Below are 57,671 nucleotides of genomic sequence, written 5' to 3' on the forward strand. Positions count from 1 at the left end.
ACCAACAGGTCAGGCAGCTTATTTTACTCAATTACCTGTTAAAGCAATGGTTCAAAGAATGAAAGAATCAGGATTTCCTGGTGCGGTATCTAATACAGCTGGAACGTTTGTATGTAACCATATCATGTATCAAGTCCAATATTTAATTGATACTGAGTTTCCTAACGTTAAAGGAGGCTTCATACATGTCCCTTTTATTACCTCACAAGTCGTAGACAAGCCAAACCAACCAAGTATGAGTTTAGATGATATTGTGCAATCTTTAGAAAAAGCATTAGAAGCGATCGTGTTGTTTAACAATAAAGAAGATATTCGAACAATTGGTGGAGAAACACATTAATAGCAGAGCCAAAAGAATGGGAAGAAAACGTGAAGAAAATTAGCGTTTATCTTCCTCTTTTTAATGATTTAAGCTTAGAATAAGAAAGAAAATAAACGAAAATATGACGAAATAAATAGAAAGTTAAATATTTATTTAAAAGAAGTCAGTTGTGATTGAAATAATTAAAAGATTTTTGTAAAGTTATTTAGGTGCTTATTTAATAATTATGTCCATTTTAGTTTCATATATGTTCTAAAAAGAGTATACTATTAGAAGGAATGTAAGGTAGGTGTTAGTTTGATATTTAGTTTTGTTGGAATGATTATGACAGTCTTAGGTGTTATTTATTTGATTTTTCCTTCGAAAAAGCGTGAAAATAAATACGGATACCGCACACAAAGAGCAAGATACACAGATGCCTCATTTAAGTATGCTCAAAAAGTGGCTGCCAAAATGTTACTCTTAATTGGATTGGGCACTTGGTTAATTGGGTTTATTATAAAGAGTAGTGGAGTATCACAATTCTTTATGTTAGAAATATTTTTGATAGCAATACCTATTATTAGCGTATTCTATCAGATTGAACGTCGTCTTGAGGTATTCAATGATGACTTCGACCGCGAGATTGGTAAAAATGAAAAGGGGGATACACATGAAGTTATTAATGATTGAAGACAACGAGTCTGTCTCAGAAATGATGAAAATGTTCTTTTTGAATGAGGAGTGGGATGTCACCTTCAAGTATGATGGAAAAGAAGGATTAGATACATTTCTTGAGGATCCATCATCATGGGATATGATTACACTGGATTTAAATCTACCGACAATGGACGGGGTGACTGTCTGTCGTGAAATTAGAAAAGAATCTTCTAGTGTACCGATTATTATGTTAACGGCTAGAGATTCTGAAAGTGATCAAGTTATTGGGCTTGAAATGGGTGCTGATGATTATGTGACTAAACCGTTTAGTCCAATTACTTTAATTGCTCGAATTAAGGCGTTACATCGTCGTTCACAAATAAAAGAAGGCAGTGATGGAAGTACTGCTAATGGCAGCAGTGAAGATTTCGATGTTAAAACAGAGCACTTTAAAATTAATATTAATACCCGTGAAGCTTATTTTAACGATCAAATTGTCGGGGGATTAACACCTAAAGAGTTTGATTTATTATTGACATTAGCTAAAAAACCAAGACAAGTGTTTTCACGTGAAAAATTATTGGAATTAGTTTGGGATTACCAATATTTTGGCGATGAACGTACAGTTGACGCACACATTAAAAAATTAAGACAAAAAATTGAAAAAGTTGGTCCACAAGTGATTCAAACAGTTTGGGGAGTTGGATATAAATTTGATGATTCAGGCATTAAAGTGTAGTGCTACATGAGATATCTAGTTCAGCAGATGTTGGCTTTTGTTGTGATTATTCTAACGGTATTAATCATTTTTGGTATTTCATTTCGTTCTTATACCAAAAGAACAGTAACAGAAAATTCTTATGCACAATTAAAAGGTTATTCTGATACTATTATAGAGAATATTAAACAACAAAATTGGACGCTCCAACAATCATTAGATACGTCTCAGTCTGTTTTGAAAAAACAAAAAGTGGCATTTACTGTTTTGAATCCAGACTTAACAGTGAGTTATCCTGTTGAATTTGAAGGCCAAAGTGGCTCAAGTTATGTAACAAAAAGTGAATTGGAATCATTAAAAAATGGTAATACTATAAAAAAAACCGTTAAAGACACGAAATTATCTATGCATGGACAACCAACTTCACTATTTGTACAACCGATTTTTTCTTCACCAGATTTGCAGTTTATCGGCTTGATTCTTGTGTCCAGACCTGACAGTAGTATAGATGCCAGTTTAAAATCACTAACCAACGACTTATTTAAAGGATTTTTGATCGCGACCATTATCGCTATTTGGTTAAGTTATTTTTTAGCAAAATTTCAAGTAAAACGAATCGATCGTATGAAACAAGCAACCAACCAATTAGCCAATGGTAATTATGATGTGCAAATCAAGGTAAAAGATAAAGGTGATGAGTTAGATGAACTAGCATCTGACTTTAATTTACTAGCTGTTGCGTTAAAAGAATCGCAAGAGGAAATCGAGCGTCAAGAAGAGCGAAGACGTAATTTTATGGCAGATGTTGCTCATGAAATGCGTACGCCATTGACAACGATAAATGGCTTATTAGAAGGTATAGCTTATGGAGCCATTCCGAAAGATCAAGAAGAAAAATGTATCACGTTAATGCAAAATGAAACAAAACGATTGATTCGTCTAGTTAATGAAAATCTTGACTATGAAAAAATTCGAACCAATCAGATAAAGATGATTATCCAGAAATTCAATGCCACAGAAGTGCTTGAGTTGATTGTTGAACAGCTCAAAGGTAAGGCAACCGACAAAAATGATAAACTCATTCTAGAGACATTTGAACCGATTGATGTATATGCTGATTATGACCGCTTCGTTCAGGTAGTGGTGAATATCACGACGAATGCGATTCAATTTACCGAAGATGGTGAAATTAAATTAGCTCTTGAACGTCTTGACGATGCGACTGTTGTGACGATTTCTGACAATGGTATCGGGATGGATAAAGAACAGCAAAAAAATATGTGGGATCGCTACTATAAAGCCGACCCATCACGCAAAAACACAAAATACGGTGAATCAGGACTAGGTCTATCGATTGTTGACCAATTAGTCAAGCTTCATAAAGGAACCATCCAAGTATTTAGTGAGCCTGGTGTAGGGACAACCTTTAAAGTGACATTTCCAGATCATGAGTTACCAAAATAAAAACAAAGCCAAGAAAGATGTTTGTTTAAGTCTTTTTTGGCTTTTGTTCGTTTTTACTATCTCTTTACTTGTTTTTTTGATACACTTTTAACTAGATAAGATATTATAAAAAGAACAGGTGAGTATGTGAAAGAGAACTTTACGTATCCAATGAATCCAGATTGGACGACAGATGAATTGATAAAAGTAATGGGAATTTGGCAAGCAGTTGAGAGGGCTTACGAATCAAAAATAGACGTGGATGAATTTGTTGATACTTATAAAGAATTTAAATCAGTGGTAAAAAGTATCGGAGAAGAACGTCAATTAGGGCGAGACTTTGAGGACGTTAGCGGGTATTCGTTATACCGTGTTGTAACTGTCGCAAAGAAAAAGCAAACAGGCATCATTAAAAGGAAGGATCTAGATAATGGAAAATAGAGAATTAATGCAACAAGTTAAGCGATGGGTTGAAGAAGCTGGTGAATACATCAAAACTGAATTAAAACAAGTTGTTAAAGTGGAACAAAAATCAAATCGCAGCGACCTAGTTACTAATGTCGATAAAGGTACCGAAGCCTTTTTAGTAAATAAAATTAATGAAGCCTATCCAGATGACTTGATTATTGGAGAAGAAGGAACAGGGAGAGATGTGTCGACAACTGATGGACGTATTTGGATTATCGACCCAATCGATGGCACGTTGAATTTCGTAAAACAACAAGAAAATTTTTGTATTATGGTTGGGATTTTTGAAAATGGTAAACCACTTCTTGGGTTTATTTATGATGTGATGAAAAATGAATTTGCTTATGGTGGACTAGAAACCGGCGTTTATCTAAATGGAACAAAATTAGATAAACCGGAAGATTTATCTTTGGCAGATGGTTTGATAGGATGTAATGTTGGCATGTATTCGGAGAACTACAAGCACAGTAAAGAGATTGCTTCAGCAGCTATTGGTGTTAGAATGTTAGGTTGTGCTGGATTAGACTTTTTAAGTGTCATTCGTGGCAAACAAAATGGCTATATATCAAACTTAGCTCCTTGGGATTTTGCAGCTGGTACAGTTTTAGCTGAGGCATTAGGATTTGTTTGTCGTAAATACCCAGATTCTGATTATGATATTTTAGGCGATCGCCAGTATTTTGTCGTTGCCACACCGCAAACATTCAGTGATATGCAAAAATTTTTTTAAAAATAAGTGAAAAATGAAAAATTTTCACTTTTTTTCATGGAATTTTTTTGTTATACTGAATAGTCGGTTAATTTAAGCGGTGATTAATCGCTTATGTTTTTAAACAGTAAGGAGAGTATATAATAGTGAAATTAAGAGAAGATATTCGTAATGTGGCCATTATCGCCCACGTTGACCATGGTAAAACAACTTTGGTAGACGAGTTGTTAAAACAATCTAATACATTGGAAGGTCATACACAGTTACAGGAACGTGCGATGGACTCTGGTGATATTGAAAAAGAACGTGGTATTACGATTTTAGCAAAAAATACTGCCATCAACTATGCAGGAAAACACATCAACATCTTAGATACACCAGGACATGCGGACTTTGGTGGAGAAGTTGAACGTATCATGAAAATGGTAGATGGTGTTGTACTTGTTGTCGATGCTTATGAAGGAACAATGCCTCAAACACGTTTCGTGTTGAAAAAAGCGTTAGAGCAAAAATTAACACCAATCGTGGTTGTAAATAAGATTGATAAACCAACTGCTCGTCCAGCTGAAGTAGTGGATGAAGTATTAGAGTTATTCATCGAGCTTGGTGCCGATGATGACCAATTAGAATTCCCAGTTGTTTACGCTGCAGCAGTAAACGGAACATCAAGTTTATCTGATGATCCAGCTGATCAAGAACACACAATGAATCACGTACTTGACTCAATTATCGAGCATATTCCAGCTCCAGTTGATAATAGTGATGAGCCATTACAATTCCAAGTATCATTACTTGATTACAACGATTACGTGGGACGTATTGGGATTGGTCGTGTATTCCGCGGAACAATCAAAGTTGGGGACCAAGTTGCCTTAATGAAATTAGATGGTTCTGTTAAAAAGTTCCGTGTTACTAAATTATTAGGTTTCTTAGGCCTAACTCGTGTGGAAATCAATGAAGCTAAAGCGGGAGATTTAATTGCGGTTTCAGGTATGGAAGATATCTTCGTAGGAGAAACTGTTACACCTGTTGATAACCAAGATGCTCTACCAATCTTACACATTGATGAGCCAACATTACAAATGACTTTCTTAGTAAACAACTCTCCATTTGCAGGTCGCGAAGGTAAATACGTGACGGCTCGTAAAATCGAAGAACGTCTACAAAACCAATTACAAACAGATGTGTCTCTAAAAGTTGAAGAAACTGAATCGCCAGATAAATGGATCGTTTCTGGACGTGGAGAATTGCATTTATCTATCTTAATAGAAAACATGCGTCGTGAAGGATATGAGTTACAAGTATCACGTCCAAGCGTTATTTATCGTGACGTTGATGGCGTATTATGTGAGCCATTTGAACGTGTACAAATTGACACACCTGAAGAATACATGGGTGGTGTTATCGAGTCATTAGGTCAACGTAAAGCCGAAATGCAAGACATGATTAACTCAGGTAACGGTCAAGTCCGCTTAATCTTCTTAGCTCCAGCTCGTGGATTAATTGGTTACTCAACTGAATTTATGTCATTAACTCGTGGATATGGTATCATGAACCACACGTTTGACTCATACTTACCAGTTATTTCTGGTTTAGTAAGTGGTCGTCGTAACGGTGCATTAGTTTCTATCGACCAAGGTAAAGCAACAACATATTCTATTATGAGTATTGAAGAACGTGGGACAGTCTTTGTTGAGCCAGGTACAGAAGTATACGAAGGAATGATCGTCGGTCAAAACTCTCGTGAAAATGACTTAGGTGTTAACATCACGAAAGCAAAACAAATGACTAACGTGCGTTCTGCAACAAAAGACCAAACATCAGTGATTAAAAAACCAAAAATCTTAACTTTAGAAGAATCATTACAATTCTTAAATGACGATGAATACTGTGAAGTCACACCAGAAAGCATTCGTTTAAGAAAACAAATCTTAAACAAAGCTGAACGTGAAAAAGCAGCGAAACGTAAAAAACAAGCAGACAATGCTTAAATAAATTGAAAGGACTGGCAAGTTTACTTGTCAGTTCTTTTTTTATAAATAACACAAATCATACAGTTAATATCATTTAAAAAAATCCGATTAGTGTTATAATAAGATTAATGACAAAAAGTGAGGCGAATATATGGATTATCAACAATTATCAAACCGTTTGGAAGCAGTAGCAAAGTTAGTACCACAGGGTAGTTTTTTAGCTGATATCGGCTCTGACCATGCTTATTTGCCTGCTCATTTAATATTAAATCATCAGATTACAGGAGCTATTGCCGGTGAAGTCGTCAAAGGTCCATATGAATCTGCTGAAAAATTAGTCAATGATTTATTACTGACAGATAAAATAGATGTTAGATTAGGAGATGGCTTGGAAGTCATCAAACCTTATGATAACGTGAGTGCTATCACGATTTGTGGGATGGGTGGCACATTAATTCGAGATATTTTAGAACGTGGTAAAAACAAAAACCGTTTAACCCGCAAAGAATTATTAATCTTACAACCAAACGTTGGCTCTCATGTCCTAAGACATTGGTTAGTTGAAAATCATTACATCATTCAAGACGAAAAAATATTGAGTGAAAATGATAAAACATACGAAATTATTGTCGCTGAAGCATCTGATAGAAAAGTAGAGCTAACTGAATCAGAAGAATTATTCGGTCCTGTTTTGATGAAAGAATCATCTGATGTGTTTAAAGCAAAATGGCAATTTGAATTAGAACAATATGAACGCGTAATAAATCAGTTGTCTCAATCTAAAACAAACCAAGATAAGAAAATAGCACAAATCAATCATCAGTGTGATTTAATCAAGGAGGTACTGTCGTGAAAATAACAGGAGCTGAATTTATTAAACAATTTGAATCAGTCGTACCACTAGAACTTGCTGAAGATAATGATCCAGTTGGGTTACATATTGGCACGCTTAATAAACCAATTAACCGCGTGATGATGACATTAGATGTTAGACCAGATGTGGTGCAAGAAGCGATTGATAAAAAGATTGATTTAATCGTGGCGAAACATCCGCCGATTTTTCGTCCAGTGAAGCGCTTGTTGGTCGATGATTTTCAAACTAAAATGTATGCTGACTTATTGAAACATGATATTGCGGTCTACGCAGCACACACAAATATGGATATTGTTGACAATGGGTTGAATGATTTATTTTGCGATATGTTGGGTATTGACGCAACGGATTATTTACGTCAAACTCACGAATATTTTTACCGTAAGTTAGTAGTTTATGTGCCGACAACTCATGCAGAGTCACTACGAGAAGCATTTGGTGAAGCAGGTATCGGTGCTTACCATGACTATGATTACACAAGTTTTTCATCTAGTGGAACTGGACGTTTCCGGCCACTAGAAAACACCAATCCAGCAATTGGTGTCAATCATGAATTAACCAGTGTTGAAGAAGAAAAAATTGAAGTGATGTTTTTACCGCAACAGTACCCAACAGTGTTGTCAATTATTAATGAGTATCACCCATATGAAGAGCCGATGTTTGATATTTTTCCATTAGAAAATATATCAAAAACATATGGTATCGGTCGTATCGGCACATTAGAGCACTCAATGAGCTTGCTTGATTTTGTCGAAAAAGTGAAGAAGACATTTGGCTTAAATGCCATTCGTTTAACGACTGATACAAAAGATAAACAAGTAAAAACAGTGGCTATTTGTGGTGGTAGTGGTGAGAAGTTTTATAAAGACGCCCTTAAAAAAGGTGCGGATGTCTATATTACCGGAGATGTGTATTATCATACGGCTCATGATATGATAGAAGAAGGGTTATCAGTGATTGACCCAGGACATTATATTGAGTCTGTTTGTAAAAAGTACTATGTCGAATTATTTAATCAATGGAAACAACAAAATGATTGGGATGTCACGTTTATCGAAAGTGACGTGAATACTAATCCATTTGAAATAATATAAGGGAGTGTCAATTATGTATACAAATTTAGTACCAAGATTTATCAAGTATGTTAAGACAGAAACAAGATCGGACGCAACAAGCAAGACAACACCATCAACACCAACTCAAATTGCATTTGCCAAAGAGTTGAAAAAAGAATTAGAAGAGATTGGGATGTCAGATGTATGCCATAACGAAGAAAATGGGTTTGTGATTGCCACTTTACCAAGCAATACGGATAAAGACGTGCGTAGCATTGGATTTATCGCGCATATGGATACAGCTGATTTTAACGCAGTTGGTGTGAACCCACAATTTGTAGAAAATTATGATGGTCAAAGTGATATTCCTTTAGACAAAGAAGGCAAGTTTAAATTAACCGTTAAAGATTTCCCTAACTTAGCTAACTACAAAGGTCAAACATTGATTACAACGGATGGTTCAACTCTTTTAGGTGCTGATGATAAATCAGGGATTGCTGAAATTATGACTGCTATGGAATATTTAGTGAATCATCCAGAAATTAAACACGGTAAAATCATGGTAGCGTTTGGTCCAGACGAAGAAATCGGTGTTGGAGCAGATAAATTTAATGTCGATGAATTCCCAGTAGACTTTGCTTATACGATGGATGGTGGTCCAGTTGGTGAATTACAATTTGAAACATTTAGTGCTGCTCAAGCCGAAATTTCAATTGAAGGTAAAAACGTTCACCCAGGTACAGCGAAAAATACCATGATTAATGCGTTACAAGTAGCCATTGACTTACATAACAAATTGCCACAAGATGAAGTCCCTGAAAAAACAGATGGTTATGAAGGATTCTTCCATTTATTACAATTAGATGGAGTGCCTGATGAAGCAACGATGACTTACATTATTCGTGATCATGATCGTGAAAAATTTGAAGCACGTAAAGAGTTAATTGAATCCATCGTAAAAGAATTTAACGATAACTTCGGTCAAGAACGTGTGTCATTATACTTATTTGATCAATATTACAATATGCGCGAAGTCATCGAAAAAGATATGAGTATCATTGATTTAGTAGATGAAGCAATGCGTAACTTAGATATTGAACCAAATAAAGCACCCGTACGTGGTGGAACAGACGGTTCTAAGATTTCTTACATGGGATTACCTACGCCAAATATTTTTGCTGGTGGGGAAAACATGCATGGACGTTTTGAATATGTGGCAGTTGAAAGCATGGAAAAAGCGACTAGCTTAATCGTAGAAATTGTTAAACTTAATGAAGAAAAAGCATAAATAGTTTGAAGACTCGGTGATAATCGAGTCTTTTTTATGTCTTTTGGTGGAAACTGTCGTTTTAAAAACCTAAAAAGTGTCGTTTCAATCACTTATATTTATTAGAATAAACTTATCAGTTTGACATTGAGTCTTTTTGTTTGACCTATTTTGACCTATGGTGTAAAATATATCTTGTAGTTAAGAATAAGGGGGTAATGATATGAATATAGAAAAAATGACTACGACATTGCAACAAGCAATCGCAGAAGCACAACAAGTTGCAATCACTCGAAAAAATCAAGAGATTGATATCGTCCACTTATGGAAAATATTTTTACAACCCAATCATTTTGCTAGAAATCTTTATGCAGGTATCGGTTTAGATGTCGATGCATTTGAAAGAGAAGTAGATAATGAATTAGATAAATTACCAACCGTTAGTGGAAATGTACAATATGGACAAAATTTAAGTCAAAACTTATTTAACTTATTACAAGAAGCAGATAAAATTAGAGAAACATTTAATGATGACTATTTGTCAACTGAAGTAGTGGTTTTAGCCTTAATGAAATTGAAAAATTTCAGTTTAACCCGTTTCTTAATGGCTCAAAAAGTCACAGAGGCTGAATTGACAGAACGTATTAAAGATTTGAGAGGAGGAGAACGTGTGACTAGTCAAAATCAAGAAGAACAATATGAAGCACTAGAAAAATACGGAACAAACCTTAATGAAGCAGTAAAATCTGGGAAACAAGACCCAATCATTGGGCGTGACGAAGAAATTCGTGATGTGATTCGTATTTTATCACGTAAAACAAAAAATAATCCAGTATTAATCGGTGAACCTGGTGTTGGTAAAACAGCCATCATCGAAGGATTAGCACAACGTATCGTGAAAAAAGACGTTCCTGAAAACTTAAAAAATAAAACCATCATCTCATTAGATATGGGATCATTGATTGCTGGGGCTAAATTCAGAGGTGAATTTGAAGAGCGTCTAAAAGCAGTCTTAAAAGAAGTCAAAAATAGCGATGGCGAAATTATTTTGTTCATCGATGAAATTCATACAATAGTAGGTGCGGGTAAAACAGAAGGTAGTATGGATGCCGGAAACTTACTTAAACCTATGCTTGCTCGTGGTGAGTTACATTGTATTGGGGCAACAACACTTGATGAGTACCGTGAATACATGGAAACCGACAAAGCCTTAGAAAGACGTTTCCAAAAAGTATTAGTGAAAGAACCAACTGTAGAAGACACTATTAGTATTCTACGTGGATTGAAAGAACGTTTTGAAATTCATCATGGGGTAAACATTCATGATAATGCGTTAGTCGCAGCAAGTACATTGTCTAACCGTTACATCACTGATCGTTACTTACCTGATAAAGCGATTGATTTAGTCGATGAAGCATGTGCGACTATTCGTGTGGAAATGAATTCTATGCCAACTGAATTAGACCAAGTAACCAGACGTTTAATGCAGTTAGAAATCGAAGAAGCGGCTCTTAAAAAAGAAGATGACGACGCAAGTAAAAAACGTTTAGATATTCTTCAAGGTGAATTGGCAGAATTAAGAGAAGAAGCCAATACACTAAAAATGCAATGGGAAACAGAAAAAGAAGAATTAAACAAAGTAAACGAAAAACGTTCTGAGTTAGATCAAGCTAGAACACAACTTGAAAACGCAGAAAGCAACTATGACTTAGAAGAAGCTGCTGTGTTACGTCATGGTACTATTCCAAAACTTGAAAAAGAGTTAAAAGACTTGGAAGAAAAAGAAAAACATGATGGCCGTATGGTACAAGAAGTTGTTACTGATAAAGAAATCGCCGTCGTAGTTGGTCGCTTGACAGGTATTCCAGTGAAACGACTTGAAGAAGGCGAAAGAGAAAAAATCTTACGCTTAAATGAAACACTACATAAACGTGTGATTGGTCAAGATGAAGCCGTTGATGCGGTATCTGACGCAGTGATTCGTTCTCGTGCTGGATTACAAGATCCTAATCGTCCACTTGGCTCATTCCTATTCTTAGGACCTACTGGTGTGGGTAAAACAGAATTAGCTAAATCATTAGCTGAAAACTTGTTTGATTCTGAAGACCATATGGTGCGTTTGGATATGAGTGAGTACATGGAAAAACATAGCGTGTCTCGTTTAGTCGGAGCTCCTCCTGGCTATGTTGGTTACGAAGAAGGCGGCCAATTAACAGAGGCAGTAAGAAGAAGTCCATACACTATTGTTTTACTTGATGAAATTGAAAAAGCTCATCCAGATGTGTTTAACATTTTACTTCAAGTATTGGATGATGGCCGTTTGACTGACTCTAAAGGTCGTGTGGTTGACTTTAAAAACACTGTGTTAATCATGACAAGTAATATTGGGTCACAATTATTGCTTGATGGCGTAGATGAAGAAGGAAACGTATCAGAAAGTGCTAAAGAAGGCGTTCTTGAAATGTTACGTGGACACTTCAAACCAGAATTCTTAAACCGTATTGATGATACTATCTTGTTTAGTCCACTTAGTCTAGACAATGTTAAAGACATTATTGTTAAAATGACTGAAAGCTTAACAAGACGTTTAGCTCATCAAGATATTCAATTAACAATCTCTGATGAAGCGAAAACTTGGATTGCCGAACAAGCATATGATCCAATCTATGGTGCTCGTCCAATTAAACGTTTCTTAACGAAAGAAGTAGAAACACCTTTAGCTAAAGAAATCGTGGCAGGAAAAGTTGGACCAAAAACAGATGTGATGATTGAAATCGTTGATGGTAAACTAACATTTACTGCATTAAAAACAGAAGAGTAGTATAATATAAAGCAAAGATGCTAAGGTGTCTTTGCTTTTTTTAGTTTTAGGAGGAACGAGATGAAAAAGAAGAAACAGTTAATGGTCGCAGGCTTACTTAGTGTCATGGTGATTGTGTTATCTGGCTGCCAAGATATTATGAATTCATTTAAACAGTTTGAACAAAGTTTTAAGGGGTTAGAAATGACAGTGAGAACGTATGACGAGCAAAGTCAAGTCATGGATAAAGTACAAGGTAAATCAGTGAAGATTGAAAGAGATGATACCTTTGATACTGATGAAGACAGCAAAGACTCAAGTGTCATTCAAATCACTGTCGGACGTAATGAAATGCATCATGTTGGCTCATCAATGATTATCGAAGAAAAAGGCTTGACTAATATTTTTGATGAGTATGCTGACAAAGTGGATATCAATGACACAAAAAGAAGTGTGCCTATGATTAATTCAATGGTCAATGATTTTAGCAATTCATTTAAAGGAAAAGATAAAGTTATCTTAATCCGTAGTCAAAATGGAACACCATTAGCTACTTATGCTGGTAACAAAGTATCGATGTATTCAACAGATGTGCCAAAGAGTACGGGGATTTTAATTGACGGAAAATATTTGTTTATTTACCGATGTGACTACACAATTTATGATAAGGCACTGATTGATTAATAAAAGTTTGTTAAAGAAAGAAGTGATGAGGTTGTCTTCTTTCTTTTTTGGTATAAAATGTTCAAAAAAGATACTTAAAAAGGTGGTGTTTTTTGATGGATAAAGATGTTTCGATGATTAATACAGAAACTAGAGTAGCACTTTTTTATGGAAAGTTATTGCTTGAAAATAATTACGCAGTAGTAGAAGTGAGAGAGAAGTTAAAAAAATTATTGGATTTTATGGACTTAGATAATTATTCTATTTTTATGACGCAGACTGGTCTGGTGCTAATTAATCTAGATACAAATGAAGTGAAGATGATTAATGCAGCAAAAACCTCCTATAATTTTGAAAAAATTGGCAAAATGGAAGAAACCATTAAGTCGTTTTATGATAAAAAACTGTCTTTAGAAGATTTTTATAACGCGTTGCAACAAATTGATCGCAACACATATGCTTTTTCCAAGGTATTTCAACTTATCAGTGCAGGGGCTATATGTTCGTCAATGTTTGTGTTAATCAGTGGGTTATCAGCACAATTGATTGTGGCGTTTGGTGTTGGGGCACTAGCATATTATATTTATATGTTACTAGACACGTATATCGATGTTCAAATATTTTCTATTTTTGTTGCCTCCTGTTTTATTTCCATAACCGCAAACATTTTATTTAGTCACCAAGTCATCGATAGTAAATTTTCAATTTTTCTTGCATGTATAATGCCTTTTTTACCAGGAGCTTCATTAGTCAATTCAATTCGCTCGAGTATTCAAGGGGATTATATCACTGGTTTGGCTCAAGGTATTAGTACAATAAACACCGCAATAATGCTGACGTTACCGTTTATTTACTTATTATAATTTGAAGGAGTGAGTAGGTTGTTTACAAAAGTACTATTTAGTTTTTTTGTGAGTGCAGGCACTTCGGTACTAAATAATATAGAAAAACGATACATTGTGTTATGTGGTTTATGCGGAGCTTTAACAGCTTTTTTATATGATTTTTCAGAAAATTTTGTTAGTCCAGTTATGGCTTCGTTGATTTCTTGTTTTTTACTTGCCACAGTTTGCCAGTTTTTAAGTTTTAAAACAAAACGTCCAGATACAAGTTTTATTATCCCTGGTATCATGCCGGTTGTTCCAGGTTCATTAGTGTTTCGAGCATTTGATGCGTTAGCTGAGTCGAGTTATATGAAAGCACTCGATTATGGTACACAAGCCATAATGGTAGGGGTATCGATTGCATTAGCTCTTGTTTTTAATGAAACAATGACTACTCTTTTCATAAGTATTAAGCATAAAGCTATAAAGTAAGTAGAACGACTATTTCTTAAAAAGCTAGTATAATAGTAAAAAATTGCAAAACAACTTCTCAAATAATGAATATATGATACCATTATAGGTATAATGAATGAGGAGGATGTTATTATGGCAGTTCAAACATTTAAAACAGTAGCACAAAACACACAGGGCGTACAAGTTTCAGTGAAATCACGAGGTTTTGAGTTTGTATTAGACGAACCAAAAAATCTTGGTGGAAATGATACAGGGATGAATCCAGTGGAAGCGTTATTAGGATCATTAGGGGCTTGTAAAGTTATCGTAGCTAAAAGTTTTGCAGCTTACCATAAAATCAATCTTAAATCTATTCGAGTTGAAGTAGAAGGGGAGCTAGATACTGACGGATTTTCTGGTAAAAATCCAAATGCTAAAGTTGGTTTTTCAAAAATTGTATCAAACTTCTACATTGATGCAGACAACACAGACGAAGAAATCGCGGATTACGTGCGTTTTATCAACAAAACATGTCCAGTGGCTGACACAATTGAAAACGCTCCGGAAATGGAATCGTTTATTATTAAATAAATTTTTCACTAAACTAGTCTATATGGCTAGTTTTTTTATTTTCTCAAGCTTATTAGGATTAACAAATCGTGTAATCTTTGGTATAATGCGTATTGTGCTATGTAGAAGGGAGGAGTGAATTAATGGCAAATAATCAGTCAAACAATAAATATCGCTTATTATTAAAAGGATTTTTTGTTATTTATGTGATTGAATTAATTTGGTTTTTGTATTCTCAAATTATTAAACCACTGATGGATGGAAAAACTTTAAATATGGGCTCAGTCGAGCTAGCAATTTTATTGGCAGTTGCTCTTATTGTAGTATTAATCTTTTATATGTTGAAGAAATCGCGTAAAGTTAGCGGTATTGTGTTATCTATTTTTGGTGTTAGTTTAATTCTTTTTGGTATTCTTGCCCCACTGTTAGATGTGTATATACCGTTTCTATGGCATTTGTTCCATTAAACAAACAAACAAACGAAAGTGCAAAGTGAAGACTTTGTGCTTTTTATTTATTTAACGTTAAATTAGTGTTTTATCACTAGAGGTATGTTAAAATAAATAAAGTGAATTTAAAGGAATGATGAATGATGAATTTTTCAGATAAACGTAAACATTTTCGATTTCCTGCTTATGATGATGAGACAGGAGTCAAATTAAATAGACAACAACATTCAATAGATAATCCTAATCGTACCTCTGGAAGCTCACAAGCTGACAAAGTGATTTTAGATCCAGTTGAGATGGTATCAGAACCAAAGTATTTCGGTGAGGACGGATTACCTGAAATTGAAATTGAACGTGCTGAACCAACTCGTTTGGTGCAACAAAAAGTTGAAATCAAAAAACCAAAACAAGTCGTAACGCCAACACAAGCTATTCCTAAAAAGTCAGTAGACAAAAATGTAAGTTTAAATAGCGAAGATGTGGCGATTAAAAAAATGAATAACCAAGTCTACGCAGAACCGGTTGAACAAGAATATAAAGCACCACAATCATCTTTTTCAAATAAATTATACGAAACAGACCGAAATGGCCAAGCAAAGTATCGTAAAAAATACAATAGCCGCAAACCATTTGAATCATCGTATCATTTGCCAGGTGAGAATTCACAAGAGCTTTTTAAACCAAAATATATTCCTGCTTCTCTAATAGAGGATAAGGTAGAAAAAAAGAATGAAGTCGATTCTTCCCAATTGATTCAAGACTTGAGAAAAGCCTCAGAAGAAAATCTGCTATTGATGGATGAAATAGACCCAGTTGAAATGGTTGATGAAACATTGGCTAGTTCATCTAAGAAAAATAATCGACTAGAAAAATCGTTGTCAGGCATTATGAAAGATGAATCAAGTCAACACTTAGACAACTATTATTTTGACTAAGGGAATACTTACAAGAATCTAATGATTCAAGTAAGTATTTTTTATTGAATTGTTTTCTTAATTGTAAGATAATACATGTTAGTGATAATTAATGAATAGAGGAGTTTTTTTATGGAACTGCAACAAAACAAAATATACCATTTTGTCGGAATTAAAGGAACAGGGATGAGTGCCTTAGCTTTAATCTTGCATCAAAAAGGTTATAAAGTACAAGGTTCTGATATAGCAAAATATATTTTTACTCAGAGAGAACTTGAGTTAGCTAATATTACTATCGAGCCATTCCAAGAAGTAAATATTCAAGAAGATATGGTTGTTATTGCAGGAAACGCGTTTCCTGATAGTCATGTCGAAATAAAAGCAGCTCTAAAAAAAGGCTTGCCAGTGATTCGTTACCACAAATTTTTAGGTGAATTTATTAAACATTTTACAAGTATTGCTGTAACAGGTTCACATGGAAAAACAACTACAACAGGTTTACTATCTCATGTATTCTCTGGTATTGAACCGACAAGTTACTTAATCGGAGATGGAACTGGACACGGAGAACCAAATGCAAAATTTTTCTGTTTTGAAGCATGTGAGTACCGTCGTCATTTCTTAGCGTACTCACCAGATTATGCCATCATGACAAATATCGATTTTGATCACCCGGATTATTATCATGGCATTGAAGACGTATTTGATGCGTTTCAATCATTTGCTAATCAAGTCAAAAAAGGCATTATTGCGTTTGGAGATGATAAAAACTTACGTCGTTTGAAGACTAAGGCACCAATTTATTATTATGGTTTAAATGATACAGATGATTTCCAAGCAGTGAATATCGAAAGAACAACAGAAGGATCTTCTTTTGATGTGTTACATAAAGGTAGTAATATCGGTTCATTCAAAGTCCCTACTTATGGTGTTCATAATATTTTAAATGCGTTAAGTGTCATTGCAATTTCACATCTTGAAGGATTCGATATGACATTAGTCGCACAGGAGATGTTGACATTTGGTGGCGTGAAACGTCGTTTTAGTGAAAAACGTGTGTCTGACATGATTATCGTTGATGACTACGCGCATCATCCAGCTGAAATCAAAGTAACGATTGATGCAGCAAGACAAAAATACCCTGATAAAGAAATTATTGCAGTATTTCAACCGCACACTTTTACTAGGACTATTGCGTTACTGGATGAGTTTGCTGAATCCCTTGATCATGCAGACTATGTTTATTTATGTGATATCTTTGGATCAGCTAGAGAAGAAGCTGGCTCTGTTAAAATCGAAGACTTAGGCGTTAAAATTTCTAAAGGTGGCGATTTAATTACATTAGAAAATATGTCACCATTGCTTGACTACCAAGATGCTGTTGTCATTTTTATGGGAGCAGGAGACGTACAGAAATTTGAAGTGGCGTATGAAAGTTTATTAGGAAGCACACGTCCAAACACAATGTAGTTGGTGATGTTTTATAAATATGGTAAGATAACAAACGAAGGGAGAGATAGCCATCGACTCATCAAAAAACAAAATTAAAGCTATTACGGAATTTCATGAAGGTGAGATTTTAAGCATCACAGAAACGCTTGAAGATAGTCAGATATTACTCTATCTTGGGCTTACAAAAGATGCTAACCCATTGTTTATTCAAACAGAATTTGCCGAAGAAACGATTAATGATGCACCAATCGTCCCTAGTATTATGCTGATGGGAATTATATCAAGTAATATCTCAAAGCATTTACCAGGTCCTGGTTGGAATATCGTGAACGTGACGTTTAATCTACTTCGAAATGTGTATCACGGTGAAACACTGACGTTCCATTTTGAAATCATTAATATCGATGAATTAAAACGTACGATGACTCTTTCTGTTAAAGCTTACGATTATGACGATGAGCGGATTTTAAATTCAGTGGTTATTGTCGAACTTAATACAAAAGAGAAAGTGAGAGATGTCAATGGATCAACAACATCAGACAATTGAAAATACAACAGGCTTAGCGAAGTTTTATAGTAAAGTTTACGGCTATTTAGGATTAGGGTTAGGAATTAGTGCCTTGATTTCTTATCTAGTACTGAATGTATTTGCGGAATCTGTTTTACCAGTCATTTTTGGCAACCCATTATTATTTTGGGGTATGTGGATAGCACAACTTGTGTTGGTTGTCTATCTTGGGAAAAATGCGTTTAATGACTCTGCAAAATCATTAATTGGGTTTATTGCCTATTCAGCTTTAACAGGTGTCACTATTTCTGTTACCCTTGCTATGTATAACCAACAAGCAATCGTTCGTGCGTTTGTTACGACTGCGATTATGTTTGTGGGTATGTCATTACTTGGTGTGTTTATCAAAAAAGATTTAAGTGCGATTGGTCATGCTTTATATAGTTTAGTCATCGGAGTTATAATTGCGACGTTGATTAACATCTTCTTCTTGAAGAGTGCACCAGTTGATTACTTTATTTCATACTCAATGGTCGTGATTTTTTCTGGTTTAATTGCGTATGACAATCAAAAAATAAAATTAATCTATCAAGAAAACGGTGCGAAAACAGCATCAGGTTTAGCTGTGTACTGTGCATTAAGTTTATATCTTGATATCGTAAACTTATTCTTAGCATTAGTAAGAATTTTCGGTAGAGATTAAGCGTATTTAAGAAGTCCTTTATGGGGCTTCTTTTTTATCTGTTTATTTTTGTTATAGTTGACATAGAACAAAAATTGTTATACTATAACTATAACAAAGAGGTGATGAAATATGATAGAAATAGACACAGAGAGCTTAGTTCCAATATATAGCCAGTTAATATTTCAAATAAAACGAGCTATTGTCTTAGGTGATTTAACTCATGGGCAATCTATGCCAAGTGTTCGTTCATTAGCTGGTGATATTGGGGTGAATATGCACACCATCAATAAGGCGTATAAACTTTTAGTTGATGAAGGTGTGTTGGTACAGGAGAAAAAAGGATTTAAAGTAAGTGAAAAAGAAGTGATTCAAACAAGTGTTGAAAACTCTCAACAAATTCAGCAAAAAATTGATGAGCTATTAATTGATAGTTTAATATTTGGTATTGATCTTGATGCGCTCATGGAAACAAGATTATATGTCATGAAAGGATGTGACACAGATGATTTGGATGATTAGTTTATTGCTTTTATTTTTAGGTTTTTCCATGGCAATGACGCCATATATCGCGCAACGTGGGATTGTTTTTGGTGTAACAATGCCAGAAGAAAATGATGAGATAGCGAAGTTAAAGAAACACTATTTTTTACAAAATATGATTGTAACTGTAATATTTATTATTTTGTCTGTCGTGTTTGATAGAGGGTTTAAAGTAACAGACGAGGTACTGAGTATTTTAATGACTGTATTTATTTCGTGTCAAATTGTCTATGGTATTATGAGTTACTTTGTGTGCAATCGTCGTATGCTTCGCTTCAAAGAAAAAATGATTGCTGAAGGTTACCAACCTAATAAAAAAATGACACTTGATTTATCGTTCCGTGAAAATATGTCGATATTCCCAACGTGGATTTTAATTGCAATTCAATTAATTATTATCGCATTTGAAATAGTTATTACCATTAAAAACCAAGCAATTATTCCGGATAAAATTATCATCCAATGGGATTTTCAAGGCAATCCAACACGAATTGTTGATAAAACATGGTTAAATATTTATTCTGCACCTATTATTCAGCTAGTATTAGTATTTATATTAAGTTTCACTAATGAATCCTACAAACGTGGGAAACAACGTGTGATGGACAAGCAGTCAGTGAAATGGAGTCAGTCCTTTAGAAAGATGTCATCATACATGGGAGCAGTTATTGCCGTGTTAGTCCAAATCATGATGTTTGTCATCCAAATGACAAGTGTGGTTCCATTTCTAACTGAAAAAGCAATGACAAAAATATTAATGATTACCATTGGATTGATGCTTCTAGCTATTATAGGACTGATGGTTATATATGGACAAAGTGGGGCAAGATTAAATCAAGAAAGTGCAACACCAGCAAGTTACGATGATGATAAATATTGGAAATGGGGCATGTTTTATTTTAATCGGGAAGATCCATCCTTTTGGGTAGAAAAAAGAATGGGAATTGGTATGACGATTAATCTAGCAAACTGGAAAGCAGTTGTGTTTGTTGTGGCTCCTATTGTAGTTATACTGGTTATTACATTTTTTATAGGATAGAAAAAAGGCGCAATTTCAATCGAAATTTGCGTCTTTTTGTTTAATCTGAAAGAATTAGTTTTATGCCGAAAAATACTAAAATAGCACCAGCTGATTTATTGATTACATTTTGTGTGGTGTCTTTTTCAAAAACATGTCTAATGTGATTTAAAAGTAAGGTATACAGACCAAAAATAGTAAACGTCACGACAATGTATGTTAATCCGAGTACGCCAAAATGCCACCATGAGCTATTAGTCGCATCCACAAATTGCGGTAGAAAAGTTAAAAAGAACACGGCAATTTTAGGATTAAATAAATTTGTCACCAAACCTTGCAAGTAAAAGTTTGTTTTGGTTGGTTTAGCATCTGTCTGATTATTTGGTTGCTTGACTAGCAATGACTTAACACCTAAATAAATCAAGTAACAAGCTCCAATATATTTTACTAGAGAATAAAGGACGGCTGATTTGACCAGTAGAGCAGATAGGCCGATAATCGAAAGAAACGTGTGACACATCAGAGCGGAACACGTACCAAAGAGTGTTTTAAGTCCAGCTAGTTTTCCAAATTCTAGCGTGTTTTTGGTAATTAGGATATAATCAGGACCAGGAATGATAACTAAAACTAATGTGAGGAAAATAAAGTTTAGATAGTTGTTCATAAAATCACCTCAAAAGATATTTTATCTATCATATCAAATATTGAGTCAAAAGAATATGATTCAAATAAAAAGAACGTGGAGAAATAAAATGAAAAAGAAAACGATGGCACTTGTCATCATGATTGTTTTAGGCGTGTTTCTATTTATTTATACCAATTCAGATAGATCACTCCGATTCACAGTACTTATATATGGATTTCCAAAAGAAGCAATGACATCAGATATTGAATCTGTTTTTAAACATGACGAGAATACAACATATTATGTTTTAGACCCAACACCAGTTAGCAATCAAACTGGCCCAACCAATGCTTGGAAAGTGAAACGAGTTGGTCTATTTTACTTTGCCAGTTATTATGGGGCGTAATATTTAGAAATTATTATCGCAAACAAGATAATTAATTAAAAAATTAAGCAGCTAGACAAAAATAAAACCATCAACGATTTTTTAATTTCGCAATAGCACTCAAAATTTGATAGAATATTAAAAGAAGAACAGAAATGGAGTGTCATAATGGCGAAGAAAAAATTATTATTAGTCGATGGAAATAGTATTGCATTTAGAGGATTCTATGCGCTCTATCAATCATTGGAACGTTTCAAAAATAACAATGGCTTACATACAAACGCATTATATGCGGTGAATAATATGCTAGAAAATATTTTAACAAAAGAAGACCCAACACACGTATTAGTAGCATTTGATGCGGGGAAAACGACTTTTAGACACGCATTTTACGACGATTATAAAGCTGGACGAGCTAAAACACCGAGTGAATTTAAAGAACAAATGCCTTATTTAAGAGACTTAATTGAAGGTCTTGGGATGAAGCATTTTGAATTAGATAATTACGAAGCAGATGATATCATTGGAACACTTGCGACAAAATATGGCTCACAAGACGTAGATGTGGTTGTTTTATCTGGTGATAAAGATTTAACCCAATTAGCAAGTGAGTATACGACGGTTGATGTTACAGTAAAAGGTGTCAGTGAAATTGAAAGCTACACACCAGAACATATTATGGAAAAATATGGCTTAACTCCACCACAAATTGTTGACATGAAAGGTTTAGCTGGAGATCAGTCGGATAATATTCCAGGTGTGACTAAAATCGGTGAAAAAACCGCGATTAAGTTATTAAAAGAATACGGCACAGTTGAAGGCGTATATGAACATGTTGATGAGATGAAGAAAAGTAAGATGAAAGAAAATCTTATCAATGAAAAAGACATTGCCTTTTTAAGTAAACAATTAGCCACTATCGACACCAATGTACCACTTGATATGACACTAGATGATTTAGCTTATAACGGAAAAAATTTAGAAAAATTGATACCATTTTATAAAGAAATGGATTTTAATTCCTTTTTAGCAAAACTTGATACAAGCAATGTAGAAAGTGATTTAGTAGAGAAAGTTGCCATTAATTACGAAGTGATTTCTGAATTAACTGAAGACATGTTTGAATCAGATATGTCTTTATATGTTGAGATGTTGGGTGAAAACTATCATACCTCACCAATTGTGGGAATTGCGTTTGGTAACAAAGAAAAAGTACATGTGTCAGATGATAGTGAGTTATTGTCCTATCCATTGATGATTCAGTGGTTGGAAGACAATGAAAAAACTAAAAAAGTATTCGATGCAAAACGACAATATGTGGCATTAAATCGTTATGGCATTAAGCTCAATGATATCAAGTTTGATATGCTATTAGCAGCGTACTTAGCTGATTCGACAAATAACAGTGAAGACTTGGCTCAAATCGCTCATTTCTATGATTATTATGATGTCGATCGTGATGAAGTTATCTACGGAAAAGGAGCAAAAAAAGGTTTACCAGAATCTTCTGAGGTGTTTTATGAGCATTTAGCAAGAAAAGTGGTGGCGATTGACTCACTTTACGAGACAATCATGACCGATTTAGACGACAAAAATCAATCTGATTTATTTTATGATATTGAACTACCAATTGCACTTATTTTAGCTGGTATGGAGATTGAGGGCATTACGGTAAATGCGAGTCGTTTACAAGAAATGAAAGGTGAATTTGCTGAGCGACTTAGCGAAATTGAACAAACAATCTATAACTTAGCTGGCGAAGAATTTAATATCAATTCACCAAAACAATTAGGTGTGATTTTGTTTGAAAAAATGGGACTGCCTGTTATTAAAAAAACAAAAACAGGTTATTCAACCGCTGTTGATGTGTTAGAAAAATTACAAGGTGAGTCACCTATTATAGATAGTATTTTATCTTATCGTCAATTAGCAAAAATCCAGTCAACATATGTGGAAGGTTTACTGAAAGTTATTTTTGAAGACAATAAAATCCATACTAGATACATCCAAACATTAACACAAACTGGGCGGTTAAGTTCTGTGGACCCTAACTTACAAAATATTCCAATCCGATTAGAAGAAGGCCGTAAAATTCGTCAAGCCTTTGTTCCACGAAAAACAGGTTGGAAATTATTTGCATCTGATTATTCTCAAATTGAATTACGTGTGTTAGCAGCGATTTCAGATGATGAGCATTTAAAAGAAGCATTTATCGAAGGGATGGATATCCATTCTAGTACAGCCATGCGTGTATTTGGTATTGAAAAAGCAAAAGACGTCGATAGTAATATGAGACGTCAAGCAAAAGCCGTAAACTTTGGGATTGTGTATGGTATTAGTGACTATGGTTTATCACAAAATTTAGGCATTACACGAAAAGAAGCTCAAGAGTTTATTGATAGATATTTTGCCATGTATCCAGGGGTTAAAAAATACATGGAAGACATTGTTCGTGAGGCAAAAGACAAAGGGTACGTTGAAACGTTGTATCATCGCCGTCGTTACTTACCTGATATCAATGCTAGAAACTTTAATTTGCGTTCATTTGCTGAAAGAACGGCGATTAATACACCAATTCAAGGAAGTGCTGCTGATATCTTGAAGATTGCGATGATTAAGATTAACAAACGTCTTAAAGAAGAAAACATGCAAGCCACCATGCTGTTACAAGTACACGATGAGTTAGTATTTGAAGCACCAGAAGAAGAAATTCCAGCTTTACAAAAATTAGTTGAAGACACAATGAACCATGCTGTTGAATTATCTGTGCCACTAAGAGCAGATAGTAGTTATGGCGACACATGGTATGATGCAAAATAACTTAAAGGGGTAGAACCAATGCCTGAATTACCAGAAGTTGAGACGGTCAGAAAAGGCCTTGTCCAACTTGTTAAAGATAAAGAAATAAACAATGTGATTGTTGACTGGGGAAAAATTGTCGAGTCTCCTGAAGTAGATGATTTTATTCATACACTGGTTGGTCAAAAAATATTAGACGTTGACCGACGAGGAAAATTTCTAATATTTAAACTAAGTCAAAATGATATGATTAGCCATTTGAGAATGGAAGGAAAGTTTGAATATCATAATCAAACAGACGACATTCAAAAACACACGCATGTCCGTTTTCAATTTACTGATGGGACAGAGTTGCGCTATTTAGATGTCAGAAAATTTGGTCGTTTATCACTTGAGCCAAAAGGTCTTGGTGAAGAGTATAAAGGAATTAAAAAACTTGGACCTGAGCCAGTGGTACCAGATTTTGATTTAGAAGTATTTAGAAAGCAACTAAAGAAAAAACATCGTGCAATTAAGCCTTTGTTACTCGATCAAACGCTTGTGACAGGGTTAGGAAATATTTATGTAGACGAAGCATTGTATCAGTCATGTATTCACCCAGAACAAGTCGCTTCGCAATTAACCAAAACAGAAGTTGATACGCTACATGCAGCGATTATCGACGTACTTGCTACAGCTGTTGAAGCTGGTGGTACGACGATTCGAACATATAAAAATGCCTTAGGAGATGCTGGACATTTCCAAGTGTATTTATCGGCATACGGCAAGCAAGGGGAACCTTGTAAGCGATGTGGTCACTCAATCGAAAAAATAAAAGTTGCCCAACGAGGTACGCATTTTTGTCCAGTTTGTCAAGTCACTCACGATTAGGAGGATGAGCATGACGTATTTATTAGGCTTAACAGGAGGCATTGCTTCCGGAAAATCAACCGTTACGCAAATGTTTAGATCAAAAAATATTCCAGTTATTGACGCAGATATTGTTGCAAGAGAAGTCGTTAAACCAGGAAAACCAGGATTAGAAAAGATTGTGTCACACTTTGGTAAAGATGTGTTGTTAGAAGACGGCACGTTAGATCGAAAAAAATTAGGAACGATTATTTTTAATGATGATGCCAAACGAGCATTACTCAATCATATTTTGTCTGATGAGATTCGTACGCGTATTTTGGAAATGATTGAACTTTGTAAAAAATCTGATCCGTCACTCATCGTGCTTGATATTCCCCTTTTATATGAAGGTGGTTATGACGAAATGGTGGATGATGTTATGGTTTGCTATGTACCAAGAGACATTCAGTTAAAACGTTTGATGACACGTGATCATCTCAAAGAAAATGATGCAATTAAGCGAGTTGACAGCCAAATGAGCCTAGAAGAAAAAAAATCACGGGCTGATGTGGTGATTGATAATAGTGGACGAATAGATGAAACGCTGAAACAAGTACAAACTTGGTTTGATACATTTATAAAAGAAAAATCACCTGAATAATCTTTTCAGGTGATTTCTTTTTTATTTTGTTGCGTTGTTTTTTCGTTTATATAAACCAAACGTTAAAACAAAACTGATTAGCATAATGATTGATGCAATACCAATTGTTTTGACTACACTATTAGTAAAGTTGTTGTCTAATTTTTTAACGATATCATTTTGGATATCTTTTGTTAAGTGCAACTCTTCTGGATTAGATTGTTTTAATACTCTAATAGAAGAACCGGCACTACCAATAACACTTGATTCAAGTGATTTTTGGACTTGTGTTGGTAATCCAACATTATCTAAAGTATGTGGGATATCATGTTGTAATTGTAAGCCAAAAATTGTTCCGATAATTGCAATCCCTAAAGCAGAACCGATTTGACGAACAGTAGATTGGATACTTGATCCTTGACCAGATTGAGCAGGTGGCACGTCTTTTAAGACAATAGAGGTTAATTGGGCAGAAGCAAAACCTAACCCAATACCATAAACCACTAACCAGACAATAATCCAAGTTAAGCCATTATTTGGGTCAACTGTTTTAAAGAATCCAAAAAACCCAAGTGTTTCAAGGAATAAACCAAGTGAGACAACAAATGATGCGGACGTTTTCTCAACGATAAATGACGCCATCCCACCAGCTAAAAAGGCTCCAAGCCCCATCATCGCTAAAATTGCTCCTGATTTAATTGGACTTAATGTTAAGATGTTTTGTAAGAATAAAGGCAATAGGAATAATAAGCCGGATTCACCAATTGCCACAATCCCAGCAATCGTATTTCCCAATGAAAAACTTTTAAATCTGAATAAAGATAAATCAAGTAAATGAGATTTTTTATTTTTAATCAAATGAGCTTCCCAAACTAAGAATAATGCAAAGAAAAGAGCTCCTACAACAAGTAATGTTGGGATAATGGATAAGTTAAAGAGTGTTGGGTGATCGCCTTTTACATGCCACCAACCATAATTACGGCCTTCAATAATACCAAATACCAATAAAATTAAGCCGATAGTTGATAAAATAAATCCAATAAAGTCAAACCCACTTGTCATTTTTTCGCCATAAGTTTCTGGTAAATATTTTAATGACGCTAAAATAATAAATAACCCAATTGGTAAATTAATCCAGAAAATCCAATGCCATGTCATGTAAGTGGTGAAATAACCACCAAGTAATGGCCCAATTGCTGCCATACCAGAAATCACAGAACCCCATACGGCAAAAGCGACAATCCGATCTTTACCGAAAAAGAGCGAATTAACAGCGGATAATGTGGTTGGAAGAACTGTTGCTCCACCTAAACCTTGTATTGAACGGGCTGCTAACATAAAGGTGATATCTTTAGAGAAACTTGCCATAATAGATCCTACTAAAAAGATGGCAATCCCTATAATCAACATTTTTTTTCGTCCGAAATTATCGGCGATGCGTCCCATTGTAATCAAAAGGGAAGAAAAAATTAAAGAATAAAGCGTGATAATCCACTCAGCATCGGTAAAGGATAATTTTAAATCTTTCATAATAACTGGAATAGATACATTGACGATTGTTCCGTCAATAACCACTAATGAAACAGATAAGGCTAAAATCGCTAATGCCCACCATTTGTGTTTCACTGTTTTTGGTTGTACTGCTGTTGTGTCTGTCACTTAAAACACCTCACTTAAATTTTTATTACGACTGTATCTTACACCTAAAGTGACAATCTGTCACACGATACGCGAGAAAATCAAACTTTTTTTACATGTGACTTAAAAATTGCTTTTTTTTTAATAAAAAAATTCATGAATAGTCATAAAATATCTGGAAAAGGGTCGGGAAAGGGTGATGAATACTTGAGTTAGGAGTTTCTACAAAATTCTTTATCTATACCAATAGTAGTATTACATGTTATAATAGTCCTACTATTTAGTCTATCAAGACGTCTTTAAAGAAGAGGTGAAAAGAAATGCAATGTCCAAGATGTCACTATAGTGGATCGCGAGTGGTAGATAGTCGTCCAGCAGATGATAATCGTGCTATTAGACGTAGGAGAGAATGTGAAGATTGTGGCTTTCGTTTTACAACGTTTGAACGCATCGAAGTATCACCATTGCTTGTAGTAAAGAAGAATGGTGCAAGAGAAGAGTTTAATCGTGAGAAAATATTAAGAGGCTTAGTCCGTTCGGCGGAAAAACGTCCAGTGTCAATGGATCAAATGGAGCAAGTTGTTGAGAAAGTTGAAAATAGGATTCGAAGTATCGGGGAAAACGAAGTCTCAACGAATTTGATTGGTGAATATGTGATGGAAGAATTAGTCAACCTTGATGAGATAGCTTATATTAGGTTTGCCAGTGTCTACCGTCAGTTTAAAGATATGAGTGTGTTTTTGAAAGAGTTACAAGAAATTATTGATAAAGAGCAAGTAGATTAATAGATAGAGAAAGTGATGTGAGAATAGGTGACTAAAACACAGCCCCATTTAAAGCCTAAAGATACATTTGAGGTACATTACTGTAGCTTGTTAAATGGAGAAGATACACGTGTTTTAAACCTACTGTATCAACCAATTGTTGGTGGTAATGCGTTAGTGTTGTATCATAATTTAATCATTAACAAAGACAGTTTTAAAAAACCAACCAGGCATTTTATTTTACAAGATATGATGAATAACGGGCTTCAAGAATTGTATCAAGCAAGAACTAGACTTGAGGCAATTGGGTTATTAAAAACATATGTCCGAAAAAAAGATGAGGGGTATCATTATATCTACTCACTTGAAAATATATTATCGCCACAAGTTTTTTTATCTGATGAGACACTATGTTTGTTGTTATTAGATAGAGTAGGTGAAGAGCGATTTAATTACCTAGTTGAATTATTTAAACCGGAAAAACTTGAGTTATCTGAATATACAGATGTAACGAGTAGTTATGTTGATGTATTTCATATTGCATCAGAACGTTTGGTACAAGCCAACGAACTCTTATCAGATACCACGCAACAAATGAAAGAAGCACCTGTTGGTAAAAAACCTGAAATAGAGCCAAAAACATTTGATTGGGATTTTTTCTTTGATAGTTTGGCAGGATTAAATATCGATGAATCATTCTTAGTTAATGAGTTTAAACCAATTATTTTAACGGTTCATGGGTTATATGGCATTAATGAACTTGATATGATTCATCATGTGAAGTATTGTTTGGACTATGTGACTAATCAAGTTGATGTCAAAGAGTTTAAGAGACGTATCTATAAGACGTACCATCAAGCTAAAAAGCCAACTGGACAAAATACGGTACAAGCTCAACCAACGACATATAGTGACGAACAACTTAGCCGACATAAAAACGATTTGAAACATCAAGGATTCACTCAACAAGAGATTGATGTTATCGTCTCTTGTGAGAAGATTCCCCCACTTGTTTTTTTGAAATCAATTAAAGATCAGAAAAACGGGTTTGTCTCACAGAATGAACGGTGGACGATAGAAAACTTGAAGAAACAGTCAAACTTACCTGTTGAGGTTATTAACATGTTGATACACTATTGTTTAGTTGTTTTAGATAATTCGTCTTTAAACCAAAATATGGTAAATACTATAGCCAATGACTGGTCACAGAATAAGATTACAACGGCATCTGCAGCACTCATTCAAGTCAAGAACTTTAAAAAAGAGTCTGAAAATAAAAAAGTGAAGAAAACGTATAATCGAAACTACACAAAACAACCTGCTAGAAAAGAAACCTTACCAGAATGGGCAAGTAGTGCTACTGTGAGAAAAGAAACACCTTTAGCAGGAGATGAGTTGAAGCAACTAGAGGCGCAACTCAAACAATTTAATCAAGGTGGTGGATCATCGTGAAACACATAAACCAGCATTTAAATCGAACGGTGAATAATCAAAATATTAACGAGCGATTAATTCAACTGATGGAAGTTGTGCAAAAAGATAAAGATGTACAAGAATTTATCGCATCAAATAGAGAGTATTTATCTGACGAAGATATTTTAAAAAGCTCAGCAAAACTTTATGAATATGTAAAAGAAAAAGAAAAATTTTTAGCCAATGATGCTTCTATGATTGCACCTGGCTATGAACCGAAATTGTTTTTAAATCATCACTTTATTGATGTAACGTATGTACCGACAGAAGAATTGATTCGCAAAAAAGAATACGAAACAGTTCGTAATAGGGTAAATGCCATTTCCATGCCTAAAGACATTAAAGAGGCTTCCTTGGATTCGTTCAATATTACCTCTGAACGAAAAGAAGCATTAAGTGCGTCTATTACATTTATGAATGATTATCTAGACAATCCGAAAGAATTTCATCAAGGGTTATATTTGTATGGAACGTTTGGCGTCGGAAAAACGTATTTATTAGGTGCGATTGCAAATAGTTTAGCAATCAAAGGCGTGAAGAGCACAATTTTACATTTCCCAACGTTTTGTGTGGAAATGAAACAATCAATCAAAGATGACAGTGTGGCTTCTAAGCTAGATAGTGTAAAAAAAACACCTATCTTAATGTTAGATGATATTGGAGCAGATTCAATGAGTACATGGATAAGAGACGATATACTGGGTGTTATCTTACAGTACCGTATGCAAGAAAAATTACCAACGTTTTTCTCATCTAATCTAGACATGAAACAACTCGAAGAAGAGCATCTACGCTTCTCACAAAAAGGAGACGATGAGCCGCTTAAAGCTAAGAGGATTATGGAACGAATCAAGTACCTCTCAAAACAAATCACAATGATTGGTGAGAACCGTCGTTTAGATAACGAGTTTTAACGTCAGTCTGTTATCAAAAACTGATTGACAAAGGAATTACAGACTAGTATAATTATTTTTGTTGCTTAAGGAGTGATAGAATGAAGTGGGCATTATCAGAACTAAATAAGTTTCGTGGAAGTCAAGTTGATTTTGAAGAAACGATTGATTTAAACGCCTCTTTAAAACAAAGAGAACCATCTATTATTGATATTTCTCCGATTAAAGTAAATGGGTTTTTAAAAGTTGATGAGTTAGGTTATTACGCTCATATGACGGTTGAAACCATTCTTACTGTACCATCATCTCGTTCACTTGAACCTGTTGAGTTGCCACTAGACCTCATCATTGATGAAGAGTATATGACACCAAGACAGTATGATGCATTGAAAGATGTACCAGAAGATGATAAAAACTTGATAATTGTATTGGAAAAAGACTTGATTGATTTAACAGAAGCAATTGAAGATTTTATCCTACTAAATTTACCATTACAAGTTTTAACAGAAGAAGAAAAGCAATCAACAGAATTACCAAAAGGAGACTTTTGGCAAGTTGTTTCAGAAGATGATATCATCGAAGAGTTAGAAACTGAAACACAATCAACCATTGATCCTCGTCTTGCTAAATTATCTGACTTTTTCAAGGAAGATGAGCAGTAGGATTGGAATATATGTGACTTGTCACGTATTTAAGTTAGTAGGGAGGTGTATCTAAATGGCAGTACCAAAAAGAAAAACGTCAAAAGCTCGTAAAAATAGACGTCGTACTCATTACAAATTGTCTGCACCAGGTTTAACAGCTTGTAGCAACTGTGGTGAAATGAGAAAATCTCATCATGTGTGCCCTTCATGTGGTCATTATGATGGAAAAGACGTTATGACTAAAGAAGCATAATTTACATTTTTAATAGAAAATGTAAAACCGTTAGACTAACCATGGAGTCTAACGGTTTTTTGTTTTTCTTAAACCAAAATTAACTTTGCTTTCTGTCCCTGATTTAATTCGTTTGATGTTATCTTTGTGACGTACAATAATAAATAACGTAATCGCCACAGCAAGTGTGGTTAATAACCAGTTTTGTTCTGCTAAAATAAATGGTGCATAAATTGGTAATAATATAGTAGAAATCGTAATAATAATGGCACTAATCATACTAGATAAACTCACAGTACTCGTTAAAAATAAGAATAGAACAAACAGACTAGCTGAATAGATAAAAAATGTTGGTGAATAGGCTAATAACATCCCAGCACTTGTCGCGACAGCTTTGCCACCTTTGAAATGGCCAAATATTGGGAACGTATGTCCAAGAATAGCTGCAACACCAAACCACAATGGGTCAATTGATAAACCAAACCACATTGGTAAACAAGTTGCCACCGTTCCTTTAAGTATATCCATAAATAAAACGGCTGTTCCGGCACGTTTTCCCAGTACACGGAAAGTATTAGTCGTTCCAGTGTTACCACTACCAAACTCTCTAATATCTTTATGATAAAACATCTTGCCAATCCAAACTCCTGATTGTATCGAGCCTAACAAGTAGGCTAATATAAATAACGAAATAGTTTTCACGTTGTATCCTCCTTAAAGTCAGTCATTATTTTACCATGAAATATACGAGTGAACAATTGAGAGAGGCACTTTAAAGGAAGTAAATAGCAAATTTTGTTATAATTGACGTATAAAATAGGGAGGTCATTATTATGGCATATAAAGATTTAGGCGACAAAAAAGTAAAAGAGATTTTAACTAATGCAAAGACTATCGCAGTTGTTGGTCTAAGTGATAATCCTGAAAAAACAAGTTACCGCGTAGCAGAAGTGATGCAACATGCTGGATATAAGATTATTCCAGTTAATCCAATGAAAGAGGGGAAAACAATTTTAGGTGAAAAAGTCTATCCTTCTATTGAATCAGTTGATCAACCAATTGATATTGTTGATGTCTTTAGACCAAGTTCAGCTTTAGTAGATGTCGCAAAAGATTTTTTAACATCAGATGCACCCGTTTTTTGGGCACAATTAGGGATCGAAAATGATGAAGCAGCTGACCTTTTATATGATAATGGTATAACAGATGTTATCATGAATCGGTGTATTAAAATCGAATTGCAAAAGTAATCAACAAGTGCAAAATTGCACTTGTTTTTTTAATCTTCCTTTAACCGTAAATTTAGTGTAAAAAACAGGTAAAACATTCGTTTTTAAGACGAATTTTAATAAATGTAATTGCTTTTATATTGTTAAATGCTATAATTTAAGAGTGTTCAAGTATATGAATACAGACGATTAAAAGGAGGAACAAGTGTTGTTTAAAAAAGTTTTGAAGTATACAGGTCTAGTTGCGTTGGTAGCAACATTAGGCGCATGTGGTAGCGATTCTGCTAAAGATAAAGGTAGCGAATCAAGTAAAGGTAAGGATGACAAAACAATTGAAACATTATCAGTTGGTTTTGTCCCATCAAGAGATCCAGAGGAAATTGTTTCAGCAACAGAACCTCTGAAAGAATTAATGCAAAAAGAGTTAAAAGAACAAGGATACGATGTTAAAAAAATCGATATCACTGTTGGAACTAACTTTGAAGCTGTTGGTGAGTCACTAGATTCAGGTACACTTGATATTGGTTTTATTCCAGGTGGTACATATGTATTATATGATGAAGGGGCAGAACCTATCTTAACTGCAACACGTGCTGGATTATCAATCGACTCAGACGAAGCAAAAGTTTGGAATGAAAACAAACCAACTGAGCCAACTGACAAACAAGTTGATTCTTACCGTGCATTAATGATTGCTGGACCATCTTCAAAAGGCCAAGCAGTTGCTGATAAAGTAAATAAAGGTGAAAAAGTATCATGGGATGATTTAAATAATCTTTCATGGAGTGTGATGAGTTCATCTTCTCCAGCTGGTTATATTTATCCAAGTCTATGGTTAAACGAAAACTACGACAAAAAAATCACTGATTTAAAAAATATCGTTCAATCAGATTCTTACGGTAGTGCCTTTGCTCGTTTAGCTTCAGGTCAAGTTGATGTGGTATTAACTTATGCTGATGCTCGTCGTGACAATGAAGAAAACTGGAAAAAAGAGTTTGGTCGCGATAAATCTATCTGGGATGAAACAAACGTTATTGGCGTAACACCAGCTATTTATAACGATACTATCTCAGTAAGTAAAAACTCAAAAACAATGACAGATGATTTGAAAAAAGCGTTACAAAAATCATTTATCAACATCGCTAAAACAGATGAAGGTAAAAAAGTTATTGGAATTTACAGCCACGAAGGTTATGTAGAAGCAAATCCAAAAGACTATGATAACGAACGCAAAGCACAAAAATTAGTGCAAGATGCTAAATAAATACAAGAAAAACGAAACGTCAAACTGCGATCATCTCTTTTGATGATGGCAGTTTGTTTTTAGAAAGGATTTTAAGATGATAAAGTTTGATAATGTCCAAATGGTTTATCCAAATGGTTATGTGGGGTTAAAAGATATTAATTTAGAAATTGAACAAGGTGAGTTTGTGGCAATCATCGGACTATCAGGAGCAGGTAAATCAACTTTGATTCGTTGTGTCAATCGTATGCATGACATTTCAAGTGGGACTCTGATGGTGAATGATACAAACGTTGGTAAAATAAAAGGGAAAGAAATTAGAGAATTTCGTCGTAAAATTGGGATGATTTTTCAATCATTTAATTTAATCACACGTGCGACTGTGTTAAAGAACGTCATGATTTCATCAGTTCCAGAGTTACCATGGTGGAGACGTGTATTTGGTATTTTCCCAGAAGACGTCAAAGTGACAGCACTAGAGGCTCTTGATAACGTTGGGATTTTAGACAAAGCATTTGTCAGAGTGGATCAACTATCTGGTGGGCAACAACAACGTGTGGCCTTAGCTAGAACACTAGCAAGTCATCCTGAAGTTATTTTAGCCGATGAACCAGTTGCCGCACTTGACCCTGTCACAGCGAAAACAGTTATGGATGATTTTAAACGTATCAACAAAGACTTAGATATTTCTGTATTGATTAATATTCACCATGTTGATTTGGCATTAGAATATGCTGATCGAGTCATTGGGATTAAAGAAGGACAAATCGTCTACGATGGTCCATCAGAAGACGTGACGGAAGAAGTATTATCAACCATTTATGATGGGGATAAGAAAGGAGAGTAATCATGCGTAAAAAAACGATCACTTTGCCGAATGGAAAACAAGTCGTTCAAAAAGCATCTTACACTCCGCTTATTGTGTTATTAGTTCTTATCTTTATGTATATTTCTATTCAAGTAACGCAGTTTAACTTCACGCAATTAATAACTCGTGGCGATCAGTTTTTTGTGATGCTAAAAGCTATGTTTCCACCTAAAATGGACTTTTTAAGTAAAGTATGGACACCACTTTTTGACACAATCAAAATGTCACTCTTAGGGTCACTTATTGGAGCAATTTTGGCTGTTCCATTTGCTATATTGGCTTCTAATAATATTGTAAAAAATCGCTTTGTTTCTTCTTTATTCAAACTGATTTTAAGTTTTTTAAGAACATTACCAACAATCGTTATCGCGTTAATCGCCACTTTCGTATTTGGTCTTGGAACAATGGCAGGAACTGTTGCTATTTTCATCTTTACGATTTCATATGTAGGAAAGCTAACTTACGAACAAATCGAAGCACTGGATATGTCGACATTTGAAGCACTTGAATCGATGGGACTAACTCGTTTACAAGCCTTTCGTTATAGTGTGATTCCAGCTATTTTACCATCTTATCTATCGACTTCTTTGTTTAACTTCGAAGGAAACTTACGATATGCCTCAATTTTAGGGTATGTTGGAGCCGGTGGTTTAGGTATCTTGCTGAATGAACAGTTGGGTTGGCGTGACTATGGAAACGTTGGAACGATTCTAGTAGTATTAGTTATCTCTGTTGGAATCATCGAAACAATCAGCGAATTTTTCCGTAAAAAATTACAATAGAAAAGGAAGACATATATGAATGAACGTATTTTAACTGAATTAAACAAAGAACCAAATAAGACAAAGCAATACGTTATCTTAGTAGCTGTCTTGCTTGGGGCGTTTATCTGGTCGTTGTCAGCGTTAAATTTTAATGCGATGGACGAAGGTGGCGGAAAAATCGCTGCAAACATTCTTAAAGGAATTGTCCAACCAGACACAAATTTACTATTTAACGGCACGAAACAAGGTGTGCCTTACTTATTATTTGAAACAATCTGTATTGCTTTTTTAGGAACGATTTTCGGGGCGATTTTATCCATCCCGATTGCCTTTTTAATGGCACCAAGTATCATGCCAAAACCAGTTTATCTATTCATGAGAGCTTTTGTTGTCGTGCTTAGAACAATTCCAGCTTTAGTGTATGGGTTAATGTTTATCCGTGTAACGGGACCTGGTCCATTTGCCGGTGTTATGACGATGTCTTTAACGTCAATAGGGATGGTTTCAAAACTGTATGTTGATGTGATTGAAGAAATTGATACAGGGATTTTAGAATCAATGGACTCTTTTGGCTGTACAACATTTGAAAAAATTCGTTTTGGTATTATTCCGCAGTTAATTGCAAACTTTACCTCAATAACAATTTACCGTTTTGATATGAACTTACGTGACGCCACAATTTTAGGGTTAGTAGGAGCTGGAGGTATCGGTGCACCACTTATTTTCGCGATGAATTCATATCGTTGGCACCAAGTAGGGTCTATCTTAATTGGCTTAATCGTGTTAATCTTAATTGTCGAAGTGATATCAAATTATTTGAGAGGAAAATTAGTCAATGGATAAGATTACAATTCTTTCTACTAGTGATACACATGGTTATTTGTACCCGACAGATTTTCGTGCTATCAATCAAGATTTGCCTTTTGGACTATCCAAAGCTGTCACAGCTATTAAAAAAGAACAAGATGCAAAAGACAGTACTGTTGTACTAATCGACAATGGGGACTTTTTACAAGGCTCACCAATGAGTTACTATCTTTCAAAACAAAAGAATAGTAAACAAGTCGCTGATATGATGAATTCAGTTGACTATGATGTCGGCGTTCTTGGTAACCATGAGTTTAATTATGGGGTTGAGTACTTACTTGATACAGTGAGTCAACTGAACTACCCAATCGTTTGTGCCAATATTTTGAATGACAAAAATGAGCCACTAACAGGGCAAGCATATGTGATTTTAGAAAAAAATGGGTTAAAAATTGCCGTTCTAGGACTGACAACACCTTATATTCCAAATTGGGAGCAACCTGAAACCATAAAAGGTCTGACCTTTTTATCTGCTCTTGATACAGCGAAGCAATACGTGCCGAAACTTAAAGAGGAAGCAGATATTGTCATTGTGAGTTATCATGGCGGTTTTGAAAAAGATTTGCAGACTGGTGAAGCAACTGAAAACTTAACAGGGGAAAACGAAGGCTATGATATCGTGACCCAAGTTGAGGGGATTGATGCGTTTGTTACTGGGCATCAACACCGAGTGATTGCAGAAAAAGTAAATAACACACCTGTGACTCAACCAGGCGACAAAGCCAAACATGTTGGGAAAATGACATTGATGGTAGATGAGCATAAACAAGTGACAGATTCAAAAGCTGAGCTATTATCTATGACTGACTATGTGGCTGATAAAGAAATCGTCGATAAGTTTAAACCAGTTTTAGATACTGTCGAAAATTGGTTGGATCAACCACTTGGACACATTGAAGGTGATATGACGATTAATGATCCGATGAGTGTGCGAATTAATGGGCATGCCTATATCGAATTCATTCAAGACGTGCAGATGGATGCGACAGGCGTTGATATCTCTGGTACAGCATTGTTTGATAATGACAGTAAAGGATTCCAGTCTGATGTGACCATGCGTGATATCGTGACAAATTATATTTATCCGAATACTTTAGCTGTGTTAACTGTTTCAGGGCAAGATTTGAAAGATGCACTTGAACAAAGTGCGGAGTATTTTGCTCTTAATGAGGATGACGAAATTGTCGTGAGTGACAAATTCTTATACCCGAAAACAGAGCATTACAACTATGATATGTATAGTGGTGTTGGCTATAAAGTTATCGTATCAAATCCTGTAGGGCAACGTGTTGTTGAACTGACTTATAAAGGTAAGCCAGTTGAGATGACTGATGAACTTGACATCGTGATTAATCAATACCGCGCAGTTGGGGGCGGAAATTACGCGATGTTTGATGCGTCAAAAATGATTAAAGAAGTGACAGTTGATATGACTGAACTTATTTCAAACTTTTTACAAGCCCATCCAAATTATGAAGCCAAAACAACGTTTGACTTTAAAGTAGAAAAATAAAACCTAACCTTATCATTCTTAAAATTTTAATGATACATCTTTACCGGCTAGCTAACACTAGTCGGTATTTTTGCGTTAATCACTTATTTTTGACACCTTTGTTAAATCTAGTTATACTTAATTTAACAAACCATTAGGAGATGAAAATCATGGAAACAGTTGCTAGAAAAATAGGTAATTCTGTTGGCGCCATCTTTCCTAAAGATATTTCGCCTGAAGTTGGCGAAACGTTTACTATTTCAAAAGTAGGCGATGCCTATATTTTGAAACCAAAAAAAGAAGACATTTTTAAACATGCTGATGATTGGGCAGGATTTAGAGAATCAGTGACAGAAGAAGACACTGAATGGGATATCATGGCTTCTCAAGGAGACGAGCACTAGATGGATGCACCGAAACAAAAAGATATTGTCTGGATGGATTTTGATCCGTCAAAAGGAAAAGAAATCAAAAAACGTCGTCCAGCCTTAGTTGTGAGTCGCGATGAGTTCAATCGACATACTGGATTTTGTTTGGTGTGTCCCATCACATCAACAAACCGGGAATATTCGACTTACATCAGTATCAAACACCCGCAAAAAATTGAAGGTGAAGTGGTCGCACATCAATTACGCTCGATTGATTATACAACCAGAAATTTAGAGATTATTGAACAGTGTGATATGCTAACGTGGATTGAAGTAACGGAAGTCATTGATATGTTTATATAACTAATAGATAGATAAAACTCTTAGACTGGTGCTAAGAGTTTTTATTTTGGGAAAATCAAGACAAGGAGTCAGTAACTAGGATATAATGAATGACGAAAAAAGAGGGTTAATATGACGATTGATCGTTTTTTTTAAAGATGGAAAGCTGACGACAATTCCTCGAAAAACAAAAGATAAAACATTATTATTTGAAAAAATAAGTGACCAATTTGAAGAGAACACAGATTACACTGAAAGAGAAATTAACGATATCTTAAAAAACTTTTACGATGATTCTGCGATTTTAAGACGATTTTTAATAGATAATTGTTATTTGGTAAGATATGATTACGGGAGTACTTATCAGAAGAAAAGCAAAGAAGAATGAGTAGTAACAGTGATTTACGGACATGTAAACAATAGGATACATGTTGATATATCGGCAATGTCATCAAATGTAGACAGACAATTTATTATTTTATGATGTACTCTTAATTTTACTAGGAGGATTAAAAATGAACTTTAGTAAGCAATTAAAAAAATATCGGGAGCTTTATGGCTTTTCTCAAGAAATCTTAGCAGAAAAAATTTATGTCACACGTCAAACAATCTCAAAATGGGAAAACGATAAAAGCTATCCTGATATTCATAACCTATTGGCTTTAAGTATACTTTTTGATATCACCCTAGATGAATTAGTCAAAGGGGACATGAGAATAATGAAAAATGTAGTAGAAAATGAGAAATTGGAAAAAAATACAAAAGGGATGCTAGTATTTATTATATTATTGCTAGTAATTGGTGTGCCTTTTGCAGTCGTTTATGATGGGATAAAAGCTTTAATTCCTTTTTTAATTTTCTCGATAGGTCTGATGTATTATGCGATAAAGATAGAAAAAGCGAAGAAGAAACACAATATCAAAACCTTTAGAGAAATTATTGCCTTTTCTGAAGGTGATACCACGTTAGAAGAGTTACAAAAAGCTCGTAGCACAAAAGACAATATCAAAGAAAAAATCTTGGTAGTTGGCGCATTTTCAGTTGTTATAGTTATTTTAGCTATAGTTATTAAGTATCTCACGGTATTTATGATGAAATTTTTTTAGAGTATGTGAGGATGACTCAAAAGTCTTAAAATAGAAAAACCCAATGAAATCAGTTTATTAAAACACTGACTGCATGGGGTTTCTATTTTGTTAGTTTAGTGATTTTTATTTAAAAACTTACTTTTGGGTCAGCCTCTTTTTATTTTGTCTTTTCGATAAGATTTACAATGATTATTGCTATGACAGCTCCAATTAGTGATAGTCCAAAACCTAATACAATGTCGCGAAAGACTTCTGTTAAACAATAAAACCCGATAATAAAAGCGATAACCATATAAAACCATTGTATTTTACTGATGTGCATATCAGACACCTCATTTAGTTGTTTTCTTGATTGTAACAGATAGTTTTGTATGATGTATGTTTATTTTAATTATTTTCATACTTTAGGTTGATTTAAAAAACGGTAGTTTCATATATAATCAAAATATAGGAGCGTGTTTATGATGGCAATGATAATTAGTATAACACTAACAGTGCTTTTTCTAGCGCTTAAAAAAGATAGTGTGGCAAAAGGTTATGTAGGTTGGAGTATATTGTTTGTCATGTATTTAAGTATTTTATTGGTTGATGTGGTTGGGTTTACGAGTATCAGCCAATTAAGTCAACTATCGCAACGTGTTGGAACAATAGTCAATCCTTCTATTATTTGGATTCCATTTAGCCAAGGATTTGATATTAGTAGTGCCTTAAATATTTTAGTGTTTATTCCGTTTGGCATGGCACTAGTTGTCATGTGGCGAGTATTTCAATCTGCTATGCAAACATTTCTCGTTGGATTATCATTTTCGTTATTAATCGAAATTGGGCAGATTTTTACGATGTATCGTCAAACAGATGTTAATGACTTATTGATGAATACATTAGGAGTGATGATAGGCTGGATGATTGGGAAATATATTTTAAAATGGCGCATCCAAAGAAATGATGGAAAAAATGTTGACTGGCTTGTTTACTTACTGATTTCTGTGTGTTGTGCATTTATATTTTGATTAGATTAAATATGGTATAATAATTAAAAAGAGATGAGGGTTTGATTATGACAGACAAAAAGCTCTTAAAATCAGAAAAAATACGGTTAAAAAATGATAAGTTGCGTGCAAAAGGTAAAGATCCGTTAAAAGGGTGGGGTAGGATGGTTAATACCGGATTAGGTGGTATAAATAAAGGTGCTTCTGTTGAAAATAGAGCCAGTATGATGGATACAAAGGATTTCATTAAGGATTTGCAAAAAGAAATAGCTAAAGAAGTGGAAAATAAAAACAAATAAATTTCTGTTAGGATGATAATTTTGAAAAAGGAAACGAAATAAATTGGCAAAGTACTCATTTCAACTGGACTCGTGCTAGTGTCACTATTAGCTTTTCCTAAAAAAAGTGAGTGATGGTTATTGGTGATTCATGAATATAAAAACTACTTCCAATATAACTGGCAACTTAATGGTTGTCAGTTTTTTTGATAATCAATTTTTTAATAGGTTAATTGTAGAATCAAGTTAGCCACCCTAAAATAATAAAAAACATCATGGTAAAAATCATGTATCATTGAAGTATCCACCTTTTGATATAAGTGAAAAAATATTTAAAATATTATTATAAGTTTTTTATGACAATGTAATAAGGTATAATAAATATAAATTGGTGCTTTAATAATTTTTTAAGTATGGTTAATAATTTTAATATATAGGGGATGTTAGCAATGGATAGTAAAGAAGTAATTTTAGAGTCTGAACATAAAATAGATAGCTTTAAAAAAAGTAATGAATTAGCAATAAAGAAGAATATTAATCAAGAAATTAAAAAGGTTCAAGATTCAGTGTCAGAAGATATGTGGGATAAAGAATTAACTAATAAGATAGAAGACGAAGTTAATGTTAAGCTAACAGAATTAAATAATAGTATAGATATAAATCCAACAGCTTTATATTACTCTCTGAAAGCTGAAACAGCACTTAATCCAGATATAAGTGAAAAACAACTTACTTTGCAAGCTTTTAAATTTTTGGTAAGTAAAACTAATAATAAATTTTTAAAAAAAATATTAAAGGACAAAGTTAATAAACTAGAAAAGGATAAATAAAATGGAGATTATAAAAAAGACAGGCATTAAAATAGGTAAAGCGATTATTAATATTATTTCTTCTCAAATTGTAAAATATACATCGAGTGAAGAATTTAAAAAAAGAGTCAGTGAAATGCTGGATGAAACAGTAGGAATGATTGTAAAAGCTGTAATGAAAGAATTAAATACAAAGTGATTTGATAAAAAATTAAAATTATTTGATATGTTGTTAAATTTATGAATTACGGCTAAAGATAAAGTTAGTATTAAAGCTAAAATATTTATAAATTTTATTGAATTTGACAGGAAATGAAGCTATCATTCACATACTTTAAAAAAGAAGTGAATGATATGCATGGTAAAAAAAGAAATTAGTGCAACAGAATTGATTAGAGAAAAGTTACCTGTAATTCTAAAGAGCAAGTTTGAAGACGGTGCAACGTTTGATGTTTTATGGGATGAACTATATAAAGATAAATCATTGAAAAAAGTGATGATTAATGAAAATGGTGAAAAGAGGTTAGGGTTGCTACAAGGGTTAAGTAATCGGATAAAAGCGAATAAAGAAGACAATTTAATGATAGTAAAAAAGAGGATGGAAAAAATTATTTTTACTTTTATGATAATACCTTAGATAAGTTATCAAAATTAACAAGTATATATGTGGATTCAGTTCACGAAATTAGAGCAAATAGTGATGTGAAAGATTTGGATAAGGAAAGAAGTGAGAAGTTAGAAAAATATTTAAAACTAACATCTGAATTACAATTATTATCAGCAACAAAATCAATGTAAATAAGTAGAAAAGAGAATCGATGATTTTAAGAGAATTCAAAAAGACTAACATGGAATTCATTATTGTATAAAGTATGAATTGTAATATTGCCAAAAATTACGAACTCAAAATTTTGTATCATAGTTCATTTTTTATAATGTGATACCTTTATTGGTAAAAATATGAGTATAAAAACGCCGATTGTAAAATTAAGCTAGACAACTAAAAAATCATTTGTGATACACTCAAATTGTATTTCCAACCAAAGAAAACAAGGAGAGTGATCACAAATGACCTATACACATCTTACTACAGACGAGCTAGTTTTGATAGAAGCTTATTACCATCAAAATAAAAAAGGAACATACGTTGCGAAACAATTGAAACGAGCAAAACAGACTATCTATAATGTTTACAAAGCTTTTGATGAGGGATTATCTGCACTAGATTACTATAAAAGATACAAAAATAATAAAAAGAATTGTGGCAGGCGTCCTATTTCTTTATCTGATAATGAAACAGAATACATTCAAAAGAAGGTTGTTCAAGGATGGACTCCAGATGTCATTATTGGTCGTGCTGAGTTTCCTATCTCATGTTCTATCAGTACTCTTTATAGATTATTTAAGCAAGGACTGTTTGATTTGACCGCATTACCTATGAAAGGTAAAAGGAAAGCGAATGGTTATAAAGAAAAAAGAGGTAAACAAGCCTTTAAAAGAACCATCCATCAACGTAATAAGGACTATCAACTCTTTAATAATGAATTTGGTCACCTTGAAGGTGACACAATTGTTGGAAAACATCATAAAAGTGCTGTTATCACACTCGTTGAAAGACTATCGAAAGTGATTATTACGTTAAAACCAATAGGCAGACGAGCAATAGATATCGAAAATAGTTTAAATAATTGGTTTAAAAAGTTTCCATGCCATCTATTTAAATCAATCACATTCGATTGTGGTAAAGAATTTTCTAATTGGAAATCAATCAGCAATCTAAATGATATTGATATTTATTTTGCCGATCCAGGAACACCATCACAACGTGGCTTAAATGAAAACTCTAATGGGTTATTACGTAAAGATGGATTACCTAAACAAATGGATTTCAACAAAGTTGAGGAATCTTTTATCCAATCTATCGCTTCTAAAAGAAATAATATTCCTAGAAAATCATTAAACTATAAAACACCATTGGAAGTATTTTTGAGTTATGTAGACAACGATATTTTGTCTAGCTTAATTTGACAAATGAAAAAATTAAAAGGAGATGCATGATAATGACTAAAAGTTTAGAAACCCCACATTTAAAATTAAGAAAAATGACTGTAGCTGATGCTACTGAGGTTTTTGAGAACTGGACAAGTTCTGAGGTAGTTGCTAAATATTTAACATGGGAACATCACACGTCAATAGAAATTACAGAAGAATATTTAACTTATGAAGAAAAAAATAGACGTGAAGGGTGGGGCATTGTTTTAAAAGAAACTAATCAATTGATTGGTAACATAGCAGTTGTTGATGACAAAAAGCAACTCAAAACAAAAACAATAGGATATGTTTTAGGTGAAAATTTTTGGAATAAAGGATATATGAGTGAAGCCTTAACAAGAGTGATTGATTTTTTATTTGAAACAACAGATGTGAATCGAATTGAAGCTGAACATGATGTAAATAACCCAAGTTCTGGGCGCGTTATGGAAAAATCAGGTATGTTATTCGAAGGTATTTTTAGGGAAGCGGGATTGAATAATCAAGGTATCGTTGACGTAGCTGTTTATAGTGTACTACGCTCTGACTATTTAAGATAATCTTGACATAGCTTAAATAAAATAAAGGTCTTGTAATAGATTCTAAGACCTTGTCTATATAATATTAGATTATGTTAACTCTGACAAACTTTAAATTTTTACCCTATATTAAGTTAAAAGAGGCTGACCTAGAAGTCTTAAAATAGAAAAAATCCCGGCTCTATAATTAATGAAATAAGGGTGTTGGGATAAAAAGAGTAAAAGGAGTTGAGTTATGAGAGAGAGCAGTAAAATATTATTAGACAAGTATCAAGTGAGAAAATCGACGCAACAAAAAGAAGTCTTTGCAGATTGGATATCATCTCATTTGAAAGAGTATGGTTATGATGTGAAACGAGATAATTATTCTAAAAACGGAACAAATTTAGTCGTTGGAGACATTGATAAAGCTGATGTGATGTTGACAGCTCACTATGATACGCAAGCCAACTTTTATTTTCCAATTTTCATGGGATTTAGTAACTGGATTTCGTTTTTTCTTAGTCAGTTGTGGACGTTGATTCCAATGATTTTAGTATTGATTGTGATTGTTGTCATATCAAATGTATGGCATCTTGATTTAGGTGCGAAGCTGATTATATCACTCCTTGGATTGTTTGGTTATAATATGTTTGTGTCATACAGTGCTGCCAATAAACACACGGCTAATGACAATACATCAGGTGTTGCCACTCTTTTAAGTATTATGGAGGATCTACCAATTGAGTTGAGAGAAAAGGTTTGTTTTGTCTTTTTTGATGAAGAGGAAAGTGGCTTGATTGGTTCAATGGCTTTTAATAAAAAACATAAAAACATTATCAATGAAAAACCAATGATTAATTTTGACTGTGTGAGTGATGGGGAAACGTTGTATTTTGTAACGAAAAAACAATTTAGAGAGTCATTTTTTTCTGACTTATTAGAGTTGTCTGTCGTGACAACGTTAAAGGATAGTTCTAAAGACTATCAATTTGGCTCGGCTTTTAAAAATGTGTATACTTCTGATCAGATTTTTTATAAAAATAGTGTGGGTGTTTGTGCTGCTAAAAGAGCGCCACTATTTGGTTACTACATAGATAGAGTCCATACTAAGAGAGATACGATATTTGATCCTGAAAACATCAGACTGTTATCACAAATCATGATTGTTTTTCTTCATAAAATATAAGCGTCATAGAAAAAATCAAATTAAACGAGGTAGAGTGGAGAAATGAAGGATTATTTATTAGAATTAAGAAAAGAGGTTGGCAATAGACCATTAGTAGTAGCTGGCGTATTAGGTTTGTTAATAGAAAATAATGAGCTGTTGTTAATTAAACGAAGTGATAATGGATTATGGGGTTTACCAGCTGGTTCTATTGAACTATATGAATCACCTTATACAGCCATGTGTCGAGAATTATTTGAAGAAACAGGCTTAAAAACAAAAGAATCTGATCTTGAATTGTTAAATGTATTTGGCGGTAAAACGCAAACTTATACCTATCCTAATGGAGATGTTTGTTCTTTTGTGTCAATCAGTTTTTACATAAAAGCTTATTCACAACATATTGTCAAAGTAACAAGTGAGACAAAAGACTGTCGTTTCTTTTCTTTAAAAGAGCTACCAAGTGATATAGCTCGTCATGAAATGGAGATTATTAATGATTTTTGTGATCACTATTTATCTTCCATATAAAATATAAGAAATATGCTCACTTAAGAAAGTAAAAGAATTCCATGACATCCGTTTACTAACACACTGATGTCATGGAATTTCTGTATTTAATAACTAATATGTTAATTGATTATTTAAAGTCTATCACTATTTTAAACGTATTTTTATCTGTCACATTGATAGTTATCCGCCAATGATTTTTTTCGGCTACTTGTTTTACGATGTATAAGCCTAAGCCTGTTCCACCAGTTTTTTTATCTCGGCTATCATCAAAGCGATAAAAAGGTTCAAATAGTTGTTCGATTGATTGAATATCAATTGGAAGGCAGTCATTTTCTACAATCAACTGATGATTAGCTAGCGTTATAGCAACTGTTTTTCCGTAAGGGGTGTACCTAAATGCATTGCTCAAAACGTTTGATATAACTTGGTCAACCATCAAGCGATTACCCTCGATATAGTCTTGCTTATCAAGATTTATGGTGATGATGTATTCTCCTAAATCTCCAAGCAATCGATAGGTTTCTAATTGATTTTCGATTAACTCAGCTAGGCAAATGGTTTCTTTTGTGTGGTGCACAGAATCAAGTGTGTCTAACGACGTGACTGATAAAATATTTTGGATCAAATCTGCTTGTTCTTTTAACAGTTTTTGGCAAACTAGAAGATAGGTATCACGATCTTTAAATTTTCCCACATTATAAATCATGCCATCAACAATACCAGTCATACCAGCGAGTGGTGTTTTTAATTCATGGGAGGCCATTCGCATAAAATTCGATTTTGATTGTTCAGCTTGTTCAACTTTTTTTATTTCTTGTTTGAGCATCGAAATCGTTTCTAAATGAGTATTATAGAGTTTGTTGATATTATCAGCTAGTTGTGAAATTTCATCATTGCCCGATACATCACACATAATATCATGCCTTAATTCGCGCATATCAGTTGTTTTATCCATCAATTTCAATATTCGTTTAGTTGAGTGTTTGCTGTAAAGAAATGCAGCCAGACTTCCAAGTATCAGTGCCATCAGCAATAGAAAAGGATACAAACGGATTAGGACATCTCTTGCATCGGTTATTTGTTGCAATGAATATTGGGCTACTACATCAAGTTTTTGTCCTTTATTAGTGACAATTGTTTTATTAATGATATTCGAGTAATACAATAAGTCAGAACTATCGACGGATAGAATGATATCTTCCTGGAAATTAATAAAGTCTGGAAATATAATTAAATTATTTTTATCAGAAACAGTAAAATTCAAATTGTTATCTTTTAAAAATTGTTTTGTTAAAAACTCGACAATTTCGTCTGTTGATTTGCCGTCAATTTGGGTTATAACATCATCGACCGTTTTGGCCGCTTTTTTTTCTTGTGTATAGAGATAATACTTTGGCATACTGACATATAAAATAGCTAAAAGAAGAGTCGTAACGAGAAAGATAATGGTAGTCGTGTATAAAAAATTTTTGGTAAATAACTTCATCCCAATACCTCAATGATAAATCCTCTTCCTTTAATCGTTTTTAATGGTAATGAAGGTAATTTTTTGCGAATATTTTTTATATGATTGTCTAAAATTCGGTCATCAGAGAAATAATCATAACCCCAAACATGGTTTAGTAGCTGTTCACGAGAGACAACTTTCCCCATATTTTCCCCAAGTTTTAGTAAAATACCAAATTCTTTTTCGGTAAAGCTGACTTTACTTTTTTCGTATAAAACTTCCAAACTGTCTTTTTTTATTTGAATATCAGGTGTTATGTGTATCAATGGTTCTTCAATAACTTTTTGGTATTTCAAGGCGTTTTCTATCCGTTTCATCAAGACAAGAGGGGAGAATGGCTTGACAACGTAATCGCTGATTTCTTGATTAAAACTCGCTAATTGAGTGATGTCATCACCCAAAGCTGTCAACATAATTACTGCGACATTTGATGTTTCACGAATGGATTTTAAAACAGTCAAACCATCTATTTCCGGAATCATAATATCTAATAAAACTAAATCAAATGGTTGCTGTTCAAACACGTTTAGAGCTTCTTTACCACTTGTTACTGAAGTTGCTTTGTAACCATGTTCTGTCAGAAACTCAGTTATCACTTGGTTAATCACCGGGTCATCTTCAACAACTAAAATATCCGCCATATCCTTCCCTCCTGAATATTGATTTTAAAACTACTTTTTATGAACGATTATTCAAATGCTATTGCTATAATCATACTTATTATAGCATATGCTATAAGTATTTCATTCGTATAGTTTTCCATTAGAAATTCGATACGTTACATCCGCTATTTTTTCTAATTCTAAATCATGTGTCACACAAATAACGCACTTTTGTTCTTGGTGAGCTAAGTCTTTAAGCAGATCGATGATGAGCTGGCTAGTTTCTGTATCTAGGCTTCCTGTCGGTTCGTCAGCAAAAATAATTTTATCATCACTTGCGATGGCGCGAGCGATGGCAATTCGTTGTTGTTGACCACCTGATAGTTCAGCACATTTTCGAGTCATTTGTTCGTGTGTGATATCAACTTTTTCGAGCATCTCTTTGGCTTTCCGTTTTTTATTTCCTCTGTATCCTTGAATGTCTAAGGCTAAAACAATATTTTGAATGGGAGTTAAGTAGTTTATCAAATTAAATGATTGAAACACGATACCGCATTTTTTACGATACTGTCTTAGATTCATATTTTTTAATGATTGACCTTCAAATAAAATATCGCCATCTTGTAATGATGAGAGTCCTGATAATAGTGAGAGTAGGGTGGTCTTTCCGCTACCAGACTTACCAATAATGGCATACATATTTCCCGACTCAAATGTTGCATTTATGTCAGTCAATACTTCCGAGTAAAGATATTTAAACGTTATATTTTTAGCTGTTAACATAATATTCCTCCTTAAAGTTTGTTATTCAGTTCTTAGTAAGATTGTTTTTGGGTCTTTTCTAAGTAACATTAATAGTGGCACAGTTGTAGCAATGAGTAAAATAGCAAAGATAATACCTAAAGATATGAGTATTGTATTGGATTTTAGGGTTTTGATGGATATGCTATCAATAGGCTCTTTTTCTTCTTCTTCAATCATATTGGGTTGAACTATCATTTGTCCGTTATTAATTTGGTTATTATTAGTATTTGAGTTTTCTTTTGCTTGTTCTACTGTATTGGAAAGTATTTGGTTTCCAACTGTATTTGCAATAGGTTGACTAACTCCAACTGCTATCGAGAAAGATATGAATAAAATGATTGTAGACTCTAGTATCGCTTGTATCATAATCCCAACAGAAGATTCACCAAGCGAAGAAAGTAATCCGAACTCAAAAATCCTATCCTTAAATGAAAATAACATAAATAAAAATAAGATAATGAGTGTGGTAATCGTTCCTAATAGTATAACGATATTGGCGATATTTGATAATTGATCAATAGAAGCGGTCATATTAGAAATTTGATCCTTATCAGAAATAAATTTTGTATATGTCCAATCATAATTGAATTCTTTTTTTATCTTTGAAATAATTGTGTCAATTTTATCAGAACTTGTTAATTTCAATTTAATAAAGTCATAATTCATTTGATGTTTAGACGGATCGTCTAATTTAATGGTATCTTCAGCGACTTTTGTTGTTGTATAGATTTTATTTACTTCTTTTTCCATAGGGTCTACAAAGTTCATTGGATTTGAATCTGTTTGTTTCTTGGGTTCTAAGTAATCAAACAATCCAACTATAGTACAATCAACAGGTTTGCTTGATGAGTAGCCACCATTAATTTTATACGTATCTCCAATTTTAAGATTATTTGTTTCAGCTAATTTTTTTGAAATAACAACGGGATTTTTTTTAGTTGATTTATAGGGTGCTTCACCTTCAACTAAAGATGCATAGCCGTTCTTAAACGAATCAACTTGGTTGAAATTATCAACACCAAATAAATACTGAGTAGGTGTTTTATATCCATCGGGCATGCCACTTTCTTGTATATTTCCCATCATTTTTTTTCTTCTTCTGTTAAAACTAGCTGATAGTCTGAGTTGATGTAACTCTTACTTTCGACTTCGACATTTTTCACTTCAGGCATTTTTTTTAATTTACTTACCATTGATGCATTAAACTCTGGTGTAGCATCTATTTTCCCAGCATTTTGTGCCGACATAAAATCTGTTTGTAAGGTTACTTCTGCCTTGATTTGTTTTTTTGCTTGTATAGAAGATTGTTTTACTGCTGATTTAATTGATATTCCTGTGATAACGGTGATGCTTATCAATAAAAATAAAAAAAATAAAATAAGATTTTTTTTCTTTTGATTGGTGATATTCCACCAAGTCCTTTTTAATAGTTTCAAAAAATCACTCCTTTTTGTATTTGTGGTTTGATAATATCAAATTAGTTTGTAGTTTCTATAAGTCCAATCTGTAGATTGTCTGTAGATTTAGTTCATATTAGGTATGCTTTTTAATGATTGACAACGCTTTAATATCGTGATAACATTTAAATGAGTTCATTATGTTATTACTTCGGGTAAGCATTGGTGGATGCTTAAATGTTTTTTCTTATAATAATTTGGAAGTTATCACGAGAGTGAGCTAAGACCTATTTACATCATTTTTTGAATGATTAAATGGGATTTTTTTGTTTAAAATAGGAGATTGACTATGATCATAGAAAGAGTATTAAATAATAATACCGTTATCTCATCTAATGGTAAGGGATTAGATATATTGTTAATGGGTAAAGGTATCGCTTTTGGCAAAAAGAAAGGTTCCGAGGTCGAGATGGACCAAGTGGAAAAGACATTCATTTTGCAGGATAAAAATAATCAAAACAAATTTACAGAATTGTTGATAAATGTGCCGATGGAGTATGTTTTAGTTTCTGAAAAAATTATTAATTTTGGAAAAATAAAACTTGGTAAGGCTCTAAATGAAATAATTTATATTAATTTGACGGATCATATACACTCAACTATTGAAAGATACAAAGATGGCATTATTTTAAAAAACCCATTAGTTTGGGATATAGCCAGATTTTATCCAGATGAGTATACAGTAGGAGAGAAAGCACTCGCTATTATTAAATCAGATTTAAACGTCGAATTAGAAATAGATGAAGCTGCATTTATTGCTTTACATTTTATTAATGCTTCTGATAGTAAAAGTAATGAGTATGCGTACGAAATTACGAGTATTACAAAGAAAATAGATGAAATCGTAAAAGAGCATTACAATACTGAATTTGATGAATCATCTCTTGACTATTACAGATTTATAACGCACGTCAAGTTCTTCGCACAAAGATTATTAGCAAAAGAGCATTATGATGATGAAGATGATGAGTTGCTTGAAACATTAAGAATGAAGTATGAAAATGAGTATACTTGCTCGATAAAAATAAAAGAGTATATTTTGCAAGATTATAAATATGAGTTAAGTGCAACAGAGTTAGTTTATCTAACGGCGCATATTAGAAGAATAACCAAAAATTTAAGTTAAAAAATAGGATTGTTATCTTAACAGAGCATGACCTATTACTAGGATACTAGTTATGGGCCATGCTTTTAATATTTTATGGAGGGAAAAATCAATGGATTACAAGAAAACATCTCAAGATATATATGAAGCTTTAGGGGAAGATAAAAATATTACTTCGGTAACTCACTGTATGACACGTCTGAGAGTAAAGTTAAAAGACTCTACTTTAGTAAATGATGATGACGTTAAAAATATTCCTGGTGTTATGGGAGTGATGAAAAAAGGGGGACAATATCAAATTGTTTTAGGGAATGATGTGAATAAATACTATAAAGAATTTATCAAACTAGGTCATTTCGAAACTGGTGAATCTGACAACGAGCCTAAAGAAAAAACTTCAGTTTTAAATAGTATCGTCGATGTTATCACAAGTTGTATGTCGCCACTTATTCCAGCATTAATTGGTGGTGGTATGATTAAAGTTTTATTAATTGTTTTACCAATGATTAATCTTTTAAGTAAAGACTCTCAGACTTTTAATGTCTTGACTTTCTTCGGGGATGCCCCATTTTATTTTATTCCCATAATGTTAGCCTACACTGCAGCACAAAAATTTAAAGTTCAACCTATGCTGGCTGTCACTGTAGCAGGTATTATGCTGCATCCTAATTTTGTTGCGATGGTTGCTGAGGGTGATCCCCTAAGTATTTTTGGTTTACCTATTACTTTAGCATCATATGGTTCATCCGTTATTCCAATTTTGATTGTAGTATGGCTCATGAGCTATATTGAAAGATTTTTTGATAAGATTATTCCAACAGTTATTCAAAGTTTTGCTAAACCTTTATTAGTCATTATTGTTTCAGGAGTATTAGCTTTAGTTGTCATTGGTCCATTGGGAACATTTGTGGGTGAGGGATTATCTACTATTATGATTTGGCTTCAAGATAAAGCTGGATGGTTAGCATTAGGATTGATGGCAGCCTTTATGCCTCTGATTGTCATGACAGGTATGCATTGGGCATTTGCACCAATATTTTTAATTGCATCATTTCAAAATCCAGACATGCTTATATTGCCAGCGATGTTAGCTTCAAATATTGCGCAAGGAGCGTCTGCTCTTGCTGTTTCATTTAAATCAAAAAACAAAACGACTAAACAAACGGCTTTAGCTGCAAGTTTATCTGCATTAATAGCTGGGGTAACAGAACCTGGTTTATATGGCATTGCATTGAAATTTAAGAAACCATTATATGCTTCAATGCTTGCTTCAGGAATAATGGGTGTATTTGCTGGTTTTGTCAATCTGGAATCATATGCCTTTGCCGTTCCATCTTTTGTGTCCATTCCTCAATTTATTGGTGAAAATGGAAATTCAAATATTATTAATGCTTTGATTGTGGCTATTGGTTCGTTTATTCTGTCATTTGTATTTACATGGATTTATGGGTTTAATGAGGATAATACTGTACAAACTAAAAAAGAAACTAATGAAACTAGTAGTAAACAAGATATTCCTGTTAGTAGTGATCCAAAAAAAGTATACTCACCAGTGGTTGGTCAACTAACTTCATTAGAAAAAGTAAATGACCCAACATTCTCAGAAAAAATCATGGGAGATGGAGTAGCAGTAATACCAGAAAGTAACACAATCGTATCCCCTTTTAACGGAACGGTAACAGCTGTTTTTCCAACCAAACATGCTATAGGTTTAACAAGCGATTCAGGTATTGAGTTGTTGATTCATATAGGTATTGATACTGTTGAATTAAATGGCCAACATTTTGAAGCATTTGTTAAGTCAGGTGATAAAGTTGAACGAGGACAAAATTTGATTGACGTAGACATAGAAAAAGTGAAGGAAGCCGGTTATGACATTGTTACGCCAATTATCGTAACAAACACGTCTAACTATATAGACGTTGTCGTACCAAAAGATTCGGGCGAAGTATCTAATAATGATGCTATTTTATATACAATATAAGGAGGAATAGTTGAAATGAATTTTCCAAAAGATTTTTTATGGGGCGGTGCAATAGCTGCCAATCAAGCAGAAGGAGCTTATAATGAGGGAGGAAAGGGTTTATCTGTTCAAGATGTTACACGAAAAGGTTGGCAAGAGCCACCACAAGAATTTCCAACTGAAGATAACTTAAAGTTAAAAGGGATAGATTTTTATCATAGATATAAAGAAGATATTAAGCTATTTGCTGAGATGGGGTTTAAAGTTTTTAGACTCTCAATTTCTTGGCCTAGAATTTTTCCAAATGGCGATGAAAGTACCCCGAATGAAGAAGGATTAAAGTTTTATGACGATGTATTTGATGAATGTTTAAAATATGGTATTGAGCCTCTTGTCACCTTGTCTCATTACGAAACACCACTTCATTTAACTCGAGAGTACAATGGATGGAAAAATCGAAAAGTAATTGATTTTTTTGAAAAATATGTAGAAGTCGTTTTTAAACGTTATAAAAATAAAGTGAAATATTGGCTAACATTTAATGAAATTAATTCTATCACTCATGTGCCTTTTTTGAGCGGAGGAATCAATACACCTAAAGAAGAATTAACAAAAGAAGATATCTATCAAGCGATTCATCATGAATTAGTTGCTAGCTCTCGTGCTGTCAAAAAATGTCATGAGATTATACCAGATGCTCAAATTGGTTGTATGATTTTAGGTGTCCCTATTTACCCATTAACACCTAATCCAGCTGATGTTTGGAAATCTGTTGAATCAGAAAGAGAAAACTATTATTTCTCAGATATTCAAGTGAGAGGGTATTACCCAAGTTATACGAAACGATTCTTTAAAGAAAACAATATTAATTTAACTATCACTGAACAAGACAAAGAAGATTTAAAAAATACAGTAGATTTTATTTCATTTAGTTATTATATGAGTGCCTGTGCTTCAGCAGACCCTACAAAAAAACCTGGTAAAGGAAATATTATTGGCGGGGTTCCAAATCCATATTTAGATGCTAGTGAATGGGGTTGGCAAATTGATCCACTTGGCTTAAGAATCTATTTAAATCAATTATATGATAGATATCAAAAACCTGTCTTTATTGTTGAAAATGGTTTAGGTGCTATTGATGAATTAGTCACTTTAGATGATGGAACAAAAACAGTTATTGATAATTATAGAATTAATTACATGAATGATCATCTTGTTGAAGTAAGTGAAGCGATAGAAGATGGTGTTGAAGTTATGGGATATACTTCTTGGGGGTGTATAGATTTAGTCAGTTTTACAACTGCTGAAATTCGTAAACGTTATGGCTTTATCTACGTCGATCGAAACGATGATGGAAGCGGAACAATGACGAGATACAAAAAGAAAAGCTTTGATTGGTATAAAAAAGTAATCGAAACAAATGGAGAGTCGTTACAAACGAAATAGATATGAGAGACTACATGTTATCTGATGTAGTCTCTTTTTATTAATGACTTTAGTCAGTTGAGCACGAAATCGTGCGAAACAGAAAAACCACGCGTATTGCGCGTGGAAGAAATAGCTTTAGCGTTAAGAAACTCCTTTCGATATACTAAAAAGTGGCTACCAACCGCAATAAGAGTATCGAAAGGAGTTTCTTTATGTCTAATGACGATAAAAGTTTAGCACACACAAGGTGGAATTGTAAGTATCATTTAGAATTTACCCCAAAATATAGAAGGAAAGTAATTTATGGGGAGTTAAGGAAAGATATAGGAAAAATATTGAGAAAGTTATGCGAGATGAAAGATGTAGAAATAATAGAGGCACACGCAATGCCAGATCATATTCATATGCTAGTAAAAATACCTCCAAAACAATCGGTGTCAGGTTTTATGGGATTTCTTAAAGGAAGAAGTGCTGTCTTAATTCATGAGCAACACGGAAATTTGAAATATAAATATGGAAATAAAAGTTTTTGGTCTAAAGGATATTATGTGAGTACTGTGGGATTGAATCAGAAGACAATCCAAAAATATATTCGAGAACAAGAGTCTGATGATAGAGTAAGAGATAGTATAAGTAAACGTGAATACATGGATCCATTTAAAAAATAGAAAGTTTCTCGAATTGCGGTTGGCGGTCTTTTAAAAGGCTCTCTTTAGAGAGTATGTAGGTAATGAGCCCTTCTAGGGCTATTAAAAAGCCACCCGTTTTCACGGGTGGATATTTACTGTTATTTAATTAAACTATTTTTATGAAGCGGATTGATGAAAATGGATAAATGTAAACTAGTTATTTTAATGGAAATGCTAACAGATTCTGGAGATATCATAGTATACGCAATGACCTCAAAGGGGGAACTAAAAGCAACAACAGTAGCAAGTCCTGAAAAAAAGTCCTATTGTGCCCTTATAGCTAGTTTGCCTTTAAAATACTTATTTGATAAAATTCAATTAAGTAAAAAATGTTTATTTATTCTATTTGTTCATAAATAGTTGTATTTATAAAATAAATTACTATAAGGAGTTTATACATTGGAAAAAGACTATTATGTGTTGAAACCAGAATTACAATCTGATAAAGCGACGCAAGACTATGTTGGGGAAGTTTTAAAGGAACAAGAAACGGATTTTTATAAGCAACAATTATCACTAGAGCGTGATTATTGTTTTTGGTTAGAATATAAACAAACAGCTAAGCCACATTCTCTTGAACACTATATGACAATGGCTCACACGCTGACAAATGCGGATACACTCGGTTCAGCTGCAACGCAATCATTTATTTTAAACGAAGAGGATACTTTACATATCCATACTGTGAAGGTGATTAGAAATGGTCAGGTCATAGATAAACTAGCAGATTGTGACATTAAAGTAATGGATTATATTGGCGATTCATCCTCTCCGGGTGTTTTCAATAACGACAAACAAGTCACCATTTTAATCCCGAATTTGCGATTAAACGATGTTTATATAATGGAAACAACGCGAGTTAAAGAATATAAGCACGATAGTTTGAAAAATATATTCTTTCGTGATTCTTATACCTACCCAACTGATTACTGGGCTTATGGTAAATATAGGTTTAGATTGCTTAATCAAACAGGTAGAACGATTGAGGCAAACTATCATTATTTTAGAGATGAAGAGGATAGAATATTAGAAAAAGATAGTGTGTTTATTGAAAACGAGGATTCGTTTGTTATTGATAAGACAAATTACATTGGCGAGCCGATTAAAAACAATCAAATCACACCATTCATAGATTTCTCTACGAAAATGAGTTATGAAGTTATTACAACAGAAGTTGCTAAAATATATGATGGTATTTATCAGCACAAATTTGAAACGTTTGGCGAAGAGCTGATTAAGGAATTAGATTCCCAACCAACGATGGATGACAAAATTAAACTGGCCATCGATTTTGTGCAAAAAGAAGTTTATTATTTATATAATGAAGTGGAGATGGATGGCCATATTCCACAGCTTCCTGATAAAACGTTCAGTCGTAGACAAGGTGATTGTAAGGCAAAAACTGTGCTATTAAAAGTCATTTTAGATTATCTTGGGGTTGAATCAAATGTGGTGTTAGTAAATTACAGAGCCGATATCTTTTTACCAGTGTACACACCTTCTCCATTAATATTTAATCATGCGATTTTGAAGATTTATTACAATGATACAGTTTATTTTGTAGATGCTACATTGAACGAAGATTATGGTTATTTAGGCAGACGACAAAAAGACAGCTTTATTTATTATTTAGAAATCAAACCAAACACCACATTGCAAATTCAAGACCCATTTATCAATGATTTGCCAGATATTGAAGAAGTGATTCATATTGATGTGTTAGATGATAAAGCAACGTTATCTATGGAAAGTAAATTACGAAAAAATAGTGCCAATACGTTACGTAGCTCATTTAAAAATCAAACCAAACGTGATATTATTCAACGATTTATGGATTCTGTTCACTACAATATGAAGTTATTTAATAATTTTGATGCCAATGATATTCATGATTATTTTTCAGATGCAACCATTGATATTCAAAAAGACGATAAAAATCTGAATGAACTGTCGATTTTATTTAAAACAACGATTGATAATCCATATCTCAAAAATAATACAAAAAAGAAGTATCTTCTTTACTGGGACAGAGTTTACTTTATAAATGATGACATTGATGATTATCATCATGAAGACTTTCCACTATGGGTTGATCGTCCATCTGTCAAAATGCAGGTTCATCTCTTTACCGATAAAAAAATCGATCAAAATGAGTATTACACTAATAAAGAAGCCGAACTGACATCTAAGTACTTAAACCATTCGATTAAAAAGAAAATCGAACCAAATGGCGCGTCAATATTCATTAATCACGAAACGTATCGAAACTTGCCAATTTCTG

65 protein-coding genes (2 of these 65 running past the window's edge) are annotated in these 57,671 nt (G+C 33.7%); 57 read left to right on the top strand and 8 right to left on the bottom strand.

Annotated features, from left to right (window positions below; translation table 11 throughout):
* The 22 genes from pcp to BW731_RS11495 form a co-directional block, all read left to right on the top strand.
* Positions 1–340, top strand: partial view of a pyroglutamyl-peptidase I gene (gene pcp, locus BW731_RS11390; RefSeq protein ID WP_079348272.1) — the 3' portion only. It extends 308 nt beyond the left edge of the window; 340 of the gene's 648 nt are visible here — the last part of the coding sequence; the start codon falls outside the window, past its left edge; it ends in the stop codon at positions 338–340.
* 279 nt (positions 341–619) lie between these two features.
* On the top strand, positions 620–994 hold the full coding sequence (locus tag BW731_RS11395; RefSeq protein ID WP_079348274.1) for an SdpI family protein: 375 nt from the start codon (positions 620–622) through the stop codon (positions 992–994).
* Positions 975–1,700, top strand: a complete 726-nt coding sequence (locus BW731_RS11400; protein WP_079348276.1) for a response regulator transcription factor — start codon at positions 975–977, stop codon at positions 1,698–1,700. The genes BW731_RS11395 and BW731_RS11400 overlap by 20 nt, the downstream gene beginning before the upstream one ends.
* 6 nt (positions 1,701–1,706) lie before the next feature.
* Positions 1,707–3,143: a sensor histidine kinase gene (locus BW731_RS11405; RefSeq protein ID WP_079348278.1), complete on the top strand. Its 1,437-nt coding sequence runs from the start codon at positions 1,707–1,709 to the stop codon at positions 3,141–3,143.
* Between the two features lie 126 nt (positions 3,144–3,269).
* Positions 3,270–3,563: a UPF0223 family protein gene (locus BW731_RS11410; RefSeq protein WP_079348280.1), complete on the top strand. Its 294-nt coding sequence runs from the start codon at positions 3,270–3,272 to the stop codon at positions 3,561–3,563.
* Positions 3,553–4,320 (top strand): inositol monophosphatase family protein, encoded by a 768-nt coding sequence (locus BW731_RS11415; RefSeq protein ID WP_079348282.1) that lies wholly within the window; start codon positions 3,553–3,555, stop codon positions 4,318–4,320. The genes BW731_RS11410 and BW731_RS11415 overlap by 11 nt, the downstream gene beginning before the upstream one ends.
* 125 nt (positions 4,321–4,445) lie before the next feature.
* On the top strand, positions 4,446–6,290 hold the full coding sequence (gene typA, locus BW731_RS11420) for a translational GTPase TypA (protein ID WP_071456813.1): 1,845 nt from the start codon (positions 4,446–4,448) through the stop codon (positions 6,288–6,290).
* A 133-nt stretch (positions 6,291–6,423) separates the two neighbouring features.
* A complete protein-coding gene (locus tag BW731_RS11425) occupies positions 6,424–7,125 on the top strand; it encodes a tRNA (adenine(22)-N(1))-methyltransferase (RefSeq protein ID WP_079348284.1) in 702 nt (233 codons plus the stop codon).
* Positions 7,122–8,240 (top strand): Nif3-like dinuclear metal center hexameric protein, encoded by a 1,119-nt coding sequence (locus BW731_RS11430; protein ID WP_079348286.1) that lies wholly within the window; start codon positions 7,122–7,124, stop codon positions 8,238–8,240. Before BW731_RS11425 ends, BW731_RS11430 begins: the two co-directional genes overlap by 4 nt.
* Before the next feature lie 13 nt (positions 8,241–8,253).
* The gene (pepT, locus tag BW731_RS11435; protein ID WP_079348288.1) at positions 8,254–9,489 is read left to right on the top strand and encodes a peptidase T; all 1,236 of its coding nucleotides are present in this window, start codon (positions 8,254–8,256) and stop codon (positions 9,487–9,489) included.
* Positions 9,490–9,691: 202 nt separating this feature from the next.
* Positions 9,692–12,289: an ATP-dependent chaperone ClpB gene (gene clpB / locus BW731_RS11440; RefSeq protein WP_079348290.1), complete on the top strand. Its 2,598-nt coding sequence runs from the start codon at positions 9,692–9,694 to the stop codon at positions 12,287–12,289.
* 60 nt (positions 12,290–12,349) lie between these two features.
* Entirely contained in the window at positions 12,350–12,952 is a 603-nt protein-coding gene (locus BW731_RS11445) for a DUF5052 family protein (RefSeq protein ID WP_079348292.1), read from the top strand.
* A 95-nt stretch (positions 12,953–13,047) separates the two neighbouring features.
* Positions 13,048–13,794 (top strand): threonine/serine exporter family protein, encoded by a 747-nt coding sequence (locus BW731_RS11450; RefSeq protein ID WP_079348294.1) that lies wholly within the window; start codon positions 13,048–13,050, stop codon positions 13,792–13,794.
* An 18-nt stretch (positions 13,795–13,812) separates the two neighbouring features.
* Positions 13,813–14,247 (top strand): threonine/serine exporter family protein, encoded by a 435-nt coding sequence (locus BW731_RS11455; protein WP_079348296.1) that lies wholly within the window; start codon positions 13,813–13,815, stop codon positions 14,245–14,247.
* 114 nt (positions 14,248–14,361) lie between these two features.
* Positions 14,362–14,799, top strand: a complete 438-nt coding sequence (locus BW731_RS11460; protein WP_079348298.1) for an OsmC family protein — start codon at positions 14,362–14,364, stop codon at positions 14,797–14,799.
* Positions 14,800–14,921: 122 nt separating this feature from the next.
* Positions 14,922–15,245, top strand: coding sequence for a hypothetical protein (locus BW731_RS11465; protein ID WP_079348300.1), 324 nt, complete (start codon positions 14,922–14,924; stop codon positions 15,243–15,245).
* Between the two features lie 125 nt (positions 15,246–15,370).
* Positions 15,371–16,162: a hypothetical protein gene (locus tag BW731_RS11470; protein WP_079348302.1), complete on the top strand. Its 792-nt coding sequence runs from the start codon at positions 15,371–15,373 to the stop codon at positions 16,160–16,162.
* Between the two features lie 111 nt (positions 16,163–16,273).
* The gene (gene murC, locus BW731_RS11475) at positions 16,274–17,611 is read left to right on the top strand and encodes a UDP-N-acetylmuramate--L-alanine ligase (RefSeq protein ID WP_079348304.1); all 1,338 of its coding nucleotides are present in this window, start codon (positions 16,274–16,276) and stop codon (positions 17,609–17,611) included.
* A 46-nt stretch (positions 17,612–17,657) separates the two neighbouring features.
* Positions 17,658–18,140: a MaoC family dehydratase gene (locus BW731_RS11480; protein ID WP_079348306.1), complete on the top strand. Its 483-nt coding sequence runs from the start codon at positions 17,658–17,660 to the stop codon at positions 18,138–18,140.
* Positions 18,115–18,804, top strand: a complete 690-nt coding sequence (locus BW731_RS11485; RefSeq protein ID WP_079348653.1) for a Bax inhibitor-1/YccA family protein — start codon at positions 18,115–18,117, stop codon at positions 18,802–18,804. The genes BW731_RS11480 and BW731_RS11485 overlap by 26 nt, the downstream gene beginning before the upstream one ends.
* A gap of 111 nt (positions 18,805–18,915) precedes the next feature.
* Complete coding sequence (locus BW731_RS11490) at positions 18,916–19,305, top strand: GntR family transcriptional regulator (protein WP_079348308.1); 390 nt, start codon at positions 18,916–18,918, stop codon at positions 19,303–19,305.
* The gene (locus BW731_RS11495; protein WP_079348310.1) at positions 19,289–20,365 is read left to right on the top strand and encodes a DUF5808 domain-containing protein; all 1,077 of its coding nucleotides are present in this window, start codon (positions 19,289–19,291) and stop codon (positions 20,363–20,365) included. The genes BW731_RS11490 and BW731_RS11495 overlap by 17 nt, the downstream gene beginning before the upstream one ends.
* A gap of 40 nt (positions 20,366–20,405) precedes the next feature.
* On the opposite strand, the gene BW731_RS11500 is transcribed toward BW731_RS11495, so the two are convergent.
* Positions 20,406–21,008, bottom strand: a complete 603-nt coding sequence (locus tag BW731_RS11500; protein WP_079348312.1) for a LysE family translocator — start codon at positions 21,006–21,008, stop codon at positions 20,406–20,408.
* An 88-nt stretch (positions 21,009–21,096) separates the two neighbouring features.
* Between BW731_RS11500 and BW731_RS11505 the strand changes: the two genes are divergently transcribed.
* The 4 genes from BW731_RS11505 (at position 21,097) to coaE (ending at position 25,645) form a co-directional block, all read left to right on the top strand.
* The gene (locus tag BW731_RS11505) at positions 21,097–21,375 is read left to right on the top strand and encodes a hypothetical protein (RefSeq protein ID WP_079348314.1); all 279 of its coding nucleotides are present in this window, start codon (positions 21,097–21,099) and stop codon (positions 21,373–21,375) included.
* Positions 21,376–21,522: 147 nt separating this feature from the next.
* Positions 21,523–24,174: a DNA polymerase I gene (gene polA / locus BW731_RS11510; protein WP_079348316.1), complete on the top strand. Its 2,652-nt coding sequence runs from the start codon at positions 21,523–21,525 to the stop codon at positions 24,172–24,174.
* An 18-nt stretch (positions 24,175–24,192) separates the two neighbouring features.
* On the top strand, positions 24,193–25,023 hold the full coding sequence (mutM, locus tag BW731_RS11515) for a DNA-formamidopyrimidine glycosylase (protein WP_079348318.1): 831 nt from the start codon (positions 24,193–24,195) through the stop codon (positions 25,021–25,023).
* Positions 25,024–25,033: 10 nt separating this feature from the next.
* A complete protein-coding gene (coaE, locus tag BW731_RS11520) occupies positions 25,034–25,645 on the top strand; it encodes a dephospho-CoA kinase (RefSeq protein WP_079348320.1) in 612 nt (203 codons plus the stop codon).
* A 21-nt stretch (positions 25,646–25,666) separates the two neighbouring features.
* Here the strand turns inward: coaE and BW731_RS11525 are convergent, their stop codons facing one another.
* Positions 25,667–27,283, bottom strand: coding sequence for an MFS transporter (locus BW731_RS11525; protein ID WP_079348322.1), 1,617 nt, complete (start codon positions 27,281–27,283; stop codon positions 25,667–25,669).
* Positions 27,284–27,582: 299 nt separating this feature from the next.
* Here BW731_RS11525 and nrdR point away from each other — a divergent pair, with 299 nt between their 5' ends.
* The 5 genes from nrdR to rpmF all read left to right on the top strand — a co-directional run bounded on the left by nrdR (position 27,583) and on the right by rpmF (position 31,289).
* Positions 27,583–28,047 carry a transcriptional regulator NrdR gene (gene nrdR / locus BW731_RS11530; RefSeq protein WP_079348324.1) on the top strand — a complete coding sequence of 155 codons (465 nt, stop codon included), beginning with the start codon at positions 27,583–27,585 and terminating at the stop codon, positions 28,045–28,047.
* A 27-nt stretch (positions 28,048–28,074) separates the two neighbouring features.
* The gene (locus BW731_RS11535; RefSeq protein WP_079348326.1) at positions 28,075–29,478 is read left to right on the top strand and encodes a replication initiation and membrane attachment family protein; all 1,404 of its coding nucleotides are present in this window, start codon (positions 28,075–28,077) and stop codon (positions 29,476–29,478) included.
* Positions 29,475–30,413 (top strand): primosomal protein DnaI, encoded by a 939-nt coding sequence (dnaI, locus tag BW731_RS11540; RefSeq protein WP_079348328.1) that lies wholly within the window; start codon positions 29,475–29,477, stop codon positions 30,411–30,413. The genes BW731_RS11535 and dnaI overlap by 4 nt, the downstream gene beginning before the upstream one ends.
* 80 nt (positions 30,414–30,493) lie before the next feature.
* Positions 30,494–31,054, top strand: coding sequence for a YceD family protein (locus BW731_RS11545; protein ID WP_079348330.1), 561 nt, complete (start codon positions 30,494–30,496; stop codon positions 31,052–31,054).
* Between the two features lie 55 nt (positions 31,055–31,109).
* The gene (rpmF, locus tag BW731_RS11550) at positions 31,110–31,289 is read left to right on the top strand and encodes a 50S ribosomal protein L32 (protein ID WP_071456833.1); all 180 of its coding nucleotides are present in this window, start codon (positions 31,110–31,112) and stop codon (positions 31,287–31,289) included.
* A gap of 48 nt (positions 31,290–31,337) precedes the next feature.
* On the opposite strand, the gene plsY is transcribed toward rpmF, so the two are convergent.
* The gene (plsY, locus tag BW731_RS11555; RefSeq protein ID WP_079348332.1) at positions 31,338–31,970 is read right to left on the bottom strand and encodes a glycerol-3-phosphate 1-O-acyltransferase PlsY; all 633 of its coding nucleotides are present in this window, start codon (positions 31,968–31,970) and stop codon (positions 31,338–31,340) included.
* A gap of 131 nt (positions 31,971–32,101) precedes the next feature.
* Here plsY and BW731_RS11560 point away from each other — a divergent pair, with 131 nt between their 5' ends.
* From BW731_RS11560 to BW731_RS11645, 20 genes are all read left to right on the top strand, one after another.
* Positions 32,102–32,518 carry a CoA-binding protein gene (locus BW731_RS11560; RefSeq protein WP_079348338.1) on the top strand — a complete coding sequence of 139 codons (417 nt, stop codon included), beginning with the start codon at positions 32,102–32,104 and terminating at the stop codon, positions 32,516–32,518.
* A 187-nt stretch (positions 32,519–32,705) separates the two neighbouring features.
* Positions 32,706–33,761 carry a phosphate/phosphite/phosphonate ABC transporter substrate-binding protein gene (locus tag BW731_RS11565; RefSeq protein WP_071456836.1) on the top strand — a complete coding sequence of 352 codons (1,056 nt, stop codon included), beginning with the start codon at positions 32,706–32,708 and terminating at the stop codon, positions 33,759–33,761.
* A 76-nt stretch (positions 33,762–33,837) separates the two neighbouring features.
* Entirely contained in the window at positions 33,838–34,587 is a 750-nt protein-coding gene (phnC, locus tag BW731_RS11570) for a phosphonate ABC transporter ATP-binding protein (protein WP_079348340.1), read from the top strand.
* 2 nt (positions 34,588–34,589) lie between these two features.
* Entirely contained in the window at positions 34,590–35,390 is an 801-nt protein-coding gene (phnE, locus tag BW731_RS11575) for a phosphonate ABC transporter, permease protein PhnE (RefSeq protein WP_079348342.1), read from the top strand.
* A 15-nt stretch (positions 35,391–35,405) separates the two neighbouring features.
* Positions 35,406–36,215 carry a phosphonate ABC transporter, permease protein PhnE gene (gene phnE, locus BW731_RS11580; RefSeq protein ID WP_079348344.1) on the top strand — a complete coding sequence of 270 codons (810 nt, stop codon included), beginning with the start codon at positions 35,406–35,408 and terminating at the stop codon, positions 36,213–36,215.
* Complete coding sequence (locus tag BW731_RS11585) at positions 36,208–37,752, top strand: bifunctional metallophosphatase/5'-nucleotidase (RefSeq protein WP_079348346.1); 1,545 nt, start codon at positions 36,208–36,210, stop codon at positions 37,750–37,752. Before phnE (BW731_RS11580) ends, BW731_RS11585 begins: the two co-directional genes overlap by 8 nt.
* 149 nt (positions 37,753–37,901) lie before the next feature.
* Positions 37,902–38,135, top strand: a complete 234-nt coding sequence (locus BW731_RS11590; protein WP_079348348.1) for an AbrB/MazE/SpoVT family DNA-binding domain-containing protein — start codon at positions 37,902–37,904, stop codon at positions 38,133–38,135.
* A complete protein-coding gene (locus BW731_RS11595; protein ID WP_079348350.1) occupies positions 38,136–38,462 on the top strand; it encodes a type II toxin-antitoxin system PemK/MazF family toxin in 327 nt (108 codons plus the stop codon).
* Positions 38,463–38,580: 118 nt separating this feature from the next.
* A complete protein-coding gene (locus BW731_RS11600) occupies positions 38,581–38,829 on the top strand; it encodes a DUF2087 domain-containing protein (protein ID WP_233120508.1) in 249 nt (82 codons plus the stop codon).
* A 127-nt stretch (positions 38,830–38,956) separates the two neighbouring features.
* On the top strand, positions 38,957–39,547 hold the full coding sequence (locus BW731_RS11605) for a helix-turn-helix domain-containing protein (RefSeq protein WP_079348352.1): 591 nt from the start codon (positions 38,957–38,959) through the stop codon (positions 39,545–39,547).
* Between the two features lie 443 nt (positions 39,548–39,990).
* Positions 39,991–40,539: a VanZ family protein gene (locus BW731_RS11610; RefSeq protein ID WP_079348354.1), complete on the top strand. Its 549-nt coding sequence runs from the start codon at positions 39,991–39,993 to the stop codon at positions 40,537–40,539.
* A gap of 47 nt (positions 40,540–40,586) precedes the next feature.
* A complete protein-coding gene (locus tag BW731_RS11615) occupies positions 40,587–40,817 on the top strand; it encodes a hypothetical protein (protein WP_079348356.1) in 231 nt (76 codons plus the stop codon).
* A 428-nt stretch (positions 40,818–41,245) separates the two neighbouring features.
* Positions 41,246–41,626 (top strand): hypothetical protein, encoded by a 381-nt coding sequence (locus BW731_RS11620; RefSeq protein WP_079348358.1) that lies wholly within the window; start codon positions 41,246–41,248, stop codon positions 41,624–41,626.
* A gap of 1 nt (position 41,627) precedes the next feature.
* The gene (locus BW731_RS12755) at positions 41,628–41,804 is read left to right on the top strand and encodes a hypothetical protein (RefSeq protein ID WP_198931948.1); all 177 of its coding nucleotides are present in this window, start codon (positions 41,628–41,630) and stop codon (positions 41,802–41,804) included.
* Positions 41,805–41,963: 159 nt separating this feature from the next.
* On the top strand, positions 41,964–42,242 hold the full coding sequence (locus BW731_RS11625; protein WP_079348360.1) for a hypothetical protein: 279 nt from the start codon (positions 41,964–41,966) through the stop codon (positions 42,240–42,242).
* 29 nt (positions 42,243–42,271) lie between these two features.
* Positions 42,272–42,403, top strand: a complete 132-nt coding sequence (locus BW731_RS13005) for a hypothetical protein (RefSeq protein WP_269844060.1) — start codon at positions 42,272–42,274, stop codon at positions 42,401–42,403.
* Between the two features lie 270 nt (positions 42,404–42,673).
* On the top strand, positions 42,674–43,633 hold the full coding sequence (locus BW731_RS11630) for an IS30 family transposase (RefSeq protein ID WP_079348362.1): 960 nt from the start codon (positions 42,674–42,676) through the stop codon (positions 43,631–43,633).
* A 32-nt stretch (positions 43,634–43,665) separates the two neighbouring features.
* A complete protein-coding gene (locus BW731_RS11635) occupies positions 43,666–44,196 on the top strand; it encodes a GNAT family N-acetyltransferase (protein WP_079348364.1) in 531 nt (176 codons plus the stop codon).
* Positions 44,197–44,410: 214 nt separating this feature from the next.
* Positions 44,411–45,343, top strand: coding sequence for a M28 family peptidase (locus BW731_RS11640; protein ID WP_079348366.1), 933 nt, complete (start codon positions 44,411–44,413; stop codon positions 45,341–45,343).
* 42 nt (positions 45,344–45,385) lie between these two features.
* Positions 45,386–45,853 carry an NUDIX domain-containing protein gene (locus BW731_RS11645; protein WP_079348368.1) on the top strand — a complete coding sequence of 156 codons (468 nt, stop codon included), beginning with the start codon at positions 45,386–45,388 and terminating at the stop codon, positions 45,851–45,853.
* Positions 45,854–45,962: 109 nt separating this feature from the next.
* On the opposite strand, the gene BW731_RS11650 is transcribed toward BW731_RS11645, so the two are convergent.
* From BW731_RS11650 to BW731_RS11670, 5 genes are all read right to left on the bottom strand, one after another.
* The gene (locus BW731_RS11650) at positions 45,963–47,321 is read right to left on the bottom strand and encodes a sensor histidine kinase (RefSeq protein ID WP_079348370.1); all 1,359 of its coding nucleotides are present in this window, start codon (positions 47,319–47,321) and stop codon (positions 45,963–45,965) included.
* A complete protein-coding gene (locus BW731_RS11655) occupies positions 47,318–47,983 on the bottom strand; it encodes a response regulator transcription factor (protein ID WP_079348372.1) in 666 nt (221 codons plus the stop codon). Before BW731_RS11655 ends, BW731_RS11650 begins: the two co-directional genes overlap by 4 nt.
* Before the next feature lie 102 nt (positions 47,984–48,085).
* The gene (locus BW731_RS11660) at positions 48,086–48,727 is read right to left on the bottom strand and encodes an ABC transporter ATP-binding protein (protein ID WP_079348374.1); all 642 of its coding nucleotides are present in this window, start codon (positions 48,725–48,727) and stop codon (positions 48,086–48,088) included.
* Positions 48,728–48,748: 21 nt separating this feature from the next.
* Positions 48,749–49,831, bottom strand: a complete 1,083-nt coding sequence (locus BW731_RS11665) for an ABC transporter permease (RefSeq protein ID WP_233120510.1) — start codon at positions 49,829–49,831, stop codon at positions 48,749–48,751.
* Positions 49,831–50,184 (bottom strand): hypothetical protein, encoded by a 354-nt coding sequence (locus tag BW731_RS11670; RefSeq protein WP_079348378.1) that lies wholly within the window; start codon positions 50,182–50,184, stop codon positions 49,831–49,833. Before BW731_RS11670 ends, BW731_RS11665 begins: the two co-directional genes overlap by 1 nt.
* Positions 50,185–50,494: 310 nt before the next feature.
* Between BW731_RS11670 and licT the strand changes: the two genes are divergently transcribed.
* From licT to BW731_RS11700, 6 genes are all read left to right on the top strand, one after another.
* A complete protein-coding gene (gene licT / locus BW731_RS11675; protein ID WP_079348380.1) occupies positions 50,495–51,331 on the top strand; it encodes a BglG family transcription antiterminator LicT in 837 nt (278 codons plus the stop codon).
* A gap of 91 nt (positions 51,332–51,422) precedes the next feature.
* Positions 51,423–53,294, top strand: a complete 1,872-nt coding sequence (locus tag BW731_RS11680; RefSeq protein WP_079348382.1) for a beta-glucoside-specific PTS transporter subunit IIABC — start codon at positions 51,423–51,425, stop codon at positions 53,292–53,294.
* Positions 53,295–53,309: 15 nt separating this feature from the next.
* Positions 53,310–54,719, top strand: coding sequence for a glycoside hydrolase family 1 protein (locus BW731_RS11685; protein WP_079348384.1), 1,410 nt, complete (start codon positions 53,310–53,312; stop codon positions 54,717–54,719).
* A gap of 194 nt (positions 54,720–54,913) precedes the next feature.
* Positions 54,914–55,369: an IS200/IS605 family transposase gene (tnpA, locus tag BW731_RS11690; RefSeq protein WP_079348385.1), complete on the top strand. Its 456-nt coding sequence runs from the start codon at positions 54,914–54,916 to the stop codon at positions 55,367–55,369.
* Between the two features lie 153 nt (positions 55,370–55,522).
* The gene (locus BW731_RS11695) at positions 55,523–55,750 is read left to right on the top strand and encodes a hypothetical protein (protein WP_079348387.1); all 228 of its coding nucleotides are present in this window, start codon (positions 55,523–55,525) and stop codon (positions 55,748–55,750) included.
* 39 nt (positions 55,751–55,789) lie between these two features.
* Positions 55,790–57,671, top strand: partial view of a hypothetical protein gene (locus BW731_RS11700; protein ID WP_079348389.1) — the 5' portion only. Its footprint extends 119 nt past the window's final position; the window shows 1,882 of its 2,001 coding nt (coding positions 1–1,882); its start codon is at positions 55,790–55,792; the stop codon falls past the right edge of the window.

Source organism: Vagococcus martis (genome assembly GCF_002026305.1).
GTDB lineage: Bacteria > Bacillota > Bacilli > Lactobacillales > Vagococcaceae > Vagococcus > Vagococcus martis.

What these genes read in the sequence shown, in the direction of transcription:
- licT (WP_079348380.1), top strand. Translation starts at nt 50,495, where the DNA reads ATGATCATAGAAAGAGTATTAAATAATAATACCGTTATCTCATCTAAT.
- mutM (WP_079348318.1), top strand. Translation starts at nt 24,193, where the DNA reads ATGCCTGAATTACCAGAAGTTGAGACGGTCAGAAAAGGCCTTGTCCAA.
- BW731_RS12755 (WP_198931948.1), top strand. Translation starts at nt 41,628, where the DNA reads ATGGAGATTATAAAAAAGACAGGCATTAAAATAGGTAAAGCGATTATT.
- BW731_RS11665 (WP_233120510.1), bottom strand. Translation starts at nt 49,831, where the DNA reads ATGGGAAATATACAAGAAAGTGGCATGCCCGATGGATATAAAACACCT.
- pepT (WP_079348288.1), top strand. Translation starts at nt 8,254, where the DNA reads ATGTATACAAATTTAGTACCAAGATTTATCAAGTATGTTAAGACAGAA.
- BW731_RS11655 (WP_079348372.1), bottom strand. Translation starts at nt 47,983, where the DNA reads ATGGCGGATATTTTAGTTGTTGAAGATGACCCGGTGATTAACCAAGTG.
- BW731_RS11445 (WP_079348292.1), top strand. Translation starts at nt 12,350, where the DNA reads ATGAAAAAGAAGAAACAGTTAATGGTCGCAGGCTTACTTAGTGTCATG.
- BW731_RS11640 (WP_079348366.1), top strand. Translation starts at nt 44,411, where the DNA reads ATGAGAGAGAGCAGTAAAATATTATTAGACAAGTATCAAGTGAGAAAA.
- BW731_RS11460 (WP_079348298.1), top strand. Translation starts at nt 14,362, where the DNA reads ATGGCAGTTCAAACATTTAAAACAGTAGCACAAAACACACAGGGCGTA.
- murC (WP_079348304.1), top strand. Translation starts at nt 16,274, where the DNA reads ATGGAACTGCAACAAAACAAAATATACCATTTTGTCGGAATTAAAGGA.
- BW731_RS11685 (WP_079348384.1), top strand. Translation starts at nt 53,310, where the DNA reads ATGAATTTTCCAAAAGATTTTTTATGGGGCGGTGCAATAGCTGCCAAT.
- BW731_RS11495 (WP_079348310.1), top strand. Translation starts at nt 19,289, where the DNA reads ATGATTTGGATGATTAGTTTATTGCTTTTATTTTTAGGTTTTTCCATG.
- BW731_RS11610 (WP_079348354.1), top strand. Translation starts at nt 39,991, where the DNA reads ATGATGGCAATGATAATTAGTATAACACTAACAGTGCTTTTTCTAGCG.
- BW731_RS11630 (WP_079348362.1), top strand. Translation starts at nt 42,674, where the DNA reads ATGACCTATACACATCTTACTACAGACGAGCTAGTTTTGATAGAAGCT.
- BW731_RS11650 (WP_079348370.1), bottom strand. Translation starts at nt 47,321, where the DNA reads ATGAAGTTATTTACCAAAAATTTTTTATACACGACTACCATTATCTTT.
- BW731_RS11660 (WP_079348374.1), bottom strand. Translation starts at nt 48,727, where the DNA reads ATGTTAACAGCTAAAAATATAACGTTTAAATATCTTTACTCGGAAGTA.
- BW731_RS11415 (WP_079348282.1), top strand. Translation starts at nt 3,553, where the DNA reads ATGGAAAATAGAGAATTAATGCAACAAGTTAAGCGATGGGTTGAAGAA.
- polA (WP_079348316.1), top strand. Translation starts at nt 21,523, where the DNA reads ATGGCGAAGAAAAAATTATTATTAGTCGATGGAAATAGTATTGCATTT.
- BW731_RS11645 (WP_079348368.1), top strand. Translation starts at nt 45,386, where the DNA reads ATGAAGGATTATTTATTAGAATTAAGAAAAGAGGTTGGCAATAGACCA.
- BW731_RS11560 (WP_079348338.1), top strand. Translation starts at nt 32,102, where the DNA reads ATGGCATATAAAGATTTAGGCGACAAAAAAGTAAAAGAGATTTTAACT.
- BW731_RS11400 (WP_079348276.1), top strand. Translation starts at nt 975, where the DNA reads ATGAAGTTATTAATGATTGAAGACAACGAGTCTGTCTCAGAAATGATG.
- BW731_RS11485 (WP_079348653.1), top strand. Translation starts at nt 18,115, where the DNA reads ATGGATCAACAACATCAGACAATTGAAAATACAACAGGCTTAGCGAAG.
- BW731_RS11500 (WP_079348312.1), bottom strand. Translation starts at nt 21,008, where the DNA reads ATGAACAACTATCTAAACTTTATTTTCCTCACATTAGTTTTAGTTATC.
- BW731_RS11405 (WP_079348278.1), top strand. Translation starts at nt 1,707, where the DNA reads ATGAGATATCTAGTTCAGCAGATGTTGGCTTTTGTTGTGATTATTCTA.
- BW731_RS11635 (WP_079348364.1), top strand. Translation starts at nt 43,666, where the DNA reads ATGACTAAAAGTTTAGAAACCCCACATTTAAAATTAAGAAAAATGACT.
- BW731_RS11465 (WP_079348300.1), top strand. Translation starts at nt 14,922, where the DNA reads ATGGCAAATAATCAGTCAAACAATAAATATCGCTTATTATTAAAAGGA.
- BW731_RS11585 (WP_079348346.1), top strand. Translation starts at nt 36,208, where the DNA reads ATGGATAAGATTACAATTCTTTCTACTAGTGATACACATGGTTATTTG.
- coaE (WP_079348320.1), top strand. Translation starts at nt 25,034, where the DNA reads ATGACGTATTTATTAGGCTTAACAGGAGGCATTGCTTCCGGAAAATCA.
- BW731_RS11450 (WP_079348294.1), top strand. Translation starts at nt 13,048, where the DNA reads ATGGATAAAGATGTTTCGATGATTAATACAGAAACTAGAGTAGCACTT.
- BW731_RS11680 (WP_079348382.1), top strand. Translation starts at nt 51,423, where the DNA reads ATGGATTACAAGAAAACATCTCAAGATATATATGAAGCTTTAGGGGAA.
- BW731_RS11425 (WP_079348284.1), top strand. Translation starts at nt 6,424, where the DNA reads ATGGATTATCAACAATTATCAAACCGTTTGGAAGCAGTAGCAAAGTTA.
- BW731_RS11605 (WP_079348352.1), top strand. Translation starts at nt 38,957, where the DNA reads ATGAACTTTAGTAAGCAATTAAAAAAATATCGGGAGCTTTATGGCTTT.
- BW731_RS11470 (WP_079348302.1), top strand. Translation starts at nt 15,371, where the DNA reads ATGAATTTTTCAGATAAACGTAAACATTTTCGATTTCCTGCTTATGAT.
- BW731_RS11490 (WP_079348308.1), top strand. Translation starts at nt 18,916, where the DNA reads ATGATAGAAATAGACACAGAGAGCTTAGTTCCAATATATAGCCAGTTA.
- nrdR (WP_079348324.1), top strand. Translation starts at nt 27,583, where the DNA reads ATGCAATGTCCAAGATGTCACTATAGTGGATCGCGAGTGGTAGATAGT.
- BW731_RS11615 (WP_079348356.1), top strand. Translation starts at nt 40,587, where the DNA reads ATGACAGACAAAAAGCTCTTAAAATCAGAAAAAATACGGTTAAAAAAT.
- phnE (WP_079348342.1), top strand. Translation starts at nt 34,590, where the DNA reads ATGCGTAAAAAAACGATCACTTTGCCGAATGGAAAACAAGTCGTTCAA.
- tnpA (WP_079348385.1), top strand. Translation starts at nt 54,914, where the DNA reads ATGTCTAATGACGATAAAAGTTTAGCACACACAAGGTGGAATTGTAAG.
- clpB (WP_079348290.1), top strand. Translation starts at nt 9,692, where the DNA reads ATGAATATAGAAAAAATGACTACGACATTGCAACAAGCAATCGCAGAA.
- BW731_RS11595 (WP_079348350.1), top strand. Translation starts at nt 38,136, where the DNA reads ATGGATGCACCGAAACAAAAAGATATTGTCTGGATGGATTTTGATCCG.
- BW731_RS11620 (WP_079348358.1), top strand. Translation starts at nt 41,246, where the DNA reads ATGGATAGTAAAGAAGTAATTTTAGAGTCTGAACATAAAATAGATAGC.
- BW731_RS11590 (WP_079348348.1), top strand. Translation starts at nt 37,902, where the DNA reads ATGGAAACAGTTGCTAGAAAAATAGGTAATTCTGTTGGCGCCATCTTT.
- BW731_RS11625 (WP_079348360.1), top strand. Translation starts at nt 41,964, where the DNA reads ATGGTAAAAAAAGAAATTAGTGCAACAGAATTGATTAGAGAAAAGTTA.
- BW731_RS11505 (WP_079348314.1), top strand. Translation starts at nt 21,097, where the DNA reads ATGAAAAAGAAAACGATGGCACTTGTCATCATGATTGTTTTAGGCGTG.
- phnE (WP_079348344.1), top strand. Translation starts at nt 35,406, where the DNA reads ATGAATGAACGTATTTTAACTGAATTAAACAAAGAACCAAATAAGACA.
- BW731_RS11695 (WP_079348387.1), top strand. Translation starts at nt 55,523, where the DNA reads ATGAAAATGGATAAATGTAAACTAGTTATTTTAATGGAAATGCTAACA.
- BW731_RS11545 (WP_079348330.1), top strand. Translation starts at nt 30,494, where the DNA reads ATGAAGTGGGCATTATCAGAACTAAATAAGTTTCGTGGAAGTCAAGTT.
- rpmF (WP_071456833.1), top strand. Translation starts at nt 31,110, where the DNA reads ATGGCAGTACCAAAAAGAAAAACGTCAAAAGCTCGTAAAAATAGACGT.
- phnC (WP_079348340.1), top strand. Translation starts at nt 33,838, where the DNA reads ATGATAAAGTTTGATAATGTCCAAATGGTTTATCCAAATGGTTATGTG.